Origin of the sequence: Commensalibacter oyaizuii, assembly GCF_029953265.1 — a bacterium.
Classification (GTDB): Bacteria; Pseudomonadota; Alphaproteobacteria; order Acetobacterales; family Acetobacteraceae; genus Commensalibacter; species Commensalibacter oyaizuii.
The window spans coordinates 1187501-1245171 of the sequence record NZ_JASBAO010000001.1 but is presented as its reverse complement, the minus strand read 5'-3'; the positions used below and the strand labels follow the sequence as shown (position 1 = coordinate 1245171).

The following is a 57671-nucleotide window of genomic DNA, read 5'->3' as shown; positions in this document are numbered from 1 at the left end:
AAACCTGCCAAAATGGCTTGGGTAATTTCTTTATCAAAGCAATAGCTTGGATCAAGATCGGGTACCAGGGCAGTTTTAACTGAAAAACCTTGAACTTCCATATCTAACTCTATGTGGAATGTTTCTCTGACCTTAAAGATTTTATCAGGAGTAGATAAAATAGAAGTGGGGGGCAGATCGTTGTTCCCTGAAATAATCGGTTGATCAGAGGTTTCAGTCATTATTAAAGTCTCCTTAAGGCGATTGTTAATGCTGTTACAAATAATATATAATTTATACTAGATTTCTACAGAATTTATTAAATGTGTTCTTACTTGGGAATAAGCTGCGTTGATGGTTTTAAATTGTTCTTCGGATTGACTGTCCCCACCGTTACTATCTGGATGATATTGGCGGGCAAGGGATGTATAGCGTTTTTTTAAATCCTGAAGCGAAATTGGCCATGTAAGTCCCAAGATTTTAAGAGAGTCTTTGAGTTCGGTGGGGGCACTTTTAGGTGTAGGTTGTGAGTGCTTGCGTGTATTAAACCCAGAATGTTTAGAGAAAATGCCCAAAGAATCTTTAAAAAATTGTTCCTGTAATAAATCTGCTTTGCCTAATTGTCCTAATTTCCAAGAAGGTTTATCCCACACAGAGGCCGAACGCAGTTGCTGTTCTATTTGTGCGGGGGTCATTCCTTTACAAAAATCCCAGTTTTTATTGTATTCTTTAATATGATCAAAACAAAACCAGTAATATTCGTTCAGTTTTGTTGGTGATTTTGGTGCTTTATATCCAGCAGGTTCACGACAGTGTGGCATATCGCAACATCTTTCGGGGCGGTCTGGGTCTGGGTCAAAGGCACGAAAACGTTTTTTTTTGGTAGTCATGGCAATATCTGATTGTGTAATTTTTAAATTGTTAGGTCGATAACTCCTTACCGTTCGAAGCTAAAGAGTGATTTTATTGCAAGAATATCTTATATAATATGGTATTTTCTAAAAGTAAAACCAAGTTATTTTGTACGCAAAGATGATTAAGGATCAGATTTGGTGAATATTGTAATAAAATATCGTATTGATTGAACTTGTTTTCCCTATATTGTATTAAATATTGTTCATGCTGTTGTGAAAAATAAAGGATAAGTTAATGAAGTGGGCGCGTAGAAGTCTTGCAGTATTGTTTCCTATTTTGTTGGCAGCATGTCATGCTGGTCAAGAAACACGTCCAACATGCGAATTAACAGCCATTTCTCAGGTTGAGTCTTATTTAAATGACGAAAAAGGGTTTGAGGGACAATTTACTCAAACTTGGCCAGATGGAGGGCAATCTTCAGGGCGGGTTGTTTACGAACCTGGGAAGCTACGATTAAATTATGAATACCCATCGACTATGATTGTCGTGGCCAAAGATAAGCGAATGGTTGCCAAAGAATTTGCACATCAGTCAATTACACGTATCGGATTATCCAGAAATCCCTTGGGACTAATGTTACAAAGTCCTGTTCACTTGGTTAAACCGATTTTGGTTACGAATGTGCAGCGTCACCCCCATCAATTACAAATTTCATTAGCCAGTGCAGACAACCCTTCACAAGGGTTATTAACCCTGCGATTCAAAGAGGAATTGGGACGCTTGACCTTAGAGCAAATGCAGGCAGTTGATGTTCGTGGTGGTCGCACGATCATGGATTTAAGGGATATTCAACAAGGGGTGCAAGTCCCAGCATCATATTTTGCTTATCCTGACGGGCAAAAATAATAACATTATGAGGTGGCGAGTCTGTGATGATATTTTAATCGTCTAATAAGATTTGTCGCTCACGCAAAGGGTGTTGGAAAAGATGTTGCCATTGTTTCAGTAAAACCTGATCGACATCATCCAAAGAACACTTTATTCCAAGTTTTTCCATGCTTGTTACCCCATAATCGGTCAATCCACAGGGAATAATCCCTGAATAATCATTTAGATTTGGATAAACATTTAACGCAATACCGTGCCAGCTGATCCAACGGGTCAGTTTAATTCCCAAGGCGGCTATTTTTTCTTCTTTTTTTGTTATGGGATCAACAACCCATAATCCGATACGATCTGGTCTTTTTTCTGCGTGGATATCAAAGGATTTTAAAGCTAAAATAATCCAGTCCTCGATAATATTAACAAATGCGTGAATATCCCTTTGTGGAAAGACGTGATGATCTTGACGTAAGTCCATCATAAAATAAATAATTCGTTGTCCTGGACCGTGATAAGTCCATTGGCCACCGCGATTGGTGTAATAGGTGGGATAATGTTGCTGATTTATCAAATCGTGGTCTTTAGCCGATGTCCCCGCAGTGTATAATGGGGGATGCTCTAAAAACCAAAGACATTCAGGCTGTTGTTCATGATAGATACGGTCGACATAGTGTCGCATTGTTTCGATTGCAGTGGGGTAAGGGATAATTTTTTTGCTTTTTTGAAAAAATATTGGTGGAAAGGTCATTGCATGAAATCTTTTCATCGGTTATAGAGAAAGCACATTATCTTACCATTACAATAAATGGTTTGTCATGTGCGGTCGTGGCGGAATGGTATACGCGCAAGCTTGAGGTGCTTGTGGGGGCAACCCCGTGGAAGTTCGAGTCTTCTCGGCCGCACCAAAATGTGTTTTTCCTATAAAATATGGTTATTTCCTTTTTATGGCTTATGTTTTAAGCTTGATTGATCGGTATTCTTTGCTAAGAATTCTGATCAATTAAATAGAGGAAAAAATGGATCAAAAATTTAAACAGGAAGCTTTGGATTATCACCAATATCCAACAGCAGGTAAGTTAACCATTACTCCAACCAAAAGGATGGCTACCCAACGGGATTTGTCTTTAGCCTATTCCCCAGGTGTTGCTGCGCCGTGTTTAGAAATACAAAGAGATCCATCTTTGGCAAGTAAATACACAGCAAAGGGGAACTTGGTTGCTGTTATTTCTAATGGTACAGCTGTTTTGGGTTTAGGTAATATCGGCCCCCTAGCAGGAAAACCTGTTATGGAAGGAAAGGCCGTTTTATTTAAAAAATTTGCTGGAATTGATGTTTTTGATATCGAGGTCGATGCTACTGATCCCGATCATTTTTGTGATGTTGTGGCAGCATTGGAACCGACTTTTGGTGGTATCAATCTTGAAGATATCAAGGCCCCAGAATGCTTTAAGATTGAAAAAAATTTACAATCCAGAATGAATATCCCTGTTTTTCATGATGATCAGCACGGAACCGCGATTGTCGTTACCGCAGCTTTGGTTAATGCACTGCGAATTCAAAATAAAAAGCTTGAAGATGTCAAGTTGGTGACCTCTGGTGCGGGTGCTGCGGCGATGGCCTGTGTCGACTTAATGGTCGGAATGGGAATGAAAGTTGAAAATGTCACGTTGACTGATATTGATGGTGTGGTATGGAAGGGACGCAGTCCAGACATGCCTGAAAATATGGCACGCTATGCCAAAGAAACCAACGCGCGCACGCTTGCAGAAGTGATTAAAGGGGCAGATATCTTTCTTGGCCTATCCGCAGCAGGCGTTTTAAAAGCAGAATATTTGGAGCATATGGCTGAAAGGCCTGTTATTTTGGCTTTGGCTAATCCCGAGCCTGAAATCACCCCAGACGAGGTTAAAACTGTTCGAAAAGATGCCATTATTGCGACAGGGCGTTCGGATTACCCCAATCAAGTCAATAACGTTTTATGTTTTCCTTTTATTTTTCGGGGGGCGCTAGATGTTGGAGCCCAACAAATTAACGAAGCAATGCAGCATGCGGCTGTCTATGCTTTGGCAAAATTGGCAACATTAGAGGCTAATGAGGCAGTTATTGCTGCTTACGGTGGGGAAGGCCCTGCTTTTGGGCCTGAATATATTTTACCAAAGCCTTTTGATCCTCGTTTAATTTTGGAGATCGCTCCAGCTGTTGCAAAGGCTGCAATGGATAGCGGTGTTGCAACCCGTCCAATCGAGGATTTCAAGGCTTATATCGAGCATCTGTCAGAATTCGTCTTTCGTACTAGTCAGGTTATGCAACCTGTGTTTGAAGCCGTGCGCAGAAGCGAGAATTTGAAAAAAGTTGTATTTTCTGAAGGTGAGAATGAGCGTGTTTTACGTGCTGTTCAAACTTTAGTTAATGATAATTTGGCCAAGCCCTGTCTTATTGGTAATAAGGAGCGAATACAAGAAAAAATCAAAAGTCTTGGATTAAGCTTACAAGTTGATAAGCACGTGCATGTGTTTGAACCATCACGTGACGATCTTTTGTTACAGGCTCTTGAGAAACCTTACCAGCATCTTGTTGAAAGGCAGGGTGTTCCTCCTTCTTTGGCTTATGAACAATTATATCGCAGGAAATCTGTTCTAGCAGCGATGTTGCTTCGTGAAGGACACGTTGATGCGGCGTTAATTGGGGGGTATGGTGAATGGTATCGTCACTTTAAATATCTAAAAAATATTATCCCCAAACGTCAAGATGTAAAGCAATTCTATACAATATCTGCCTTAATACAGTCGAATGTTGTGTTGTTTATGGGGGATGCATATTTACATTTAAATCCGTCAGCCGAAGAAATAGCAGAATTGACCTTGCTTGCTTCAGAAGCGGTATCAACATTTGGATTGGTTCCAAGGGCTGCATTGTTATCTTACTCATCGTTTGGCACTGGAAAATCAGGATCAGCTGAAAAAATGCGCGAAGCGTTGGCATTGATTAAAGAACGTAATCCCGATCTTGAAGTGGACGGTGAAATGCAAGGGGACGCTGCACTCAGCCCGTCAATCAGAGCACGGTTGGTAGATAATTCTCCGTTGGTTGGGAATGCTAATTTGTTGATTATGCCAGATTTAGATTCAGCGAATATTGGCTTTTCATTAAGTCGTGTTGTTGGTGATGCATTACAAATTGGTCCAATAACCCTTGGGGCGGTGAAACCCCTGCATATTTTGACCGAAAGTACGACAGCTCGTGGAATTGTTAACTTAGCGACTATTGCAATCAAACAATCTTTATAAATGTAATTTTATCGCAAGTGATAATTTCTCAAAATTATCACTTGCGATATAGTATTGTCCGATGTGCATCTCCATATATCCAAATAAAATATAATAAAATTTAAGAGGATTATAATGGCTGGTGTAACAAACAGGCAGGTAGTTAGTGGTGTAACCGTAACATCTGTAACCAGAGCATATCATGTGTCAAATGGTGATACGTTGATTGGTGCAACGGTTACGGGGGGGAGTTTAATTATCGATCAAGGGGGGGTGGCAAGCAACGTTGTTGTCAGTAGTACAGATAAAAATGCTGCACCTCTATTAGTTCAACCCGGTGGCACTCTATATAATCTTGAAGTATATTCCACTGCAGCTGCAGGGGCTGGCAACCCGAATATCTATGGGGTTGTTGATGGGGGTATCATTCATACAAATGCCTCAATGACAATTATGGGAGATGGGCAAGTTTCTAATGTTATAGTTGATGGTGGAACATTGGGTAACTATACAGGTTCATCATTTGATATTGTTCTTAACAATAATGGTCGACATATCATTCAAGGTGGCCTTGCGGTTAGAACGATTATCAACAGTGGAAATCAAATTGTACGCTCTACTACGGTTGCAATTAGTACACAGATTTATAACGGTTTTCAGACTGTGGCAGGAACAGCCAGCAATACAACAGTACATAATATGGGGTCGCAATTAGTCACATCAGGCGGCATGGCTTATGATACCATTATTGAGAATGGTGGCTACATGAATGTTGCCTCTGGTGGTCACATGGGTGGTACTATTCAGTTACAAGAAGGTGGTCGTTTGACAACTCATCCAACTGCAGGCGGTGCTGTTGATTTACAGGGTAACAATAATAGTGGATTGATTATTTCTGGAATAAATACAACTACCAGTAACTCAAACACAACAATCACAACAACAATTTCTGGGTATAGTGGCGATAAGGAAGGAACAGGAGAGACAGATTTAATTACTTTATATGGTGTTAAGCAATCTGACGTTGTCAGCGTGGATTTTGTTGATGCACAGGGTAATCCAAGTGGAGATTATGTTACTTTAAAATTAAAAAATGGTAGTAAACTGACTATGCATATTCTCGGCGTTGAAGATCAAGGTTATGCTTTGGGTACTGACAGTAATGGCAATTTGACTATGGAGGTTTGTTTTTTAGAAGGAACCATGATTAAAACGCCAAATGGTGATATTGCTATTGAAACATTATCAGTTGGTGATCTAGTAACAACTTTTGATTGGAAAAATAATCAAATTGTTACCGCACCTATTAAATGGATTGGAAAGAAGACAACATTTGTTAAATCTAGTCACCCTGATGATGAGGCAGGATATCCTGTTCGTATTTTAAAAGATGCTATTTCTGAGGGAGTTCCCTATAAAGATTTATTAGTAACAGCAGAACATTGTTTGTTTTTTGATGGTAAATTTGTTCCGGCACGGATGTTAATCAATGGAATGAGTATTTTTTATGATTATTCATTTACTGAATATACTTATTATCATTTAGAAACAGATAAGCATTCTGTTATATACGCTGATGGTATGTTAACTGAAAGCTACTTGGATACTGGCAATCGTTATAATTTTATACAAGATGGCAGTGTGTTTATTTTAAGAAAAAATATTGTTGTTAAAACTTGGGAAAACGATGCAGCGGCAGAATTAAATGTTCAGCGAATGGTTGTTGAACCAATTTATAATCAAATATTTCAACGATGTTTAAAAAAGGATCAATTCCATTATAAAGAACAGCATCTTACTAACGATAGTAATATTTGCTTAAAAACTAAGAAACACAATATTTTACCCTACTTGGTTAAAGGAAATATATTCTTTTTCCAGGTTGATGAAAATATTGATTGTGTAAATATCTTGTCAAATGCCGATCGTCCTTGTGATGTCATTGGACCCTACGTTGATGATCGTCGAAGGTTGGGAGTTTTGATTGGCAAGATTACAGTGATTACACCCAAAAGGGTTCATGATATTAAAATACATATTCAACATGATATATTGTCTGGATGGCATTCCATTGAAAGTTGTTTATATCGTTGGACGGATGGAAATGCTCTTTTACCTTTTGAAGAAAAAATTCATGGTAAAAAAATAATTATGATAGAGGTGGTAGCTGGCGGACCTTATAAGAAAAATAAAATGGTTGCTTAATAGTCTTACATCGTGTTTTATAATTAATTTTTTGGATAACCTTGTTTGTTTACATGAACAAGGTTATTGAAATTTTATAAATGCTCTTTTTAAAAACATAATTCGTATTTAAAAGGGTTCAAAATAAGTTGTACCTAAAATATTCATGTATATGGTATATGGATGTTTTAAAGATATGTTAATAAGGTGAAATTTCGTGATTAAACCTCTACGTAAAGCTGTGTTACCTGTTGCTGGATTTGGTACGCGTTTCTTGCCTGCTACGAAGTCTATGCCTAAAGAAATGTTGCCTGTTGTTGACCGTCCGTTGATTCAGTACGCAATCGATGAGGCAAGAGCAGCAGGAATTGAACAATTTTGTTTAATTACTGCCCGTGGAAAAGATTCTTTAATAGACTATTTTGATATTGCTTATGAATTAGAAGATACATTACGTCAAAAGGGTAAAAAAGAATCCCTAGAGGCATTGCAACCTTCCAGTATTCAGGCAGGATCCTTAACGGCATTGCGTCAGCAAGATCCATTGGGATTAGGGCATGCTGTGTGGTGTGCACGCACATTCGTAGGGGACGATCCATTTGCCGTCTTATTACCAGATGATTTGATTTTGAGTGAGCGTGGTTGTTTGGCACAAATGGTTGATGTTTATAACAAACACGGTGGTAACGTTGTTGCAGTTTCTGAAGTGCCCCGTGAAAAAACATCCAGCTATGGTATTGTTGACGTTGCCTCTGATGATGGTAAATTGGTTGAGATTTCTGGTTTGGTTGAAAAACCAAAACCTGAAGAAGCACCTTCTAATCTTTCTGTGATTGGTCGTTATATTTTGTCCCCTGAAATTATGACTCATTTATCTAAGATGGAACGTGGAGCAGGGAATGAAGTGCAGTTAACAGACTCAATGGCAAAATTAATTGGTGAAATGCCATTTCATGGATTACGTTACGAAGGTATACGGTACGATTGTGGCAGTAAGGCTGGCTTTTTAGAGGCACAAATTGCATTTGCATTGCAACGTTCTGACTTACAGTCATCAATGCGTGAAATTTTGAAAAAATATGCACATGAAGGTGCAAAATAATGGAACATAAAAGAGTTATCGATCCAAGCATTCTGCGCGAATATGATATCCGTGGGATCTATGGAAAAACATTTTTTATCGAAGATGCTTATGCTATTGGCCGTTCTTTTGGCAGCTTGATTGCGCGTCAAAATGGTAAAAAGGTTGTCGTAAGTTACGATGGACGGGTAAGTTCGCCAGATCTTGAAACCGCATTAGTTGACGGTTTAAAAAAATGTGGTCTTGAAGTTGTTCGTATTGGACGTGGCCCAACCCCAATGTTGTATTATGCTGCAACCACCATGGAAGCTGATGGTGCAGTGATGGTGACGGCAAGTCATAATCCAAAAGAATATAACGGTATGAAATTCATGCTGGGGGGGAAATCTTTTTATGGGAAACAAATTCAAGCTCTAGGTGCTCAAGTTGCTCAAGGTGATGTCGTTCCAGAAGGAATTGGTAGTGTTCGCAAGGTTGATATTGCCGAAGAATATGTTACCCGCTTATTAAAAGATTTTAATGCAACAGATCGCAAGCTTAAAGTGGTTTGGGATAACAGTAACAGTGCCGCTGGTGAGGTTTTGACCCGGTTGGTACAACAACTGCCTGGCGAGCATATTGTTCTAAATGGTAGTATTGATGGTAATTTTCCAGCCCATAGTCCAGATCCCACGGTTCCAAAGAATTTAGTTCAGTTGCAAAAAGAGGTTGCCGAGCGTAAAGCTGATATAGGGATTGCCTTCGATGGTGATGCTGATCGTATCGGTGTTATTGATGACAAAGGGAATATCCTGTGGGGTGATCAGCTAATGATTGTTTACAGCCGTGATATTCTGCCTGACCACCAAGGGGCTACTATTATCGCGGATGTGAAAGCTAGCCAGATTTTATTTGAAGAAATTAAAAAGGCTGGTGGTTATCCATTGATGTGGTGTACTGGGCATTCTTTGATCAAAGCAAAAATGGCTGAAACCAAGGCTTTATTAGGTGGTGAAATGTCTGGTCACATTTTCTTTGCTGATAAGTGGTATGGTTTTGATGACGCATTATATGTTGCAGTGCGTACGCTGGATATTGTTGCACGATTAAAAGGGCCGTTGTCCGAAATTACTGAATCTTTACCAAAAGCGATTTCCACCCCTGAGATCCGCTTTGACTGTCCTGATGATCGTAAATTCTCTGTGGTTAAAGAGGTCGCTGATCGATTAAAAGCTGCAAATGCCGATGTCGATACAATTGACGGTGTTCGGGTTAATACTGCTGATGGTTGGTGGTTGTTAAGAGCATCAAATACTCAGGCATCATTGGTTGCACGTGCAGAAAGTACAACAGAAGCAGGCCTTGAAACCCTTAAAGAGGCATTAAAATCCCAACTAAGTGCTTCCGGGGTTGAATTACCAGAAATCTAAGTCTAAGTTTCAAGTTGTTTTTGAGAAAGGCGCAACGTATTTGTTGCGCCTTTCTTTATTAATCAGCTTTATTATGGTTAACATATAATTTTAAGAGTTTTTTAACTATGTCTGTGCCCATTTTATTTAATCGTCAATTGGTAAGATTACATCGTGATAGGGCGGTATCGCACATGCAAGAAATGCAAGACGTGGTTGAGAGATGTGCAGATCAATTGTTAGGTCGTTTGGATGATGTGCAACGATCCTTTGCCAATGCTTTGGAAATAGGAGGGCGTGGTATTATTGGTCCAGCATTGCAGGCAAGGGGTATAAATACCATTTCAGCAGATTTGTCGCACAAATTGGTTGCTATTAATCAAGGAAAATCTTGCGTCTGTATGGACGAAGAGATGTTACCATTTGCAGCAGAGAGTTTTGATTTAGTCATAGCTCATTTTAATTTGCACTGGGTGAATGATTTACCAGGTGCATTAATGCAAATTAGAAATATTTTGCGCCCCGATGGATTATTTTTAGCAGCAGTTCCCATTTTACCGACGTTATCTTTGCTTAGAACAATTATGACTGAGGCAGAAATAGAACATTATGGCGGGGCATCGCCCAGAATATCACCCTTTCCAGATTTGCGGGCCTGTGCTGAGTTAATGCAGAGAGCAGGGTTTGCATTACCTGTGGTTGATAAGGAAAAATTGGATTTAGTTTATCGCTCTGCTGCGGCTTTATTTCGTGACTTGCGCTTTTCTGGTGAGACGAATGCATTGGTTGAAGGGAAAAAAAACTTAACTCATCATTCATTTTGGGTTCATTGTCTTGAAAAATTAGAACAACAAGATGAGTTGGCTGTTCCATTGCATTTTGCGGTGTTAACAGGTTGGGCCCCTGATGTTTCACAACCTCAACCCTTAAAGCCAGGGCAGTTTTCTATGTCACTGGAAAACGTATTTTAATCTTTCGGGGCCGAGAGGTTTCTACTAACAAGACGGGCGCAAAGGTATTTTTACACCAATTGCACCTGTCACTGAGTTCATAAGTCAAGTAATTATCGAGTTGCCATGAAATTGGGGCGTGGATCATCTATGTTAAGTAACTTGTTACTCATGACATTGTAACTTAATAAAACTAATCTTCTGCGCCAAGGGGTAAGATTTACGTTTGAGGCGTGTAATATAGAGCTGTGGAAGAAAAGGGCACTGCCTTTCTTTCCTTTAGCAGCAACAATGCCAGTTTGCCCAAGAGTTTTTGCTAGAAAGCTTTGAGACAGTTCATACTTCAACTTGGAAGATGTTGTTTCTCGCCAATTCTTTGGTGCATTTTGTCCGTAGGTGTGAATAACCTCGCTGTCAGGGATGAGGGTTTTATGAGATCCTGGAGCGACCAACAGTGGTCCATTCATATCGTTAACATCGTCAAGGAAAATCCCTACGGAGAAGGCATTGTCCTTCTGCATTCCGTCTTCTTTATTCCAAAAGTAAAAATCACTATGCCATGCCCACACGTCACCGTTCAGCGCATTTTTAAAGTTGATTTTGTATTGGTGAAGATAGGTTTCTTCGTTTAGTAGAGCGTAAGCATCACGTTCCAGTAAGTCGTCGTTTGCCAGCTCTTCAAAAAACGGGTCTATCATGTGGGGACCGTTGATACTTCTTAAAGTTTTTTGATCATTTTCAAAGACGTAACCATCGTGGTTTTGTAATTCTAAGTTTTTTACTGATTGATCGATTTTATGAAGTAGATCGTCGGGGACATAGTTTTCTTTAACGAGAAAACCATCTTTATGAAATTGTTCAATGTCGTTGTTAGTAAGCATTACGTTTTTCCTAATTGGTTTTTGTTTGATTACTGTGGCGTATTGCACTGATAGATAATGCGCTTTCGTCAAGTGTTTGCTCGTTGTAAGCCATTCCCTCGATAAAATGATCCTTGACAATTGATGCATAGGGTAGGGGGACGCGATAATGTTCCCCAGCATCAATGATAAGGTTGATGTCTTTAAGTCCCAGTTCTAGTGGAAATCCAGGGGGACTGAACTTACGATTAACAATCATATCGGTGTAGAGTTCGTAAACAGGGCATTTAAACATCGAATCCATAATAATGTCTGCAAAGACCTGTCTTTCCACAGAAGCTTTTTCTACCAAAGCAAATGCCTCACCCAGAGCTTCGATTGTAGCATTGAGTAAAAAGTTCCCTGCCAGTTTTGTGAGGAGCGCAGTTTCTCTTTTTTCGTTGAGGTACCATATTTTTTTCGAAAAACTATTTAGAATAGGTTCAACAAGGGCTAGCTGTTGTTTGTTGCCTGAATAATAGACATCCAATTGTCCAGCCTCCGCGACGTCGCATCGACCCATGACAGGAATGACGTGATATTCGAACCGATTCTGTCGAAACTTGTTGATTTCTTGTAAAAGGGCTAAAGAAGTTGTCGACAAATTAATCCAAATCTTCTTGTTCGTTAACACCTTGGTTTCATATGCAATATTTCTGATTGCGTTATCGTCTGGCACCATGGTCATTAGGATATCGCAGTCTTCGAGTTCCGATGGCGTTTGGCACAAGATGATGTTAGCTTCCAATTTTGAGGGATCGATGGGGCGCTTATCCCAGGCTTTGATAAAAAAGTTTTTTTTCGAAATATTATTAACAATGGGCATCCCCATTGTTCCAAGTCCTATGAAAGCAATCTTCATGACGATCTTCCTTTAGTTTTGTTAACTTTTTGTTAACTTATTGATATTTAAGGATAAAAAAACGTAACATGATCGCAATCTTTTGTGAAGTGCTATCAAAAAAAAGTTTATTGACAATGATTATTTGAAACAGTGCACGATAGTGGTATAGAGTTATCAACTTATGATGTCTTACAGGAAAAGAGAAAAATATGGTTGAGAAGAAGGTGAAAAAAGTCGTTCTTGCCTATTCTGGTGGGTTGGATACTTCGGTCATTTTACGTTGGTTGCAAAAAACCTATGAATGTGAAGTTGTAACCTTTACCGCAGATTTGGGGCAGGGCGATGAATTGGAACCTGCACGTAAAAAAGCAGAGATGTTCGGGGTTAAAGAAATCTTTGTTGAAGATTTACGTGAAGAATTTGTTCGTGACTATGTTTTCCCAATGTTTCGGGCGAATACTCTTTATGAAGGTCAATATCTATTGGGTACTTCAATTGCACGGCCTTTGATTTCTAAAAGACAAATTGAGATTGCCGAACAAGTCGGTGCTGATGCAGTCGCCCATGGCGCAACAGGTAAAGGTAATGATCAGGTTCGTTTTGAATTGGCTTATTATGCATTAAAACCTGATGTTACGGTGATCGCGCCATGGCGTGAATGGGAATTGACTTCTCGTACTCGGTTATTGCAATTTGCAGAAGAAAATCAAATTCCCATAGCACACGATAAACGTGGCGAGGCACCATTTTCTGTAGATGCGAACATGTTGCACTCTTCTTCCGAAGGTAAAATTTTGGAAGATCCTGCGGTTGCTCCAGATGAAATCGTATTTCAACGTACTATTTCCCCAGAAGATGCCCCTGATAAAGCAACAGAAATTACTATCGATTTCAAGGGTGGGGATCCCGTAGCCATTAATGGTGTGGCAATGTCCCCAGCAACATTATTAACGCGTTTAAATGAATTGGGTAAAGCCAATGGAATTGGGCGTTTGGATTTGGTTGAAAATCGTTTTGTTGGAATGAAGTCTCGTGGAATTTATGAAACCCCAGGGGGTACTATTTTGTTATTTGCCCACAGAAATATGGAATCCATTACTTTGGATCGTGAAGCTGGGCATTTAAAAGACAGTATTATGCCACGTTATGCAGAATTAATTTATAATGGTTTTTGGTTCTCACCAGAACGTCGTATGTTACAGGCCCTTATTGATGAAAGTCAGCACTCAGTAACAGGTCGTGTGCATTTGAAATTATATAAAGGGAATATTATTCTAATGGGGCGTGAAAGTCCTAACAGTCTTTATGATATGCGGGTTGTGACCTTTGAGGATGATGAAGGTGCTTATAATCAGGTCGATGCACAAGGATTTATTAAATTGAATGCATTACGTTTACGATTGGGTGCTCAGGCCGGGCGTCGTGGTGGAAAACTATAACTTAATTCGTTTCAAGAAATTTGGAGGGGGAGTATAATGAAGAAAATTGTTTCTTTTGCTTTACCAGTTTTGTTGGCATTTTCTTTTTCTTTGGCAGCTTGTGCAGGAAATAAAGATGAACAATTAACACCAGAACAATTCATGAAAAAAATTGAATCTGAATCAGGTGTTAAAACTTTGCCCAGTGGGCTCGCCTATCGTGTGATTAAATCAGGAGATCCAAAAGACGCTTCTCCTGCCGTTGGGGACTTGGTTTTAATTGAATATGAAGGTCGTCTGCCTGATGGGGTTATTTTTGATTCTTCTGATCGCCATGGTGGGGGATTAATGCAAATGCCTGTTGATGGTTTAATCCAAGGTTGGATGGAAGCTTTGCCAAAAATGCATCCTGGTGATGTATGGCAACTCTATGTCCCCCCTAAATTAGGATATGGTGATAAATCTTTGGGTATTATCCCTGCAAATAGTCCATTGGTTTTTAAAATTCATTTGGTTGGTGTTACAAAAGCACCCCAAAATAATTAGTTTTTGATAACATTATAAAAGGTGTTTTATGCAGTCCAAACCGTTAGGTAAGAGAGTATTTTCCGGCATTCAGCCCACCGGTATTCCGCATTTAGGTAATTATTTGGGAGCAATACGTCATTGGGTTGACATGCAGCAGGGAAATGAATGTATTTTCTGCTTGGTGGATATGCATGCGATAACGGTTTGGCAGGATCCTATACAACTAAGATCGCAGATTATCGAACAGGCTGCGATCCTAATGGCTGCGGGGATTGATCCACAAAAACATATTTTATTTAACCAATCTGCTGTTTCTGCACACGCAAGAATGGGATGGATTTTCAATTGTGTCGCCCGTATTGGTTGGATGAACAGAATGACCCAGTTCAAAGATAAAGCTGGAAAAAATAGAGAGGCACATTCTGCAGGATTATACGTTTATCCGAACTTAATGGCTGCTGATATTCTAACATATCAGGCTACTTGCGTACCTGTTGGAGAGGACCAGCGTCAACATCTAGAACTAACTAATGACATCGCTCAAAAGTTCAACCATGATTATCAAATAGATTTTTTTCAAGAAGTGCAAGGTCTTATACCAGCCACCAGCGCACGGGTTATGAATTTACGTGATGGTAGTAAGAAAATGTCAAAATCTGACCCTTCAGAGCAAGGGCGTATCGAATTGTTGGATGAAGATGATGTCATTGCAAATAAAATTAGACGCGCCAAAAGTGATTCAGAACCATTGCCATCTGAAGTCGAGGGATTGGAAAATCGCTTAGAGGCTTCAAATTTAGTCTCTATTTATGCGGTCATGGCTAATCAGTCTGTTGATCAGGTTTTACGCCAATTTGGTGGTCAGGGATTTAGTGGCTTTAAATCTGAGCTAGCTGATGCCTTAATACAGCATATTCGACCCATTCGGGAAGAAACAAAGCGGTTATTGGCTGATGAAGCACATATTCGTGAAATGTTGCGGATGGGGGCAAAAAAAGCTTCAGCCATTGCAGAGCCTATTGTTTCAAAAGTAGAAGAAATTGTGGGATTTATAAAATAATATGAAGCAACAAACGAGTATTCTACAGGTTCAAACCCATGGGCAAGGATTAACCATGTTAAATATGGATTTATCCAGCTGGATCTTAAAGACGGGTATTGTTACTGGTTTATTGACTTTATGGTGTAAACATACTTCTGCTTCATTCATTGTGCAGGAAAATGCAGACCCTGATGTGAGGGAGGATATTTTACACTATCTTAATGATTTGGTTCCAGAAAATCGGCATTACTTGCATCACAGTGAAGGGCCAGACGATATGCCAGCCCATATAAAGGCAGTATTAACCCAAACACAACTGTCGATCCCCATTGTTGAACGTCAAATGGTTTTGGGAATTTGGCAAGGAATCTATTTGTTCGAGCATCGTAGACAGCCTCATTTACGTCAAATCGCCTTACACGTTCTAGGGGAATAAAGAAGCGGTATTATTGTAAAGCCTTTAGAAGGTGACAACGTTGTCATTTTATATAAAGGCTTTACACTTTTATACTAATTATAGGGCGGTTCAGTCCTTGAATATATTAAAACATGTATATAAACATTTTTTAGATTTTTTTATCCCTCCTAGTTGTTTGGTGTGTGGTGTAACGGTTGCTGAGGATGGGCTGGTATGTTCTTCATGTTTTCGGCAATTTCATTTTATTCATGCCCCTTTTTGTCATGCTTGCTCTCTTCCTTTTATATCTGATGCAGAAGCAGGTATAGATTCTATTTGTTCTGATTGTAAAATGGATATGCCTTTGTGGCAGGCATGTCGGGCAGCTTTCGTATATAATGAGGGGATTAAAAGATTAATTGTACCTCTAAAGCATGGCGATCGGCACCATAGTATTTGTTTTTTGACACGGTTTATGGCTCGTCAATCTGCTTCATTGTTTGCACACGTGGATTACATAGTGCCTGTGCCTCTACATAAAAGGCGGTTGAGGCAAAGAAAATATAATCAATCTGCTTTATTGGCACGGCAGTTGGGAAAATACTTTAGGACTTCCGTTTTACCGATGGGACTGTTAAGGGTAAGAGAGACAATTGCTTTGGGGCATCTCAATCGGCAAGAAAGATATTCCGTGTTAGATGGTGCTTTTGAGGTAAATCCTTTATATTCATATGTTTTTAAAAACAAAAATATCCTATTGGTTGATGACGTTGTAACGACAGGTGCTACTTTAACACATTGCAGTCGTGCTTTATACGATGCGGGCGCAGCGCGGGTCGACGTGGTGGCCGTTGCCAAAGTGGTTTAAAGATTGATGAGCATTAATATTGCATAATAATAATTTTGCAGATGCTTGTTTTCAAAAAATAAGTTAACTATATGAAGAAATGTATAAAATAATCGAAGGAAGATATTATGGCTCAAGTCGAAATCTATACCCAACCTGGATGTCCATTTTGTCACAAGGCACTATTGATATTAAACGCTAAAGGTGCATCTGTAAAAGAAATCAATGCCCCTAAAGGAACCAAGGAAAGAGAAGAGGCAATTGAGCGTTCTGGAGGCAGAACCACAGTGCCTCAAATCTTTATTGATGGTCAACATGTTGGTGGTTGTGACGATTTACAGCGAATTGATAAATCAGGTGAATTAGATCAATTACTAGCATCGTAATAAAGTTAGTTCTTTTTTTGAAGAGGTTTAAATGTGATGGCAGTATTAAATAAATTGCCTGTTTTTAACGTATCTGTTTTGGGTATACTGTCGTTACTAACCTTTTCAAAAGGAGAAACATCTTATGCCCAGGCACAGCAAGCAAATAATTCTGTACAGAATGCACCTGAGGTTGGGCTTTGGACCACTAAAAAGGAAGACGGCGTTTTTCACATTTATCCCTGTGGTCAGGCATTATGTGGTCGGTTTGTTGGTATGCAATACCAAGGCCCTATCGCACCTTTAAACAAAAAAAACCATTCACAGTGTAATTTTCTAATGTTGCGCAATTTTACCAAAGATGAAGATGGCAAGCGTTGGAATGGTAAAATTGCAGATCCTAGAGATGAAAAATTATATGATGCGAAGATTTGGTTATCTAAACCTAATGAGTTAAAATTACGTGGTTATATGGGCATTAGTTTATTTGGAGAGACGCATACTTGGCATCGTTTTAGTGGACATATAGGTAACAATTGCAAGTTGTTATAATCATAACGATATCGTTATAAAGTTGTATTTTTCTGCTTGCAATTGAAGTATCGATTGACTTTTACACTTTTAAATTGATAATATGTAACAAGTTAGTTATGTCAGAATTTTATTAGGTTGTAATATATTCTGTTAATATCGTAATTGAAGGGCAGTTATAATGGCTTATATCGTGACGCAGGTTTTTTCACCCAAAGAAAAATGGAAAAAACTTGCCAAACCTATTAAAGAACAGATTTTACAACGTATGATCGTCAACTTGTCTTCTTTGGCAGGTGAAAATAAAGTTCAATTAATAGCTGCAGGCCAGATTGACAGTAAAATGCCTCGAGTTGCAGATGCAGAATTTTATGTCATTTGGTCAGTCGCAATTGATGAGATGAGTAAACACATCAGCCAACATTTGCGTGACAGTGAATGGAACGAATATTTTGACGTAGTTAATATTGGGGGTCGTGCATTAAGCGTTCCTCAATTTGCGGATGTTGTTTTAGCTGATCTAAATAGTTAAATAATATTTGTAACGAAAAACTAATAAATACATAATAATACTTAAATAATTCTAAATATAAATACAGAAATTAAATACTAAAAATAAAGTCAATTTTCATATTGAGATTTTTTTTTAGGATGGTTTAATGTCTGACGACAATAACAAGAACAACACGTCAAGTGTTGATCAAGTTGCGACTGCGGTTGCAACTGTGGATGACAGCGTGTCATCTTCTTTAAATGATGCATTACTGGGTAGTGCCACGATAAGTAATGCATCTTTGACCAGCGGTGTTACAAGTGGTGGCGATATTACTTTGGGATCTATGGCCTCTGCGTTGGGGTCGGACGGTTCTGCTTTAATCTCTGCATACAGTGCGGCTGCAATGTCGACCTTGGATCAGACCTATTATGGTGGATCTTTGAATCGAGCTGCAGCCCTTGCTACGGGTGGACAGCCTGATTATAACATTGTTTTAACGAGAACGGCAGCCTTACACAGCCGTGCCATCTCGAATGCACCTAATGTTGGTGATACCTATAAATACACCTATAACGCATCGCAAACTGTTAGTTTTTATGCTGGTGTTGGGTATAACGGTAGCGGTAACGCAGTTTATCAAACGACTTCAGCCGTAAGCGTGATGTCGAATGGGATGTTGCAGGTCGGTGGTGGTAATAGCATGCTTGTTGGTAGTGCGAACGCCCCTGTTGGTCAGGCTGATCTTTCGCTGCAATATAAGCCAACTGCTGACTCGCCATCCTTGCAAATGGATGGTGGGTCTTACCTCAGTGCTAACGGATATGTTGGTGGTGTTGCTGATAAATCCCTGGCTGGTCAAAGTGTTACGGGTGATAACAGGGGGCAGCGTACAGGTAACGTTCTTACAGCCGACAATGTCAGTGCTGACGTTGGTGGTGACTGGGGGGTTATTGGGGATGCCGACATAGGTTATGCCGCAACAACGAACAGATTTGGTAATAACAACAGCTTAAACATTGGTGGAACCTTTGGCGTTTTCATGAATGCTTCAGCTACATTTGGCAGCAACTTGCAAATGAACTTAGGTGCTACGACAGGTAGTGGTTTGTTTGTGGGGTCCGGTGCTTCCTTTTCAGCAGGTTTCAATAACCAATTCCATATTACCGGTGGTATGGGTGCTGCATACTCCGCTGGGCGTTTGAACCAAAAAGCAAGACTATATTTGGGGGATAACAATAGCGTATTCCTAGATCAAGCAAACTGGGGAAACTTCGCCGCACAGATCGATGGTATCGTTTCAACGGGTAATAACCTACAGTTGAGAGCATTAGAGATTTCCGTTGGGTATCCTCAGGATCCATTTACTGGAAACATTCTTGTTTCGACAGGGGAGCCAGCTCAAATGATTATTGGTAATAATGCCAATATCAGTTTGGGTCAAAGCGGGTTGCATGATAATGGATCTAATTTTTATTTGGGATCTGATGGTGCGATTGTGGTAGATGCCAGTGCAGCATCTTTACAGATAGGCACAGGCGCAACAATTGATGCCAACAATATTTCGATTGGTAACTTTGCCAAAGATTATAGTGGCTCTTATTTAGGTTCAACTGTTGAGACTGCGGCTTACAAGGCTGGGTTGAATAACAGTATTACCATTGGTAACGGTGCGAGCATTAATCTTTCTGGTGGTGTTCAACTGGATGGTAACAATAATAGTTTGACGCTGCAAGGATCTGGCATTTTAAATGCCGGTGGTATTAGCGCAGGACGTTTTTACAAAGAATATAACATTGGTGTGGGCGGTGGTATATCGTCCAGACGTCCTCATCACGTTTATGATAATACCTCTGGTGCGAATGTTCAAATTGGTGATGGTTACGTTATTACCTTGACATCGGGAACGATTGATACTGGTTTGGCAAATATGCCAACAATCAGTAATAATGGTAATCTTGAAAATAATGCACAGGGTGGTATTTTTAATATTGGTAACGATGTGCAGCTGAACGCTAACTCTGTCGTTCTTGGGGATTACTCTATCTCTAGGGTAAACCAGTATGTTGGCTCAACGTTCGAAGCTAGTGCTGGCACATCAAACGCCAATATCACATTTGGAACAAACGCTCACATTCACCTTTCTGGCTCAGTACTACTGAACGGTAGTGGTAATACCATGGCCTTCGGCGATGGATTATTATTAAGTGCCGCAGCGATGTCTTTTGGTTACGGAGCTACAGGTATTGGGGCTAGTAACGTATTTTCTGTTGGAAATAATGCTTCTATTGGATTGAATAACGGTTTCATAGATAATTTACAAAGAGGTACAGTAACCTTTGGTGATACTGTTACAATGCACTTGTCAGGGGGTAATTTCTCAGTTGGAGGAATTAGTACCACGGCACTCAACCCAAATACAGTAACCTTTGGTGCTAATGGCCAGTTGATCCTTGATAATGGTGATATTTTAATTACCAATAGTAACCAAAAATTAACGTTCGGTAGCTCAGGAACGCTTACTGGTAACCAACTAAGCTTGACTGGCACAGTCAATCAAAGTGTCGTTATGAATGATGGCGCAACCGTAACGTTGAATGGTGGCATCATAGCCGCAGCAACGGGTGGAACCTTAAGATTTGGTAACAATGCAAATGTTACCCTTGGCTCAGACCTGACGTTTACCAGTAACACAGCTTTCTCTGTTGGTGCCAATGGTTCAACGACCATTAACGGTAATATCAATATTAATGCAACAGGTACAACATTCAGTATCGGTGCAAACCAGCATTTCACCGCTGGAACGATTGGTATTAATATCAGCCGTCCAACATTGACATTTGCTTCAGGTATTACCTACAATGTTAATGGCTGGGTTTTAAATGGCACCTACAACCAAATTGCATTAGGTAACGGTGCGTCTGGATCTATTGGCGATATTACGGTCAACAGTGGTGCAACAAACGCCACGTTTAATACGGGTGCTGCAACTAACTTGACCTTTGGTAATGCTAATTTTGCCAATGGTGGAACATTTACGATTAACGCTGAAACAGTTACAGGAACATCATTAACATTGGGTAACAATGCTATTGTTAACGTGGCTGCGGGTACCAAATTGAATCTTGATACCCTAGTTATGGATGGAACCACACAGGTTACATTGAATGTTGCATCTGGAGCTGTAGTTGACATTGGAAGTTTAGTAACAACCAATGTTGGTTCGACAAGAATGCCGAAAATTGTCATTAATGGTGCGACGGTTATTATTGATGGTCAAGAAGCAAGAGCTGCAGGTACTGCGGATAAGTTGGTTGATTTCAATAATGTTCAAAATGGTATCTATCAGTATAATGGTGATATTTCGGAAGAAAGTGGTCATTTAAATGTAACCAACTTTGCTTTAAATGACAGCTTAGTTTTCGAAATTGGCTCTGCCTATTTGGATCAAACACGCTACGTTACCAGTGTTTCAGGTGGTATTTTAACCATCAGTTACAATAATCCAGATGGTTCCGTTACACAATTGGCACAATTTGGTTATACTGGTAGTTCACTGATTCCTAACGTCTTGATTGTAGAGTCTGGCGCAAGTTCAACAGGGCATCAAATTATCATTACGAAGTGCTTCTTAACAGGGACGAATATTTTAACCCCAACGGGTGAAGTAACTGTTGAAAGCCTAAGTGTTGGTGATGAAGTTGTTGCGTTGAAAGATGGACAGCAGGTCAGTAAGCGCATTGTATGGATCGGGAGCATGAATGTTAATGTGAACGGTTATGAACATAAAGATGCTTTGTATCCAGTTCGTATTAAGGCACATGCGTTTGGATTAAACCAACCTTGTCGTGATTTGTTGGTTACACCAGAACATACGATTTATGTTGATGGTGGGCTAATTCCCGCACGGATGTTGGTCAATGGTCGTTCAATTATCATTGATAATACAATGGAAAGTTTTACAGTTTATCATGTTGAAACTGAAGAGCATTCAATTCTATTGTCTGAAAATTTAACAACGGAATCTTACTTAAATACAGATGACCGTCATCTCTTTAACGGGGATGTTGCAAATCTTCACTTAACGTTTGATGAAAATGCTGGCCATAAAAGTTGGCAAGAAGATGCCGCAGCACCATTGACCGTTGCAAGGCATCAAGTTGAGCCTATTTGGCAGCGCTTGGATCGTCGTGCGACACAACAAGGTTATGCGCCGGTATCAACCTTTGAAACCACCCGTGACCCTGAACTATGCTTGATCACTCAAAGAGGTGAAAGATTACAGCCTGTTGATATAAAAGGTAATGTTTACAGCTTCTATGTTCCTGCGAATGTCAGTGTTGTTGCAATGCATTCAAAGGCAGCCGTTCCATCAGAAGTTGTGGGGCCATTTCTGGATGATCGTCGTATGTTAGGTGTATTGGTTGCAAAAATCAGCGTATTTGGTGAAAGAACTTTAACAATTCTGCCTTCAGATATGTCTGGTTTGTCAGGTTGGCATGATGCCGAGTTGAATAGATCAGATCGCTGGACGAAAGGATTGGCTACTTTACCAGAAGTTATTTCAGAAATGAGTAATAAGGTTAAGTTAGTTAAAATTGAACTTACAGCTACTGCTGAGTATTTTGTTGATAATATGGAATTTGTTGAGAAAATTGCGTAATTCCAATTATTTTTTCAAAATAATAGTGTAACCCTATAAAAAATAAACTTTCCTTCTCTATATATAAAGAGAAGGAAAGTTTTATTTTACAAGGTGGAGATCGATTTATGTATGATCGGTTTATAGAACATGTAGCAAGAATAGCACCCGAAAAGGTTGCTTTGCTTTCATTTGATGGTTCTGTGACGTTTTCGAAAATGGATGCTGATATTAACCGATTAGCACAGGCTTTGTTAGATAAGCTTAATCCACTACCTAAAATTGTGGCTGTTTCTTATCAACAGATTCATCCGCATTGGATGTTTTTAATGGCGTTAAGTCGTATCGGTGTTGCAACAGCCTCTGTTTCTGATGATAGTTTTGTTGCAGCAAAAGAAGTTGCTGTTTTAAAACCAGATTTGATTATTAGCGATGCCTTGTTTGATGTTGAGACACAGGCACAAGTTTTGGTGTTAGATCTCGAATGGTATTCTGAGGTTATCAAAGGTCCAGAAGTTAAACCTATACGGTTAATATTGGACAAAAATCGAATTGTTCGTGTAGCAATAGCATCAGGGACATCTGAAGATAAGCATCGAGTTGATTTCACAGCTTCAATGATTGAGGCTTCTGTTATTCGATTGGCACATCAAGAATATATTGAGTGGGCAGAGACAGAGGACGCAGCACGATATCATTGTTTATTACCAACCCTTGGGTTTGGTAGCATACATGGATTTTTGTCTGCAGTCAGTATTTGGTATGTTTGTGGTTCTGTGATCATGGTGGACCGAGAACAATACCCAGCTGCAATTGCAATGTTAAAACCTTCCTTAATGATTATTTCTCCTTCGCAATTGCAGGCAATTGTTAACAATCTTCCAACTGATGTCCCTCCTGTTAGTGGGTTAAGATTAATTGTCTCTGCAGGATATTTTTCTAATGCATTACGTGAAGAGGTTCGCCAAAAATTAACCAAACATATGCGTGTTCTATACGTAACCAGTGAGTGTGGCATTGTTGCTGGAGCGCGTGTTGAACAAATGTCGCATGATGATATGGCAGGTTGGGTATTACCTTGGGTTGACTTACGTATTGTTGATGACGAAGGACACGATTTACCTTTTGGTGAGATTGGTAACATCTGTATTCGAAGTTCTGAATTGGTAAATGGCTTTTACCATGATGAAGAAGCAACACGTAAGCAATTTAGGGATGGTTGGTTTTTCCCAGGTGATTTAGGGATCTTGGATGAAAGAGGGTGCTTGCGTATCTTTGGACGTGCCGATGAATTGTATAATTTTGGTGGTGATAAATTCTATGCTCACAAGATTGATCGGATCATTCAGGCTGTTCCAGGGGTAAAAGATGCGGCATTATTTTCCATGCCAGATCATGATGGTATCCAAGAGCCGTGGGTGGCGATTGTTCGCGATGCAAATTTTGACGTTGATAAGGTCAGTGAAGCCTTACAGTCCGAATTTCATAATTTGCCTAATGTTCGCGCAATGTGGGTGGATTATATCCCGAGGGATACGGTAGATCGAGTATTAAGGTATCAGTTAAGTTTGGTTGCCGTGCAACAATATTCAGCAGCAAATAAAAAAAATTAATTAAGGTTGTCCAATAATTAGGATGCAAGTGGTTTAGCGACGTGCAAGCCCAGCATAAATTATGTTTTAGAGAGATTCATGCAAGTGTTAGATAATAAGAAATATTCTGGTGAAATTGCTATTATTGGTATTGGGTGTAGATTCCCTGGTGGCATTGTCGATTTAGATAGTTTTTGGACCGCCATTTGCGGGAAAAAAGAAACTGTTAGTCCTATTTTGCCTTCGCGTTGGAATTGGAGGGCTGTTTACGATAAAGATAATGCCACTATCGCCAAAAGCTTTTTCATGAATGGGAGTTTTTTAACGCAGCCTATTGATGAATTCGAGCCCTTATTTTTTGGAATGTCACCCAAAGAAGCAGTGCAATGTGATCCTCAACAACGTATTTTGCTAGAAGTCGCCTGGGAGGCAATGGAAGAAGGGGGATTGGTCGCTGCTAAATATGCGGGTAAAAAGGTAGGGGTGTTCGTTGGGATTTTTGCAACCGATTGGCTGATTATGCAATCCAGCCCTTATGCCAGTGAGGGGAACGTTGAAACAAATTTCTTGGCCACGACTGCATCGACAACCATGATTTCCGCACGGTTATCTTATTTCTTTGATTTTTGTGGCCCATCTTTGGCGCTGGATACGGCTTGTTCATCTTCCTTAACAGCTATTCACTTGGCTTGCCAAAGCCTTAGAAATGGTGACAGTGATATGGCAATGGCTGGGGGCATCAATATTATGTTGATTCCCCAATCTGGTGCATTGGTTGCCAAAGCACGTTTTATGGCTGAAGATGGTAAAAGTAAAAGCTTCGATGCTGCTGCTGATGGATATGGTCGTGGTGAGGGATGTGGTATTATTCTTTTAAAACGTTTAGAAGATGCAGTACAAGACGGTGATAAAATCCACGCGGTGATTAGTGGTATTGGTATTAACCAAGATGGTCATAATGAAGGAATTACGGTTCCTAGTGCTGTTGCACAAGAAAAATTAATCCGCAGTGTTGCTGAACAAGCAGGGATTAATCTAAAAGATATTGCTTATGTTGAAGCTCATGGTACAGGAACGCCTGTTGGTGATCCACTAGAGGCCCAAGCAATTTCAAACACAATTGGTAAAAGTCGCACAAAGCAAGACCCTGTTATTATTGGATCGGTAAAGGCTAATATTGGGCATCTAGAGGCTGCGGCAGGGGTGGCAGGGCTGATTAAGGCCTGTTTGTGCCTAGAACACAAAGCTGTTCCCCCTCAAGCTAATTTAAAAGAACCTAATCCTAGTATTCCCTTTGACGAGATGAATTTACGATTAGTACAAGATGAAACCGTTCCGTTAACAACGACGGCAAAAGATTTATACGTTGCGGTTAATTCTTTTGGATATGGTGGATCTAATGCAAACGCCATTTTACGTGCCCCCCGTATAGAAGAATCTACGCCAGAAATTTCTTCTGATTATGTAAATCTGCCTTCTGATCAGTATATTTTATCGCTGTCGACCAAACAACAACCTTCGTTAAAGTTAATGGCAGAAGCTTATGCTGAGTTTTTAAGACAGGAAAATGGACCATCACTGGGGGATATTTGTTATTCTGTTGGTAAATATCGTTCTTTTTTCCAAAGGCACTTAGTTGCTTTTGGTAAAAGTAAAGCCGAAATCGCTCAAAAACTAGAAGATTTTGCTCAAGATAAACCTAATCCCGACGTAATCGTTGGGCAACAACAAATTAAAACACAGACACAGCCTGCTTTTGTTTTTTCAGGCATGGGTCCTCAATGGTGGGGCATGGGACAATGGTTGTTAAAACATGGTCCTGCAGAATGTTTAGCAATTGCTAAAGAAATAGACCATTACTTCAAAGAACTGTCTGGATGGTCTGTGTTGGCAGAAATGCAGAAAGCCGAAGCAGAATCCCGTATTCATGAAACTGCTGTTGCCCAGCCTGCAATTTTTACAATCCAAGTTTGTTTGGCAGAGGCACTAAAACTTTATAATATTCGCCCTGCTGCAATCGTTGGACATAGCGTTGGTGAGGCTGCTGCTGCTTATGTTGCTGGGGCATTAAGCATAAAAGACGCGACAACAGTGATTTATCATCGCAGTCGTTTGCAACAAACTTTTGCTGGTCGTGGATCAATGTTGGCTGTGGGTATGCCTCCTTCAGCAGCTGCGGATTTAATTAAAGATTACGAAGGCGATGTTGCCGTTGCGGCAATCAATAGCCCACGTTCTTTTACCCTTTCTGGGACCAAAGAAAATCTTGAAAAAATTGCTGCTGAACTTGAGAAACGTTCAGAATTTAACCGTTTTCTAAAAGTTGAATTGGCCTATCATAATCCAATTATGACCGAAATTCGTGATCAATTTGAGGAAGCGGTTAAAAACATTCAACCACAAATGCCCAAAATCCCGCTTTATTCATCTGTTACTGGGCATATTTGTGATGATACGTTCTTTCATGATGCAAATTACTGGTATCGGAACTTACGTCAAACGGTTTTATTTGCTGAAGCCGTTTCAAACATGATGCATGATTCTTATTCTTTATTTTTAGAAATAGGGCCCCATCCAGTTTTATCCGCATCGGTGAAAGAATGTGCTGCAACATTAAATATTTCTGTTGGCACTGCTTATACTCTGCATCGTTCCGAACCAGAAGAAAAAGCATTGGTCAAGTCTTTGGCTTGTTTATCTGCTGTTGGTTTGGATCTGGATTGGAATAAAATCAGTGGTGGTAAACGCGTTGATTTGCCATTTTATCGCTGGGCAAGAGAGGCTTATTTTGGTGAAAGTAAACATTCTAACCAAAGACGTATGGCCTTAAGGTTAAATCCAGTATTGGGGGATGTGGATTGGTCTGCATCACGGGGTTGGTTATCGGAATTAAATGTTAATTTCTTGCCTTGGTTACCCGATCATAAAATTGAAGGGATGATGGTGCTGCCTGGTGCTGCTTATGTTGAGGCAGCCATTGCAGCGCATGCGCAATTAGCAATAAATGCACCAAAAGAGATGCAAGAACCCACGATTGTCGAAGACTTGCAACTTAAAAAAGCGATGGTCATTGATGGTCATTTTTATCCCTATATGACTTGGAGCGTAGATGAGTTAACAGGACGTCTATTGGTTTATGGACGTACGGAAAATGATTCTCCGAACTGGGACTTATATGCCAGCGCCTTGTTGCGTCGTACTTCGCCATGGGGTGGGGATGTTAACGAAGATCTGGATGCTTTGAAAGCCCGTATCACTGATGAAGTCGACGTTGAATTTTATTACAGTCAGTTAAGCGAGCATGGTTTGCAATATGGTCCAGCCTTTCAAACCATCCAAAAATTATATCGCGGTGATGGGGTTGCCCTTGCGCATTTAAAGATTGCTGAATCTGAACAAGACACGATTAATGATTATTACATCCACCCAACCTTGTTAGATGGTGCGTTTCAGCTGTTTGGATTGCTTGGCGCACAAGAGCAACAGGTTGCTGATACAACATTTGTACCAGTTGGAATTGAGCGGGTCATGTACTATGGCAAACATGAAGGGGAACTTTATGCTTATGGGTGCAATGTCAGAAAAGATGATGATCTATTTATTGGGGACATTTACTTATATAATTTAAAAGGTGAACCTGTCGTTAAGGTCAAAGGGTTGACCGTCAAAGAATTAGCCAATGAAAAGCAAAAAGAAGCTAAACGTGGACGTTGGTTGTATCGTTATGAATGGAAAAGTGCCGAGGTTACCCCATTATTAGGCGAAATTGCCAATATTGCCGTAATTACCGACAATGATGTGATAGCACCTCCATTAATTGCTGAATTGGAATCCCAAGGTCTGACAATTTTCCAAGGGAAATTAGGGGAAAAATCTGGTCAGGAATCAGATTATATCTTTAACATTCGTCAAGGAAATGAAGAAGATTATAGAGCATTCTTCGAATTCGTAGGGCTTCAAAAATGTCGTGCGTTGGTCTATTTGCATGACGGTTCCGACAGTGAGAAAGACGTTACTGGATTAACACTAGTACAAGAATTACTATGTTTATCCAAAGGTCTGCCAGCACTAGAAGATAAAGATATTACCGACAATTTACGTTGTATCATTATCACCAACGGGGCTGAAAAAGTTCTGGATGATGAAAATATTACTCATTTAAATCAAGCTTCTTTACGTGGATTTGTTCGTGTGTTCTCACTTGAACGCCCAGAGTTAAAGCTAAAAATGGTGGATATCGATGGAGATGCAACGGTTACGGAAATTCCTGTCTTGGCAGCTGAAATTTTATCAGACGATGTTGAAGATGATGTTGCCTTAAGAAAAGATCAACGCTTTGTTTCTCGTTTGGTTCCTTATAAAAATCAGGATGAAATTAAGCCAATTCCTTTTGCTGATATTCAAGACAAGAATATTGGATATCGATTAATGCCTGGTCGTTCAGGAATGTTGGATCAGATTCATTATGATACCTTTGAACGTCAAAAACCACCCCCAGGTCATATTGAAGTAGAAGTTGTTACTTCTTCTTTGAACTTTAAAGATCTGCTAAAAGTGATGGGGTTATTGCCACGTGCGGTTGTAAAAGGCACCTTCCACCAAGACGGTTTGGGTATGGAAGCAGCAACTCGAATTGTTGCTGTTGGTGAAGGGGCGGAAGAGGCAGGATATCGTGTTGGGGATCGCGTTATTATCTCCACCAAAAACTGTTTGGCATCTCACGTAACGCTTTCTGTTGAAACGTCTTACGCAATGCATTTGGACAAAAATTCCACCATTCGTGAGGCACATCGCTACAATCTGTCCGAAGAAGATATCGAACGTGTTCGTAAAGAATTGGTTTTTGAAATCCCCGATGCAGAAGCATCAACCATGCCAACGGTATATGCGACTGCATATCATATTTTAATTGATGTGGCCGACATTCAGGAAGGGCAAACGATTTTGGTTCATGCCGGTTCTGGCGGCTTGGGTCTGGCTGCAATTTCGATTGCGAAAATGAGGAAAGCCCGCATTTTTGCCACCGCAGGGAATGAAGAAAAACGTCAATATTTGCGTGATATTGGGTGTGAACATGTTTGGAATTCCCGTAGCCTTGAATTTGTTGACGGGGTTAAAGAAGTAACCAATGGCAAAGGAGTCGATATTGTATTGAACTCTTTGGCAGGGGAAGCGTTACAACATAGTTTGGATTTGGTGGCACCTTTTGGATATTTCTTTGAAGTGGGTAAACGCGATATTGTTGAAGGCAAATGGCTGCCAATGCAGGCCTTTAACGAAAATATTACGTTCCGTTCTATGGATTGTGACCGCATGTTGGCACAACGTCCCCAAGAAATTATTCGTATCTTGGCTACGGTTACCCGACATGTCATGAACCGTGAAATTATTATGCCGCCTTGTACGGTGATGCCAGTAGCTAAATCAACAGAAGCATTCAGATTGCTGGCATCCGCACAGCATATTGGTAAGGTTGTTATTGATTTTTCTGACACGACAGATTTGATGGTCAATCCGTTGCCAAAAGAAATACCAACGGTTCGGAATGATGCTGCTTATCTGATTACAGGTGCTTATGGAGGGATGGGCTTACAACTAATAAAATGGTTAGTATCCCTTGGTGCTAAACACTTGGTCCTAGTTGGTCGCTCCTTAAAAGAGGATGATCAAGCTATTCAAGAGGGATTAAATATTCTTAAATCTCATGGTGTTCGAATACATCAGATGAAGGCGGACATTGTTGATTACGATAGCTTAAAAGAGGTCTTCGACCAAGCAGTTCAATTGGAAGTTCCTTTAAAAGGGGTGTTCCATTGTGCGGCTGTTATCGATGATGGCGTGATTGAGAATCTTGATAATGATCGTTTGGCCAAGGTTATTTTGCCAAAAGCACAAGGGGCATGGAATTTACATGAATTAACCAAAGATATGGCTTTGGATCACTTTGTTTTATTTTCTTCTGCAACGAACTTGTTGGGTAATATTGGACAGGCTGCTTATGTTTCTGCCAACTTCTTCCTTGATGCATTGGCTAAATATCGCAAGCAAATGGGATTACCTGGTTTGGCCATTGAATGGGGGGCTATCGATGGGGGTGCGATGTATCAAAAAGATAGTCGTGCTGCCAAAAACTTTGAAACAATTGGTGTAACCCCTATTGCGATCAAAGAAGCCTTAGCAACAATTTCCTTGCTTTGGAAATTTGATCAACCTTGTGTGGGTGTATTGGATATTGATTGGTCGAAATGGTTTGGAGTGTTCCCAATGACACGTTCAGTGGGACGTTATCAAGAGTTATTAACCCTTGGTAATTCCTCTTACGAACAAACTGAAGCGTTGCGTCAATTAAATGCTCTGCCATTAGAGGAACGTTTACCTTTTGTGGTGAAAAATTTGATCGATATTCTGACTAAAACGTTGCAAATCCCACCAGATAGTATTGATGGCAATACGCGGTTGACTGAACTTGGGATTGATTCCTTGGTTGGGGTTGAACTGCAAATTGCAATTAGTAATACCTTGGGATGTGAAATTTCATTGTTACAATTAATGAAAGAGGAAAATCTGCAAGATGTTGGGAAGGTATTGTTAAGAAAGTTAAAAGTACCATTTGAAAGTAATGAGTCTTTGGTCCTTGATTCTGACAATGATACCGCTGAACAGTCAAATGCAGAGGTTCCCATGATTGAAGATGCTTCAAAGAAAGAAGTGGAATAAAGAGAGACAATGGCGCTTATTATTCCAGATGAGATAGAGGAAGATTGGGCATGTAAAGTGTACAACATTGTCGACTGGCACACGGCTACGCTGGTCGATATGTTACAACATCGTGCCAAAGTATCACCGACCATGGTCTTATATACTTTGCTAGATGCTGATTGTAATTCGGTTGATCATTTGACGAGTTCCCAGTTGGATGATCGCGCCGCAACCATTGCGGCGGGGTTACATCATTTTGGCAAAGTAGGGGATCGGGTCCTGTTGCTATGTGATAATGATTTAAATTATATCTCTGCATTTTTTGGGTGTATTTATGCCGGTATGATCCCTGCCTCTGGGGTGCATATTGATGTAATGCGTAGTGATGAACGTTTTGAAATGGTGGCCAATGATGCGCAACCTAGGCTGATTATTGGGCCACGTAAAATATTGGCTGATTATAAATCAGAGCATAAAAATTTAAATTGTAAACCTGTATGGGTCCCTTTGGAGGTCTTATTAAATGCCAAAGATAAGGTTGCAATTAAAGGAGAGAATCAAGGGGTTGCCTTTATACAATATACGTCTGGTACAACTAAAAATACGCGAGGTATTGAACTTACGCATCGAAATCTTATCTTTAATTTACGCCATCAAGCCAAAAGCTATGAATATTTGGACGAGGAATATAGTGGTTTAAGTTGGTTGCCTTTGGCGCATGATATGGGATTGATTGGGTGCGTATTGTTGGCCATTGGATGTGGTGGTCGTTGTATATTATTGCCACCTAAATATTTTATTGAAAAGCCTATTCGTTGGCTTAAAGCAATGTCGCGATATAAAACAAGTATGTCTGGTGGTCCTACTTTTGCTTATAATCTATGTGTAAGAGAGGTGACAGAGGAAGATATGCAGGAACTGGATCTATCCAACTGGGAAATAGCTTTAAACGGTGCTGATACGGCGCAAGCTGATATTATGAAACGATTTTGTAAGAAATTCGCCCCTGCTGGATTTAAAGCACGCCATTTGGTTTTTGGATATGGTTTAGCCGAGGCCACGCTGACTGTCACTAGAACGCAAAGACGTGTTTCTCCTAAATTTAGAAGCTTTTCACGTAATGCGTTAATGGCAGGATTTGCCTGGCCCAGCACTAACAAATTTGATCGTAGAGAGCTGATTTCTTGTGGTTCTTCTTTGGAGGATCAATCGGTTAAGATCGTTGATCCAGAAACGCATACTGTCTTACGTAACGGTCGTGTGGGAGAAATTTGGATTTCTGGTCCCAGTATTGCCAAAGGATATTTTAACCGTCCCGAAGAAACAGAGGAAGTTTTTCATGCAAAAATTAAAGGGGAAGATAGAGATTATTTACGGACAGGGGATTTGGGCTTTTTATTAAGCGACAACTTGTTCTTCTCGGGCAGAATGAGTAATGTTATTGTATTACGCGGAAAAACATATGATCCCGATGATGTCAGCGGTGCATTGGAAGCAGCATGTTCAGATATTCGCCCCAATGCGACAGCGTTCTTTTTAAGTGATCCAGAGGATATAACCTCTATTACTGTTATTATCGAATTAATAAAAAAGCCTCAAGATAGCTACGACTCAATTGCTGAATTAGTATACGAATTAATTACGAAAACTTATGACATTTGGCCTCGTATGATTGTTTTGACACGGCCGGGGGGGGTTTTAAAAACCCCCAGTGGTAAAGCGCAGATTGCAAGGACCCGTAAAGCTTTGCATGAAGATGCTCTGCCAATTATTCAAAAATTTTATTATGACGTTCCTGATCTGCCACCCCCTTTATCACGTGAGGAGGCCTTAGTGGAGGTTGAGCGCTGGATAGCCCAAGAGACCAAAGATTGGGATGAAGATGTCAAAGAGCTAACACGTGAAAAATTAGTAAATAGAGAAATGGATTCAGAACTTTTGTTAAATCTAAGACGTGATTTTGAACATCATTTCCATATTCAGATTGACCCATCTGAATTTATGGTTGCATGCCAAACCTATAACGATTTGTGCCAATTGCTGGCGGGTCAAATTAGTGCGCATTCTTAATGAATGATAACTACTTAACGCAAATAAACTAAGAAGAGTGGTATAATGAGTGAAGATCATAAATTAAAAGTCGAAGGCTTTGATCGAATTAAGTTAAAAACACGTGAAGATGCGCAGGAAAACAGCTCAACGGTTGTTGAGCAATCTGACCAATCAAAAATGGGTGATAGTTCGCCACCAGTCAATACTGGTTCTGTCGTTGAGGGAACCAGCAAAGTTATAGAGCAGTTGGCACAACAATTTTCGCCACAATTTGGTGGCGATGATACTGCAAAACAACCACAAATAACCAGTACGGGTTCAGAAAACCAAGAAGGTGGCGCGCAAAAAAACGATGCCGCTAATAATGCCCCAAGAAGTTTGGTTAATCCACCAGCACTTCCGACGCAAGTTGCAGATTACGGTATTCATTTCGATTTTAACTTTGCCATGCGTGTATCTGTACCAAAACCTGCCGAAGGTGAGGGATGGCGCGTCCAATTTTTTGATCAAGATACCTCTGTAATTTTATTGGATCAGCCTTGTTTTGATATGGGGCATGCCGCGACTTCCAAGCATCATTTTTTAAGAGGCAAGATTGTTGTTTCTAAAATCCTTAAAAATGGTACACAACAAGAAGTCTTGGCCCATGAATATAATGCAACTGGTAAAGAGGTTCTTATTGTGTTCCCGGTGGGATCTTTAGGGGATTCCTTAGGATGGATGCCTTATGCAGAAAGATTTCGTAAAAAGCATAATTGCAAATTAACGGTTGCTATCGGTGCACCACTGGTGGAATTGTTTGAGAAATCTTATCCAGATGTTACTTTCATTAACTCTGAAGATTTTGCCAAACAACCCCAAAGTGAAAAAGAAAAGTTTTACGCATCATACTACATAGGACTTTTTTTCGATGATGAAGATAATCATTGGCAACCCCATGATTTTAGACAGGTTGGCTTGCATCGTACGGCTGGATATATTTTGGGTGTTGATCCAACAGAGGAACCTCCTAAATTAACATATAGCGAAGATACCAGACCCATTGAAGAACCGTATGTCGTTATCGCAACGCAGGCATCAACGCAGTGTAAATATTGGAATAACCCTTACGGATGGCATAAGGTTATCGAGTTTTTGAAATCTGTTGGATATCGCGTCATCTGTATTGACAAAGAAATGGTCTATGGTCGTGATTTGGTTTGGAACCATATGCCACATGGTGCCGAAGATCAAACGGGTGCGCGGTCTTTGACCGAGCGGGCGCGTTGGTTAAGGCATGCTGAGTTTTTCATTGGTTTATCTTCTGGGCTTGCGTGGCTTGCGTGGGGGGCTGGAATCCCTGTCGTTATCATTTCTGGTTTTACCCATCCTTCAACAGAATTCAACACACCCTATCGTGTGTTTAGTACTCATGTATGTAATGGATGTTGGAATGATATTCGTCATAAATTTGATCATCAGAATTTCCTTTTTTGTCCAAGGCATCGTGATACACCACGCCAATTTGAATGCACAAAAGGCATATCTCACCAGCATGTGATTGATACAATTTTAAAGATTCCGGGGTGTCGTAAAGAGCCGATAACTACGGCTTAGATGTTAGGTGAAAAAGCATTCAATTTATACGAGTTGAATGCTTTTTTTTAGATTATATTTTGGAAAGACAGACCATATAATTTATTTTGATGTTCGAGGTTGTTTTCCAACCGTTTGGATACATGGTCAGGCCTGCGATATCGGTAACGCGTAATCCCGCCTGATTTGCCATGTTGCCTAACTCTGATGGGGTGATGAATTGTTTCCAGTTATGGGTTCCGATTGGCAATTTACGGGTTAAATACTCTGCTGCAACTTTTGCAAATAAAAAGGAGTGAATATTGCGATTAATAGTGGAAAGAAATAGCTTGCCATCGGGTGTCAATAATTTAGCAAGGTTTAAAATAAATTCCTGAGGGTCACTAACATGTTCCAATAATTCAAGAGCAGTAATGATAGAAAATTGTTTTTGCTCTTCAACAAGCGCTTCAACACTGCCGACCCGATACGTAACATGTCCACTATTAGGGGGCAGCGGAACCGTTTTTAAGTGATTTTCAGCAGCGGCGATTACCTCTTGCCCAGCATCGACCCCTAAGACATCGTATCCCAAAGCTGCCATGGCCTCGCTGGCAAGTCCTGCACCGCAACCAATATCTAAAATCGGTAAAGAAGGATGTGGGTTCGAGTATTTTTTTATCAAGGAATGAATCCACTCAATTCGCAGGGCATTCATTTCATGTAAGGCACTCATCGGACCTTCACGATTCCACCATTGATCTGCTAAAGTATTAAAATGATTAATTTCATTTTCAATGATAGAATTCTTTTGATTGTGTGGATTAGGTGTAGTAACGGTGGACATGGCTAAAACGTCTTTCACAGGATGGTCATATGAATATACGAGATTACGTATTAAAAATATAGGTGATTATTTGATTCTAAATCATAACTAGGTTAAGTATTTCATTCACAGTTATTTTTAATTTAAATAAATAAAATTTATCTTTTCATTATGTAAAGTGTGATAATGAAATTAATCGTTGCGGAGTTTATTATTTATGCCTCATAGTGTTCCTCGAATAGTGATGAAATTTGGCGGTACGTCTGTTGCTGATTTGGATCGAATCCGCAAGGTTGCACAAACAGTAAAAAAACAGGTTGAGGCAGGATGTGAAGTTACCGTCGTTGTTTCTGCAATGTCTGGGGTTACTAACCAATTGGTTGGATATTGTGAGGCATTAAATCCATTGTTTGATCCTTGCGAGTATGATTCCATCGTCGCCACGGGTGAACAAGTAACCAGTGGATTGTTGGCCATTGCATTACAAACATTGGGTGTGCCGTCGCGATCATGGGCGGGATGGCAGATCCCTTTCATTACTGATGACGCACATAGCAAGGCTAGAATTAAGAATATTGATCCCTCTGGGTTAATACAGTGTATGCAATCAGGGATTGTTCCCGTGGTTGCAGGTTTCCAAGGGGTGGATGAACAAGGTCGCGTTGCAACGCTTGGGCGGGGGGGGTCTGATACCTCGGCGGTGGCATTGGCTGCCAGTATGAACGCAACACGTTGTGATATTTATACGGATGTTGATGGGATTTATACCACAGATCCAAGGATTGTTAAAAAAGCAAAGCGTATTAAAGCCATTGCTTACGAAGAGATGTTGGAACTAGCCTCCGTTGGTGCAAAAGTTTTGCAGACACGTAGCGTTGAATTAGCCATGAAAGAGCAAGTCAGGGTACAAGTTTTATCCAGTTTTGACGATAATGCCGCCCCTATGGAAAATTCGTTGCCTGGTTCTTTGGTTGTTAGTGAGGAAGAGATTTTGGAAAAAGAACAAGTTACTGGTATTGCATATTCATTAAATGAAGCTAAGATTGTTGTAAAAGGTATTCCTGATCATCCAGGAATAGCAGCATCAATATTTGAGCCATTGGCCCGTGAAAATGTAAATGTTGATATGATTGTGCAAAGTAGTGGTAGTAATCAAAGAACGGATATGACGTTTACCGTTCCAAAAACAGATTTATTGAATGTTCAGCATTTGTTAGAACGTGAAAAAGATAAAATTGGATATGCCGAATTATTGACTGACGATGATGTGGTTAAAATTAGCGTGGTTGGTATTGGTATGCGATCTCATACGGGGGTTGCAAATACGATGTTTAAAACACTGTCTGAACGCTCGATTAATGTTCAAGTTATTTCGACCAGTGAAATAAAAGTTTCAGTCCTTGTTGCTGCGGAATATGTTGAACTTGCGGTACGTGCTTTGCACACAGCTTATGGATTGGATGCTAAATAATGTCTGATCATTCTATAGTATTCGATCAAGAGGCTTTGCGTGAATTCACTTGTATGTGTCAGCGAGGCAGCGATTTTCTAGGCAGCAAGCACGCCATTCTTGGTGGGGCAATGTCTTGGGTCAGCGACCGTTATTTGGTTTCTGCTATTTCAAATGCGGGTGGGTTTGGTGTTATTGCTTGTGGTGCAATGGAACCGTCGATGCTTGACGATGAGATTATTGCCACTCAGAAATTAACAGACAAACCATTTGGGGTAAATTTGATTACAATGCATCCCAAGCTTGATGAATTAATTCAAGTTTGCTTACGTAATCAGGTAAAGCATATCGTTTTGGCTGGTGGGGTTCCTTCTAGTGCAGCGATCAAGCAAATCAAAGATGGTGGCGCACAAGTCGTCGCTTTTGCCCCAGCAGCGGTATTGGCCAAACGATTAATTAAAATGGGTGCTGATGCGTTGATTATTGAAGGGGCAGAGGCCGGTGGTCATATCGGCCCAGTATCTTTGACAGTATTAGCCCAAGAAATTTTACCCTTTATCCGAGATGTGCCAGTTTTTGTTGCTGGTGGGATTGGACGTGGCGATGCCATTCTTTCTTATTTGGAGATGGGGGCATCTGGTGCGCAATTGGGAACAATTTTTGCTGCATCTAAGGAAAGTCGTGCGCACGACAACTTTAAAAAAGCGTTTATTCATGCCGCAGCACGAGATGCAATTGCCTCAGTACAAATTGACGATAGTTTTCCTGTTATTCCCGTTAGGGCGCTAGCAAATAAAGCAACAAAAGCCTTTATGAAGCATCAGGCAGAAGTTATCCAAAAATATCAACGTCAGGAAATGACAAAAGAAGATGCACAGCTAGATATCGAGCATTTTTGGGCCGGAGCTTTACGCCGGGCGGTAAAAGATGGTGATGTTGAAAATGGGTCTGTTATGGCTGGACAATCTGTAGGTATGGTGAAAGAAATTTTACCAGTTGCTGAAATTATTCAAACACTTGTTAAGCAAGCTGTCGATGCTTTGGTTGCAAGACGTAAACGTGTGGATCATTAATATTATAGCGGAATAGGTTGAAAAAGAAGCATGACTAATGCAACTCAATTGCCCTCTGATAAATATGGTAGCTCTGTTGGGGATACGCTTCGTCATAACAGAGAGCAGCTTGGGTTAAGCCTTGAAGAAGTATCACAAAGGCTACGCATTCGTCTTGTTTTTTTACAAGCGCTTGAAGATGGGCGTATTGATCAATTGCCTGGTATTGCTTATGCATCTGGTTTCTTGCGCGCTTACGCAGAGTTATTAAAATTAGATAGCGATGTGCTGGTAACGCGTTTTCGTCATGAACATCAAGGAAGCCAAGAAAAACCTAAATTAATGTTCCCAGCTCCTGTTCCTCACAGTGGGGTTCCCGCGGGGGTTATGGTTTTTTTTAGTATTTTGATTGTTATTGGTGCTTATATTGGATGGTATAAAATAACTGATCATCATAAAGTACCAGCCGAAACAATACCAGATGCTTCAAAAGTAATGCATGACGGTCAACAAAATACCGATATTCATAAAATGTCCCCTCAAATCGCATCTGTTATGCCTTCAGAACATCCTGCGCCACTTCCTAAAGAAATGCAGCAGGGCAATGAAAATATACCACCCTCACAAGTAACTTCGCCTGCTCAACCTCCTTCACAAGCCCAGTTGCCAACAGCTGGGATACCTGATTGGGGAAAAGAGACCAAAGAAAATCCAAATACAGAAAAGACTGAGCCAAAACAACAACCTGACAATGCAAAGCAGGAAAAAGATCAGAAAGTATTTATTATTGCGCATTCATCTAGTTGGTTATTGGTTAAGGACAAGTTGGGGCATGTTTTATATCAAAATACTTTAAAGGCTGGAGAGCGTTGGGAATTACCACAAGATCAACCCGAAGTAATTATGACGATTGGTAACCCCAGTGGGATTATTGTTGAAAAAGGTGATAAGCAGTCTGCACCGCTAGGGAAAAAAGGGAAAAGCCTACGGCGTTTTGTGCTGAATGCGAAGCGTTTGGAGAAGTTACTTTCTGTTTCTGAAGCGCCAGGAGGTGCAAATTCTACAGATACGCAAAGCAAAGTGATATCGCCACCAGTTGTAAAAACCAATAGGCTTAAACCTGCGTTGATTAAGCCCAAACACAAAGAAATGTCCGCAGATGATTTAAATGCAAAACAGTTAAATCGATAAACATATTTTGTATTATGAATTGCACGTTGAAGATTGAAAGACTAAATAAATAGAAAATATAAGCAAAGAAAAGATGAGTTCCTTAGATTTAAAAATCTGATTTTTGCTTTATTATTGAGATTTCGGAGAGAAAAGTTAAATGAGCTTACGTCCATATCAGCATATTGAACGCAACAAAACGCGTCAAATTCATGTTGGTTCGGTTCCTGTTGGGGGCGGTGCCCCAATCAGTGTACAGACCATGACCAATACATTGACCAGTGATGCCAAGGCAACCATTGATCAAATCAAACGCGCTGAAAAAGTGGGCGTGGATATTGTGCGTGTTTCTTGCCCTGATGAAGAAAGCACTGCCGCATTAAAAGAGATCGTCCAAAATGTGAATGTTCCCATTGTTGCTGATATTCATTTTCATTATAAAAGGGCTATCGAAGCTGCAAAAGCTGGCGCTGCATGCTTGCGCATCAACCCAGGTAATATCGGCAGTGCTGAGCGGGTGCGCGAAGTAATCAAAGCCGCCAAGGACTATAATTGCTCTATGCGTATTGGGGTGAATGCGGGTTCTTTGGAAAAGCATTTGCTAGAAAAATATGGTGAACCTAATCCTGATGCCTTGGTTGAAAGTGCTTTAGAACACGCAAAGATTTTAGAAGACAATGACTTTCGTGAATTTAAAATCAGTGTAAAAGCATCTGACGTTTTTTTGGCTGTTGAATCTTATCGCTTATTATCCGAAGCCTGTGATTATCCATTACATATTGGTATTACCGAGGCTGGGGGTAAACGTGCGGGAACAGTAAAATCTTCGATTGGTCTTGGTTCGTTATTATGGGCTGGTATTGGTGATACAATGCGGGTATCTTTGTCAGCAGAACCAGAGGAAGAGGTCGCCGTTGGTTGGGACATTTTAAAAAGCCTTGGCTTACGTCATCGTGGGGTTAAAGTTATTTCTTGTCCATCTTGTGCCCGTCAAGGATTCCAGGTCATTCCAACGGTTGCAGCGCTTGAAGAGCGTTTGGCACATATTGAAACCCCGTTAACTTTGTCCGTTATTGGATGTGTGGTTAATGGTCCTGGTGAAGCAACCATGACTGATGTTGGGGTTACAGGGGGTGGTTCTGGCCGTCATATGGTATATGTTGCGGGCAAACAAGATCATACAGTACCAGTAGAGGACATGATTGATCACATCGTTGATTTGGTCGAGAAAAAAGCCGCCGTTATTGAAGCCCAAAAAGCGGCAGAAAAAGCCGCATCTTCTAAATAATTTTAAATAGAAACAGGATAGTAAAAGCGTGAGTGTGGTAAAGCCCGTTCGTGGAACGCATGATCTGATTGGTGAAGAATCTAGACGTCATCAACATGTTATTGAAGTTGCAAAAAGAGTAACTTCTTTATATGGGTTTGAAGAATGGATTACCCCTATATTCGAAGATACAAGGGTTTTTTCCCGTTCTTTGGGGGATACATCAGATATTGTTTCCAAGGAAATGTATTGTTTTGAGGATAGGGGTGGGGATTCTTTGACCTTGCGTCCTGAAGGTACGGCGGGTATTTGTCGTGCGTTGGTGACCAATGGGTTAACACAATCTTTGCCACAAAAAGCTTTTTACGTGGGTCCAATGTTTCGATACGAACGTCCGCAAAAAGGACGTTATCGTCAATTTCATCAAATTGGTGCTGAATTGCTAGGTACCTCAACACCATTTGCTGACGCTGAAATTATCGCAATGGGGTATCATATTCTTCAGGAATTAGGGGTTGTAGACGATATAACCTTGGAATTAAATACATTGGGTGATCAGGCCAGTCGTAAGGCATGGCGCGAGGCATTGATTGCATATTTTAAAAAATTCCAATCAGATTTATCAGAGGACAGTCTAAAACGTTTGGAAAAAAACCCCTTACGAATCTTGGACAGTAAAGATCCAAAAGATCGTGCTTTGTTACAAGATGCACCAGCGTTGTCACATCACATGACAGACAAAGCCAAAGGTTTTTGGGATAAATTACGCAAAGCTTTGGATCAGTTTAAAATACCATTTACGGAAAATCCATATATTGTGCGTGGAATGGATTATTATAGCCATACAGTTTTTGAATTTGTTACCACAAAATTGGGTGCCCAAGGCACGGTTTTGGGAGGCGGTCGCTACGAGGGGCTGGTTGAAGAAATGGGTGGTCCTTCGGTCCCATCGATAGGTTGGGCCGCAGGAGTTGAACGTTTGGCATTGTTGTTGGAGCAAGTTCCTTCCAAAATAAAATCCGTTGCTGTTATTCCATTTTCTGATGACGTGCATGATATGACGTTTTCTGTGTTACAAGATTTGCGGCGTCATGGAATTTATGCTGAAATTGCATATAAAGGTAATTTCCGTAAACAAATGGACAGGGCCAACAAGCAAGAGTCCGTAATGGCAGTGTTGATTGGTGAAAACGAAGCACAAAAACAAGTTGTGCAAGTTAAAGATTTAACTTCGAGTGAACAAAGCGAGGTCGCAGTGACTGATCTTGTTGCTCATCTAAAAATGAAAATGGCGAAATAATCAATGTCTTCCGAAGAATTTTCTGCAAGTTTAAATGATCGTCTGGATAAAATTGTTGCAAGATCAGAAGAGTTGCAACATTTATTATCAACAGAAATCTCGGGGGACGAATTTATCGAGGCCTCGCGTGAATATGCCGACTTAACATCCTTGGTGGAATTGGTACATGGTCTGCGAAACGCAGAGGAAGAGGCTAAAGCTGCTGAAGAAATGTTACAAGATCCTGAAATGAAGGATTTGGCAGAGGCCGAGTTGGAGGCATTAAATGAAAAGTTGCCTGCATTAAGACATCAAATTCGGTTGGCGATGTTGCCAAAAGATAAGGCCGATGCAGGGAGTGCTATTTTAGAAATTCGCCCTGCAGCAGGTGGTGATGAAGCTGGATTATTCGCCGCCGAGTTATTTGGGGCGTATCAACGCTATTCCGATGCAAAAGGCTGGCGTTTTGAGGTCATGGAATATGATGATACTGGCGTTGGTGGAATAAAAGGAGCGATGGCTTCTATTTCCGGTACCAATGTGTTTGCCCGAATGAAATATGAATCTGGGGTGCATCGGGTGCAACGTGTCCCTGCAACGGAAAGTCAGGGGCGTATTCATACCTCTACTGTGACGGTTGCCGTCTTGCCAGAAGCCGAAGATGTTGACGTTGAGATTGATGAAAAAGATTTACGGATTGATGTCTATCGTGCCTCTGGTGCGGGGGGGCAGCACGTGAATAAGACAGAAAGTGCCGTGCGTATCACCCACATACCATCAGGCGTTGTAGTTGCAATGCAAGAGGAAAAGAGCCAGCACAAGAATAAAGCCAAAGCAATGAAAATTTTACGTGCGCGTTTATACGAACAACAACGTGCCGCAGCCCATGCCGATCGTGCAGAAAATCGTCGTTCTCAAGTGGGGACAGGGGATCGTTCAGAACGTATTCGTACGTACAATTTCCCACAAGGGCGGGTTACCGATCATCGAATTAACCTGACTTTACACAAAATAGATCGTATTATGCTGGGCGAATTTGATGAAATTGTTGATAGTTTGGCACAGGAAGAACAATCTAGGTTGTTGGCCGCCGAAGAAGCGATGTAGAGTTTATTAAGAAGTTGGAATGTAAACCGTTAAGGGTAAATAGGTTCTAGACCGAATGACATATTGATATAGAGGTCTATGTATAGAGGGTAGTTTATTTTTTACGTTAATCATTAATTGTAGAATATAAAATCGCTTATCTGCAGTTTATAATCTGTTGATTGAATGTATTTGTTGTAAACAAATATGATAGGTTTAATAATGGGATATGAAACATTTATCTATACATTATGAGTTTTGAATTAATGATCTTATGAAGAGTTATTAAAGTTCTAATTAATGCAGGATGCGAAAATTCCTCTAGGATTACTAATCCAAGAAGGGGAGCAGATATTACAAACAGCGGGCATTGAAGATCCTAGGAGAGAGGCACAATTATTAATTGCGGCTGCTTTGAAAAAAAATATGACTGAATTCTTCTTAATGGATAGGAATGGTCTCGTTGATTGCGTGCAGTGCCGTCAATTCTTTGCCCGACGGGCAAAGCGTGAACCTTTTGCATATATTTTACAAGAACAAGGATTTTGGAGTTTGGATTTAGCCGTATCTCCTGCAACCCTGATCCCCAGAGCGGATAGTGAGGCCTTGATTGAGGCTTTGCTGAAATTTCTTCCAAAACGAGACGAAAGATATCAATTTCTAGATTTAGGAACAGGAACAGGGTGCTTATTATTGGCTGCTTTGTCCGAGTATCCTAATGCTTTTGGAATTGGTATTGATAAAGTTTTGGATGCAGTTATTTTGGCGCAACGAAATGCGCAATATTGTCATCTGAATCAACGAGCTGCGTTTCTTAATGGACATTGGGCCGATGCATTAAAAGGGCGATTTGATGTAATTTTGTCCAATCCTCCTTATATTCGACAAAAAGAGCTATTAAAGTTGATGCCAGAGGTAAAAGAATATGAACCAATGTCGGCATTGGATGGTGGTGGTGATGGACTAGAGGCCTATCGTTATATTTGTAATCAGGCAGTTGATTTATTGTCAGAGAACGGTATATTAATATTTGAATTAGGCATAGAACAAGACCAAGAGGTCAGTGCTATTGCTGTATCAAAGGGATTATCTGTTGTTCAAATACAACAAGACCTAAATGGTTGCATTAGAGCCCTTGTTTTATCACGAGGCAGAATATAATAAGGAGATATCGATTTATTGTTAAATAAATCGTAAAATAATAAAACAGTAATGGTGAACATATACTGTTTTAGTAATCTGATGGATTTTCTCATAAAAGTAAGAAACCAGATTAGTTTTATATTTTTAAACGCTTCATATTTTTAGTAAATTACAATAGCGACCGTTCAGGATTTAAAATTTCTGGAATAATGCTATTGCGAATAGGAAAGCACAGCAACAGCTTATGAATACAAAACGTATGCGCAGCCGTTATCACAGATCGGGTAATGGTGGTTCTCGTCATCAAAATGGACAAGTATCGTTTAATCGAAATCATGTTTTTGACAGTAATGGGCCTGATGTACGTCTGCGTGGGACTGCTCAACAACTTCATGAAAAATATTTGCAACATGGTCGTGATGCCTTAAGTTCTGGGGATCGGGTTGCTGCTGAAAGTTTTTTTCAGTATGCAGAACATTATTCGCGTATTTTAAATATGATGAATCAATCTGCCCAACAACGCCATCGTTCTTCTCAGCCGTCGAATAATAATCCCAATTATGTAGAAAATACGTCTGATGCGGTGAGAGATTCGCAACCTGAAGATAATAATGAAGTGGCAACACCAGAAGTAAAGGTGGAGCCAGAAGTTACAGAGCAGCCTGAAGTTGTAGTTGCTGCACAGCAGGATGAAGTGCAAAAGCCTGCCCCAGTTCGTCCAGCACGTCGTGGTCGTCCAGCACGTTCAACGACTGTGAAGAAAAAAGAGCCAGAAGAAAATAAATAAAATAAATGAAAAGACGAGTATTAATACTTGACTTTCTATTCGAAATAAGAGTAATAAGGCTCGTCTTTGATGATTTAAGGCGGCGTAGCTCAGTGGTAGAGCAGGGGAATCATAATCCCTTGGTCGGTGGTTCAAATCCGCCCGTCGCTACCATTATTTATAATAATGGCCAGTTCAGTGTAAACAAACAAATCAAGATAATTTATAAATAAAATTTTTCTTCATTCTATATCCAGAATGCAAATCTATCTACAAATTGTAGATGTAATAATCTTATTCTTGAAAAAACTTAAAAATATTCATGCAACATTATTGTGGTATAATGTTGCAGGTGGCTATTTACCTTATGCTAGAATGCAGCTTGAAAGCGTGCTGCTACAGCGTCCATATTTCTTCCTCTAGTATTTAAAGGATTATTGGGGGTTGATGTCGCCATAACATGATCGTAATTCAATGAAACACGGAAATGTGGGCTTGGATACCAGTTGACACCACCCGTCCAAACGGTTTGTTGGCCACCGTGGACACCGTCTTCTGCGTATTTATGGCTGTTTAGATTTAGAACACTCCAACGGCCAGAGACCTCTAAAGCTCCCCAATGATTTTGTTTGGGATCAAAGTCATACTCGACACCTGGTGCCCTGAAAGCCGCAGAACGAATATCATAACTTCTTGGTTTTCCAAATATGGTATAAGCAAGAGATGCATAATATCCATCAAAATTTAAATTACGTGCGTTGTCTGAACGATTAATACCTAATTTGATATATTCTGCTTTTGCTAAGAATCGTTTCCAACGAAAAGCAAGTTCAGGCCCTGCCTCCCAAACATTACTAACGTTATCTAAGGCACCTGTTCTGACAAGGGTTTCTTGAGTTAATCTAAATCCAGGAGAGCCAGAAAAATTATATTGTTTTCCATTATTGGTTTGTGCCACGTTAAACGCGCTGGATGCTGAAGCACCTAGATGGATATCTACATTTTTGTTAGTAAATGGCCGACCTGCAAGTCGTAAGATACCGCCAGTTTGATCTTTAATAATGTTAGGATTATCCCTGGTAGAAGAATATGTATGACCTGTGAAATACGCACCGACATACCAACGTTTTCCATAGGTGACCCCACCGATACTAAATCGTGAGTCACCAGCAGCAATGCCACGGGCCAATTCTACAACAGCAGGACGTTCCATTAATGAGCCTTCGTTAGAGCTTTCTGCCCCTTCTAAGGTTACGCGCGGTTCAAAAAAACCAAAGGTAAAGATTGTATTTTTAAGCCCTCCGTACTGCATGTTGGCTTCATAAAGTCCTGCACTGCCATTAGCAAAATCAGGGGTAATGTTTACTGCGTAATTTGTATATCGGAAGGTAAAGGGAATGCGAGCACGACGCAAATTCTCTCTGAATTGTGAAAAACGCCCTTTTTCTTCGCCTCTTCTGTTCCCAGAGTTTATGTAGCTACCAATATCTTCTTGTAGCGCAAGCCCGATTGAAAAGCTGTAACGACCGTCATCAGTTGCAATGGTTGGACGCCCTCCAGGAAAACCGATACGCAGTCCACCCACATATATTGTTTCATCATGTGCCGTTGCTGCCGAGAAAAGTGGCATATTGGGTGACCAGAAAGATGCCCCTCGATCTGGAGGGGGCAGTCCATTCCCGTGCAACATATCTAAAACGGTTTTTTGATTTTTCTTAGCCTCGTCTGATTGTTGTGAAACATCAATTAGTTTAGGATCTGGCTGTGATGGTTCCGCCATTGAGTTGGCAGATGCATAACGTGGTGCTGAGTTTTGTGGTTCTGCAACAGTATTTGGATTTTCACGTTGCACTGTCATTGTTCCTGAACGACCACGGCGCTTTGTTGTTTTAGTGGTAGATGCAGTCGCTTTGTTTTTCTGCGCTTTTAAGGTTGTTACCTCACGTTTTAATGAAGCAATTTGTTTATTCATTTCTATCATTTGTTGATTAAGCGCTTTTAAAGTATCCTCCTGGCTTGTGCTGGCGTTAGCGGAGGTTAAAAGAATGGATTCTGTACTAATAATTGTCGTCAATAAAAGAAATAATTGAAATTTTTTCTGCAGTGCCATGTGAAAACCCTAATGTAATAGTCGTTAGGGTTTTATTAAGATATTTCGATTTTTTAAGGGTTGCATTTATATAATAACTTTGTGAAGTTTATATGACATAATTTGTCAAATAGTGCTTTTTTTTCATAAAAGCTTCATACCGTTTTTTTATTTTTTTTTGGTAAAGTTCCTAAAGAATATATCCACGAGATTTAGGAAATAGAATGTCTTACTTTAATAATAAAAAAAATCAGGTAGTTTCTCTTTTTGGGCTTTCTTTTGCGTTGTTTGCGTTTGCGTCACCCTTTGTGTATGCGCAAGAAATTCAAACAATTACAGGGGTTGGATCCAGTTTCGCAGCTCCTTTATATCAAAATTGGGCAGCTAGTTCGATTAAAGAGACAGCTATTAAAGTAAATTATCAGCCCTTGGGATCTAGTGCAGGGCAAAATCAAATTATAGCAAAAACTGTTAATTTTGGTGCGCTAGATATGCCAACCTCTGTAGAGCAACTAACAGAAAATAATTTAGTGCAATTTCCTACAGCGATGGGTGGGGTTGCCGTGGTTGTAAACCTTCCAGGCATTAAAGAGCATCAATTAAAATTAACGGGTGAGATTATTGCCGATATCTATAGCGGTAAAATTACTAAATGGAATGATCCCAGAATCGTTGCGCTAAACAAGGAATTGCAATTACCTGCTATTGATATTGCCCAAATCTATCGTGCTGATGGTTCTGGAACAACAAAGGTATTTACGTCCTATCTGGTAAAACAATCAGATGATTGGAAAAAAACTTACGGCTCTAATACTTCGATTGCCTGGCCAGTGGGAATGGGCGCACGTGGGAACGCGTCTGTTGCATCAATGGTTAAGAATATTTCAGGTGGTATTGGGTATGTTGAATATGCTTATGCCTTACAAAATCATTTAAATACTGCACAGCTAAAGAATGTTGCTGGTGACTTTGTAACTATTTCAGAAGGGACAATTCAGGCAGCAGCAAAAGCAGCGGATTGGTTGCATGCTAAAAATTATGATGTTGATTTAATCGATACCAAGGGTGAAGATGCCTGGCCGATTGTTTCAGCGACTTATATTTTGGTTCCAGCTTATAATCATAAATCACAAGACGTAACGAAATTCTTTAAATGGGCATTTACTAAAGGGGACGCAATTGCAACCAAATTACATTATATTCCTTTGCCGATCGTGGTAAAAGAAAAAATCGAAAAAACTTGGGAATATGCAGGCATTGCTGCTGGTTCGTCACAAATCAAAAAGATCAAATGATGCCGTTAAAAAAATCTAACCATCGTTCAGAAAAAAAAATCATACCATTGTTTTTCTCAGGAATGACTTGGTTTAGCAGTGTTCTTATTTTATTGATTTTTCTAGGGTTAATTTTAGAATTATTTGGACAGGGGCAACTTGCTTTTTCAACTTTTGGTTTTGATTTTTTAACAAATGAAGTGTGGAATCCCGTAACCAAGCAATTTAGTGCTAGGGCTGCGTTAATTGGAACATTGGTATCGTCTTTTATTGGGGTAATGATTGCATTACCCGTTTCTTTTGGGTGTGCCTATTGTTTAAGTGAAATATTACCCAAAAAAGTTGCGAAATATATTACTGCGGCAACACAACTTCTGGCTGCGATACCATCAATCATCTTTGGGATGTGGGGTTTTTTTGTTGTGGTGCCAGGAATGGCAAATTATGTTCAGCCGTTTTTAAAATGGATATTTGGAGACGTACCTTTTTTGCAATTATTGTTTTCTGGCGGGACTTTTGGAATTGGGATCTTAACAGCAGGGATTATTCTAGCGGTCATGATTACCCCTTTTATTACTGCGGTTATGCAAGAAGCATTCAGTAATACCCCTGCCATGTTAAAAGAAAGTGCCTATAGCCTAGGTGCAACACGATGGGAAGTAATGCATCATGTAACACTGCCATGGGTACAAAAAGTAGTGGTTGGTGGTGTGGTATTAGGATGGGGCCGTGCATTGGGGGAAACGATGGCAGTTACCTTTGTTATTGGAAACGCACACCATGCGGGTTGGTCTTTGTTTATGCCCAGCAATACAATCGCGTCATTAATTGCATTGGAATTTCCAGAAAGTGCTGCGGGCAGTTTGAAAATGTCTTCTTTGATGGCATTGGGGTCTGTATTGATGTTGATATCATTCATTGTACTTTTTTGTTCGCAATTTTTATTAAGACAAGTTTTTAAAACACGATAAGGGATGTGATGAATACTCGATCCAAAAAGGGATTAAAGGTTACGCATAATCATCATATGACTTGGCGATTTATTAAAAATCGTCTGATTACAGTTTTTGCGTTTGGCACAATATCGATAATGATTTGTATTTTGCTTTCAATTTTAGCATCATTATTAATTAACGGTATTTCAGGACTGACGTTTTTTACGTTAACGCATATGACAGCCCCCCAAGGCATGGATGGGGGATTATTAAACCCGATTCTAGGCAGTGCGATCCAAGTTGGATTGGCCACAATAATGGCAGTTCCAGTAGGCGTTATGGCGGGGATTTTTTTGGCAGAACATGGCAGAAAAAAAATAAGTCAGATTATTCGCTTTACTGCTGATATTATGATGTCAGTTCCTTCTATTTTAATAGGCTTATTTGTTTATATTATATTGGTTATGACGACGGGTTATTCTGCATTTGCTGGGGCATGTTCTTTGGCTATTTTAGCGTTACCAGTAATTGCAAGAACAACCGAGGAATCCCTAAATATAATTCCCCCTGCGATTCACGAGGCTGGATATGCTTTGGGTGCTCCAAAATGGAAGGTAATGTTGTGGGTTTGTTTACCCGCGGCAAGGGGGGGGATTTTTACTGGAATTTTATTGGCTATATCCCGTATTGCGGGGGAAACAGCCCCATTATTATTTACCTCTTTGGGAAATTCAGATTGGAGTTGGGATATCTTCAAACCTATGGCTAGTCTGCCACTAACTATTTATCAATATGCTGACTCTGCGGACGACACATGGATCAAGCTGTCATGGACTGCAGCTTTGCTTATTACCGTATTTGTTTTATGTTTAAATTTAATTACCCGAATGTATGTTGATAGTCGTCGGAAAAGGGATCAATAATAATGCTGACTGATCATGTGGCAATTTCTGTTAAACAAGTTGATTTTTACTATGGTGCCTATCATGCATTAAGAAACATTAACTTTGATATTGTTTCTAAAAAAGTTACGGCAATGATTGGCCCTTCTGGATGTGGAAAATCAACGTTGCTGCGTATTTTAAATCGAATGTATGATCTTTATCCCAATCAACATGCAACTGGGGAAGTACTGTTTGACGGGACCAATATCTTGGAAAAAGATATTGATTTAAATATTTTACGATCCCGTATTGGGATGGTGTTTCAAAAGCCAACGCCATTTACTATGTCTATTTATGAAAATATTGCCTTTGGTATTAAATTATATGAACGTCCATCTTCGGCTCGAATAAAAGAAAAAATAGAAAAAGTTTTACGTCAAGTTGCGTTGTGGGATGAAGTTAAAGATCGTTTACACAGTTCTGCATTAAGCTTGTCAGGAGGGCAACAGCAACGGCTATGTATTGCTAGGGCTTTAGCGGTTGAACCCGAAGTTATTTTACTTGATGAACCGACCTCTGCTTTGGATCCTGTCTCTACTGCAAAGATTGAAGAATTACTGGATATTTTAAAGGAAGATTATACAATAATTTTGGTAACGCATAACCTTCAACAAGCGGCTCGATGCGCTGATAAGGTTGCGTTTTTTTATGCGGGCGAGTTGGTAGAGCTAAATGATGCTGCAACGTTGTTCACCAAGCCATCACAACAAAAAACCCACGATTATATTACTGGTCGTTTTGGTTAGGAGACAGCAAATATGGTTGATAAACTTTCAGAACATACCGTAAGCCGTTATGAGCAAGAGTTAGAGCAACTGCGCAGTATGATTTTAAGAATGTTTGGCATGGTTGAAAATCATCTAACCCAAACGCTTCTTGTATTACGAGATAGGAAAATAGATACAGCGTATGAAATTGCCCTTCAGGACATAGAGATTGATGGGTACGAGCGAATGATCAGTGCTTTTTCAATTCAAATTTTAGCCCTACGGTCTCCGATGGCAATTGACTTACGTGAAATTGTTTCTTCTTTTAAAATAAGTGTCGATTTAGAAAGAATGGGGGATTTAATTTCTGGAATTTGTCGTCGCATTGTACAAGTTAAGGTAATTGACGAAGATATTTCTTTGGCGGGTATCTTAACCATGGGACGTCAGGTTCAAGAAAATTTGCGTCAGTTAGTGGTTGCCATCACATCACAAGATCAAAAAATGTTGTTGCATTTATGGAATGCGGATAACTTAATTGATGACTTATATGTTTCAGTTTTTACGGAATTAATTCAGTTTATGTCTGAAAACACACCTTATATTCCTGTTTGTTCACAATTGTTATTTATTATAAAAAATTTAGAAAGAATAGGCGATCATATTACCAATATCGTTGAAAATTACTATTATGTTCTAACAGGCGATACATTGCCTTATGACCGTATTTGTCAAATAGAGACGATAAAGGATATATCTGGATCGTGAAGGATATTGCTGCCCATATTCTGATTGTTGAAGACGATGCTTCTATAGCCTTGTTATTGCAATATAATTTGGAAAAAAAGGGGTATAAGGTCGATGTGGCTGGTACCTATGCAGAAGCTCATGGTAGAATTTCTCAATTTTCTTATTCAGCAATAATTTTGGATTGGAATTTACCAGGAGGCACAGGAATAGATTTTTGCCGTTACCTACGAAGCAAGGCAGAATATTCTTGTGTTGCGGTGATTATGTTGACAGCTAGGGCAGAAGAGGTGGATGAAATTTCTGCCTTTGACGTTGGAGTTGACGATTATATTACTAAGCCTTTTAGTATTGATACGTTACTGTTGCGGTTAAAAGCGGTATTACGTCGTTCTAAGGTACCTATTACCTCTGTAAAAGAAGAATTGCGATTTGAAGACATTGTATTAAATCCTGCAGAATATCGCGTATATAGGGGCACTCGTTTACTAAATTTGGGGCCTACTGAGTATAAATTATTAGAGTATTTTTTACGAAATCCTAAAAGAGTCTTTTCCCGCGAGGATTTACTAAATGCCATTTGGGGGGAAAATTTGAATGTTGAAATTCGTACAGTTGATGTGCATATTTTGCGGTTGAGAAAAGAATTAAACGCGGGTGGGGAGCGCGATATTATTCGTACTATTCGATCCGCAGGATATGCCCTTGATGTTCAATGAGCTTTCTTTGCATGAATGGGTTATTTTTGTCTGTGGTGGTGGTATCACTTTCTTTTTAATATGGTTACTTTCAAGAAAAGTAGCAGAAGTTGGAAAGGACACGTATGAAGAAAAACACTACTACAGGCAACAGGATTTTATCGCGGCCTTTCATGAATTGAAAAATTATATAGATCATATTGATGTTCCTATTTTTATGGTCTGTTATCAACATGTTGGTATGTCTTTGACATTGCGTAATCAGATTAAAAAGACCTTTCCTTTCTTTGCGAACACAATTGCCTATGACGCAAATCAGTATGTACATCAATATTATCAGGAAATTCTTTTGGATATTTTAAGGCATCCTGCATTTTGTCAAGCTATAGAGGCGCAACCTTTAAAAGAAATAAACGAAATTGAGATTATCTTTGAATTGCCCAAGGCCTATCATTTTAAATTAAGTTTAAATTCTTTTGATGAACATCATGTTTTATCGAATGTGGTATTGGTGACATTAATTGATCAAAGCCAATTAGTTTCTTTAAATAAAATGCGCAGTGATTTTGTTGCTCATGCCAGTCATGAATTGCGCACTCCATTAACGTCTTTGGATGGATTTATACAAACCTTACTGGGAGTTGGGGTAGAAGATCCCCAGTTGCAAAAAAAGTTTTTAGAAATTATGCAATTGCAAGTTGCGCGTATGATTCGTCTTACTAACGGGTTATTAACTTTGTCGCGTGTAGAGCGAGATGAATATCAATTAATTACTCAGAAAACAAACTTAAGGACAGTCTTAGGGCAGGCTTTGGAAGAGATGTCAATTAAGATGGATCTGGCTAATATTACATTTGAATATAATGATATTACTGAGCATCAAGATGCGTTTATTTATGCTGATCCAGATCAGTTATTTCAGATTTTTCATAATCTTCTTGAAAATGCTATGCGTTATGCGCCATTAGGAAAAGGAAAGGTGGGTAAAGTTATTTGCGATTTTTATTTTTCGGATAATGATGTTAAATGGCCAGGAGCTGGGTGGGTTGTCGCTATTAGTGACAATGGACCAGGGATAGACAAGCAACATATACCAAGATTAACAGAACGATTTTACCGCGCAGATGATAAAAACGGAGGAACAGGTTTAGGGTTGTCTATCGTCAAGCATCTCATTACGCGACATAGGGGTAGCCTAGCGATTGAAAGTACAAAAGGCCAAGGCAGTTCTTTTTTAGTCTGGTTTCCAACCATTGATACATCGTTATCTGAGGTTTCTTTATAAAGCAAAACAGCGATGAATATCACAAATTAAAATACCTGACCATCAAGTTTTATTCCCTGAATGATCTTATACTATTTGCCATGTAATTGTTGAAGACCAAATTGCAATAATAGAAATGGGACCCATCAATAGAACCTAAGATATTGCGAGCATGGTTAGAATTTATAGTAAAACTGAGATCGATAAAGGTAGAGAACGTTTCAGCTTTAGTGCTTATGATTGAAGCTAATAGAATACGCTAAGAAGAGAAATTGAATACAAATGCATATTAAGATTTACAACAGAGTTGTTATTTCGAAAGAAAATATTAAACATGATCATGATTCAAGGTGAAGATGCAATCATTCAAATAGACGTTAAAGATATAAGTAATGACTTAGGGGGAGTCGTGTCCTATGATTATTATATTGATTGTGAGTTACTTTATAAAAGGGAAAATGTTTTCTTTGTTTCAAAAGATATAAGAATATTTTACCTTCAATTAAAAAGTCTTTATTTAGGTTTGAAAGATTTAGTTTCAAATACCGTCGATGCATACTATCTAGAGTCTGAACGCAATATTATTTCTATCGGCTTTTTCAAAGATCAATATAGTTCTGACTTCTTACTAAATTTTCACTTTTATCTAGAATGGGAAAGCGAAACCTCACTGAAAAGTAAAATGCGTATCTCTACTGAGCAAATACGAGATTTTGCTAATGAAATACGTCATTTGGTGTTGAATTTCGAAAATAATATTTAAATTATTTCGGATCTTATAGCGGTTCTATATTTGATTAAGAAATTGTAATTACTGATATTAATATACTTGTTTTTTGTAAATATTAGCAATGAGCTTGTACGTGAAACGCAGCTCTAGTGTATCAAAACATTACCTAAATAGATATTTTGGTAAAAGGAGAAAAAATTAATATTCGACTTCTAAACTGCGGAATAACGAATTTTATTAATTATATTTATTTCGTGGTGCTGCTGGCGAGGATTGAACTCGCGACCTCTCCCTTACCAAGGGAGTGCTCTACCACTGAGCTACAGCAGCGTTACGTGCTTTAGTAGCTTTTTGTTTTGCAGGATGCAACAAAAAAATTCAGTTTTGGAATAATTTTTACTTATTTTTATCTTGTAAGTATAAGTTCATTTATACGAAACTGATATTTATTTGTGAGCAGCTTGGATCACGACCAAAACTAAGGGCTATAATAGTTAATAAAATAAATATAGTCGGTTATATGTATGAAAATAGGATTGCTATTCACGTTTAAATACATAAACTGTTTTGAAATTTACATTGGAATTTGGCCAAAAGAATGAATTATAAGTTTTCTTTTTTACTGCTGGTGATTGCAGCACCGATAGTTACTGGATGTGCCGTAGGGCCTGATTATCAAAAACAAGATATATGGACCCCATCCAAATGGTCAAATACAAGTAATGCACTGCAAAGAAACGTCAATAGCCAAGTAGTTGCCCAACAAGTCCACCCTCTATGGTGGGAGTGTTTTCATGATCCAGTATTATCAGCGCTCGAAAAACGGTTAGTGACAGCAAATCTAGATGTTCAAATGGCAACGCAACGTTTGATTGCCAGTCGGGCACAGCTACTTATTGCTGGTGCTGATCGTTTCCCAAGTTTGGGGGCATCGGCGGGATATCAACGCAGTCAGTATAGTGAAAAATCTGTAAGTCGTGCTATTCAAAAAGTTAAAAATAGTCACCCCGCTTTAGGAAATACAATTAACCCAAGTGATATTGATGTTCCTTCCTTTAATCAGTGGAATGACGCTTTGGATACAAGTTGGGAATTGGATTTGTGGGGTAGAGTGCGCCGGCAATACGAGTCTGCTCATGCTTTGATGCAGGCTTCGGAAGAGGATCGGCGGGCCATATTGATTGCTCAACAAGCAGAATTGGCACAAAATTATATCACTTTGCGCGGATTACAGGCTGAACTGAATATTGTCCAACAAAATGAAAAAATTGCGCAGGAATCTTTAACATTAGCTCAACAGCGTTTTGCTGGTGGATTGGTAACAGAATTAGATGTTCGGGATGCTCAATCTCAGCTAGAACAGGTTCGAGCTAGCATTCCGACTTTAGAACAGCAAATCATAGAATATATCAATGCGTTAGGTTTGTTATTAGGCGAACCGCCTCGTGCTTTAAGTAATGAGCTTATAGCCTCCCAGCCTATTCCCCCTGTCCCTCCACAAGTGCCAATAGGATTTCCTTCTGAATTGGCACAACGTAGACCAGATATCAGAGAAGCAGAAGAAAAATTGCATTCTGCAACGGCTGAAGTGGGTATTGCAGTGGCAGATTTTTATCCTAAAGTAACGGTTGATGCGCGTATGGGATTTCAATCCCTATCATTTAGAGACCTTGGTTTTTGGAGTGCTCGTGCTTGGAGTGTTGGCCCTACAATTTCATTACCCATTTTTGAGGGGGGTAAACTGAAAGGGCAATTAACATTAAAAAAAGCCCAACAAAAAGAAGCCGCATTGTTTTACCGGAAAACCGTTTTACAAGCCTGGCAAGAGGTTGATAATGCATTAAATGCATATCAAGCAGAACAGTTAAAGCAAGTTCGTTTGCAAGATACGGTAAAAGCGAATCAACGTTCTGTTTTTCTAGCACAAGAACAATATCGTCGGGGAACACAAAATTTTATCAATGTTCTAGATGCAGAAAGAAGACTATTAGCTTCGCAAAAAGATTTAATTAATAGTAATGCCCAAATCTCATTGAACCTTGTGCAATTATATAAAGCCCTCGGCGGTGGATGGGAAAGTGTATATCCTGCCCAGTCCAAAAGTTTTTAATTACTAAGGATTAGAAAAATAAAACGTTTCTCTTTTAGGAAAATCTTTTGTTAAAATAAGACTTTTTAATAGATGTTCTTCTTAATCATAAACATTTTAAGTAAAAATAATATTTAAGTGTTTTTTATTTTTGCGGAATTATATATTTAAATAAAATTATAGGTCTTCTTGATAGTTGATGAATAAAGGAAAAATATAATATACTTAATTATTTTGTATATTAATAATATTAATTAGGAGTTTTTAGTGCAGTTTTTTTATCTGAAAAATGCTTATGATGGTTATTTATATGTTGCTACCGATAAAAAATATAACGGGCAGTTATGCGTTTCTTCTGAAAGCGATCAAGAAAATTTTTCTAGATTGATCGGTTTCTGTCTATATGAGCATCCAAGTTTATTATTTTTGTGTGCAGAAAAAGAAAATACGTTGTTACGGTTAAGTGATCGGGCTTTTGTGTCTACTGCTTTCCCCGTTGGGATTGAAGGAGGAATTTTTGCTCATACTATTTCTTTATATGACCTACAAGATCATTCTTGGTTGTCTATCCCTCCTATTGGTGTCTCTGGATTTGTAGAAAAACAGGAAGTTAATCGAGTTTATCTATGTGGTTTGGCAAGACAAAAAGTTGATTGGGAAGCTATCAAGTTACAAGATATTAATGTGGGTGACGTACCCTTTTTTATACAAAAATTAGCTTCTTGTTATGAGCAGCTTTTTAGTAGTCAGCCCAATATCGATTCTATTAAAAAGGTGATGAATGCCCCCTACGATAATGATATAAAACGAAACGTTATCAATGCCTTTTATCCTTTAATGGGGGTAAAAGAGCTTGATGAAATCGTAAATCAATTAAGACACTCTCCAGACTTTAAACGTCAGTTTTTAGAAACATTTGGAGATGATTTTTGGATACAGCATGCATTATCTCCATTACTTTCTTGGGAAACAGATAAGCATAATAGGTCTATTATAGTTTGTGATCAAAAATATGATCATCTCGATCAATATTTTAAAGAACGCGAATTCTCATCTATAACACATGCAATCAATTGCTCATATAGGCGTACAATAACGCCAAAGAAAAAAGCATGTGTCGTGACAACTATACGGAATGAAGGTATTTCAATTCTGGAATGGATTGCATGGTATAAAAAACTAGGGTTTGAACATTTTTTCATTTTTAGCAATAATAATGATGATGGGTCTGACGAATTATTGCGATCTTTAGCGGAAGCTGGCGAGATCACTTGGCTACAAAATGAAATGGGTGAGGGCGTTAGACCTCAGGCTAAAGTTTGTAAATATGCGTTTTCTGCTCTTCCTGAAGTATTGGATTATGAATGGTGCCTTGTTTTAGATATTGACGAATTTTTATCGATTAATAGGGACTTGTTTCAAAATATAAAAGATTTGTTACGTTGGATTGAACGGAATAATGTTGATGCTGTTGGTTTTAATTGGCAGTATACATCTTCAAGTAAAATACATGATTTAAAACAATTAGTAACACAACGCGTCAAATACTTCGTTAGTAGCAATACAATTGGCGCAGCTAATTGTTTAATTAAAAGTATGTCAAAGCCTCGCTACATGATTAGCGCTGCTGATCATTGTGCAATTTGGAGTCATAAGTATCACGCCGT

General features: G+C 39.6%; 44 protein-coding genes and 3 tRNA genes (2 of these 47 running past the window's edge). 39 read left to right on the top strand and 8 right to left on the bottom strand.

The window, feature by feature from the left end; genetic code table 11:
* Together QJV27_RS05495 and QJV27_RS05490 are read right to left on the bottom strand one after the other, a co-directional pair.
* Positions 1-221 carry the beginning of an AAA family ATPase gene (locus QJV27_RS05495; RefSeq protein ID WP_281447951.1) on the bottom strand. It extends 796 nt beyond the left edge of the window, so only the first 221 of its 1017 coding nucleotides appear in the window; it begins with the start codon at positions 219-221; the stop codon falls past the left edge of the window.
* Positions 222-278: 57 nt separating this feature from the next.
* On the bottom strand, positions 279-869 hold the full coding sequence (locus QJV27_RS05490) for a J domain-containing protein (RefSeq protein WP_281447950.1): 591 nt from the start codon (positions 867-869) through the stop codon (positions 279-281).
* A gap of 259 nt (positions 870-1128) precedes the next feature.
* On the opposite strand from QJV27_RS05490, the gene QJV27_RS05485 reads away from it, so the two are divergent.
* Positions 1129-1740 carry a LolA family protein gene (locus tag QJV27_RS05485; RefSeq protein ID WP_281447949.1) on the top strand — a complete coding sequence of 204 codons (612 nt, stop codon included), beginning with the start codon at positions 1129-1131 and terminating at the stop codon, positions 1738-1740.
* A gap of 34 nt (positions 1741-1774) precedes the next feature.
* Here QJV27_RS05485 and lipB read toward each other — a convergent pair whose 3' ends face one another.
* Positions 1775-2464, bottom strand: coding sequence for a lipoyl(octanoyl) transferase LipB (gene lipB / locus QJV27_RS05480; RefSeq protein ID WP_281447948.1), 690 nt, complete (start codon positions 2462-2464; stop codon positions 1775-1777).
* 71 nt (positions 2465-2535) lie between these two features.
* Here lipB and QJV27_RS05475 point away from each other — a divergent pair.
* The 6 genes from QJV27_RS05475 to QJV27_RS05450 all read left to right on the top strand — a co-directional run bounded on the left by QJV27_RS05475 (position 2536) and on the right by QJV27_RS05450 (position 10606).
* Positions 2536-2621: transfer RNA gene (locus tag QJV27_RS05475), tRNA-Leu, on the top strand.
* Between the two features lie 111 nt (positions 2622-2732).
* Positions 2733-5003 carry an NADP-dependent malic enzyme gene (locus QJV27_RS05470; RefSeq protein WP_281447947.1) on the top strand — a complete coding sequence of 757 codons (2271 nt, stop codon included), beginning with the start codon at positions 2733-2735 and terminating at the stop codon, positions 5001-5003.
* A 114-nt stretch (positions 5004-5117) separates the two neighbouring features.
* Positions 5118-7187, top strand: a complete 2070-nt coding sequence (locus QJV27_RS05465; RefSeq protein ID WP_281447946.1) for a Hint domain-containing protein — start codon at positions 5118-5120, stop codon at positions 7185-7187.
* 196 nt (positions 7188-7383) lie between these two features.
* Positions 7384-8268 (top strand): UTP--glucose-1-phosphate uridylyltransferase GalU, encoded by an 885-nt coding sequence (galU, locus tag QJV27_RS05460; protein WP_281447945.1) that lies wholly within the window; start codon positions 7384-7386, stop codon positions 8266-8268.
* Positions 8268-9656 (top strand): phosphoglucomutase/phosphomannomutase PgmG, encoded by a 1389-nt coding sequence (gene pgmG, locus QJV27_RS05455; protein ID WP_281447944.1) that lies wholly within the window; start codon positions 8268-8270, stop codon positions 9654-9656. Before galU ends, pgmG begins: the two co-directional genes overlap by 1 nt.
* Positions 9657-9763: 107 nt before the next feature.
* Positions 9764-10606, top strand: coding sequence for a class I SAM-dependent methyltransferase (locus QJV27_RS05450; RefSeq protein WP_281447943.1), 843 nt, complete (start codon positions 9764-9766; stop codon positions 10604-10606).
* 92 nt (positions 10607-10698) lie between these two features.
* Here the strand turns inward: QJV27_RS05450 and QJV27_RS05445 are convergent, their stop codons facing one another.
* Together QJV27_RS05445 and QJV27_RS05440 are read right to left on the bottom strand one after the other, a co-directional pair.
* On the bottom strand, positions 10699-11466 hold the full coding sequence (locus QJV27_RS05445; RefSeq protein WP_281447942.1) for a phytanoyl-CoA dioxygenase family protein: 768 nt from the start codon (positions 11464-11466) through the stop codon (positions 10699-10701).
* A gap of 10 nt (positions 11467-11476) precedes the next feature.
* Positions 11477-12346 (bottom strand): NAD(P)-dependent oxidoreductase, encoded by an 870-nt coding sequence (locus tag QJV27_RS05440; protein WP_281447941.1) that lies wholly within the window; start codon positions 12344-12346, stop codon positions 11477-11479.
* Positions 12347-12537: 191 nt separating this feature from the next.
* Here QJV27_RS05440 and QJV27_RS05435 point away from each other — a divergent pair, with 191 nt between their 5' ends.
* From QJV27_RS05435 to QJV27_RS05375, 13 genes are all read left to right on the top strand, one after another.
* The gene (locus tag QJV27_RS05435; protein WP_281447940.1) at positions 12538-13767 is read left to right on the top strand and encodes an argininosuccinate synthase; all 1230 of its coding nucleotides are present in this window, start codon (positions 12538-12540) and stop codon (positions 13765-13767) included.
* Between the two features lie 36 nt (positions 13768-13803).
* Positions 13804-14292, top strand: coding sequence for an FKBP-type peptidyl-prolyl cis-trans isomerase (locus QJV27_RS05430; RefSeq protein WP_281447939.1), 489 nt, complete (start codon positions 13804-13806; stop codon positions 14290-14292).
* A 28-nt stretch (positions 14293-14320) separates the two neighbouring features.
* Positions 14321-15334 carry a tryptophan--tRNA ligase gene (gene trpS, locus QJV27_RS05425; protein WP_281447938.1) on the top strand — a complete coding sequence of 338 codons (1014 nt, stop codon included), beginning with the start codon at positions 14321-14323 and terminating at the stop codon, positions 15332-15334.
* A gap of 1 nt (position 15335) precedes the next feature.
* On the top strand, positions 15336-15752 hold the full coding sequence (locus tag QJV27_RS05420) for a secondary thiamine-phosphate synthase enzyme YjbQ (RefSeq protein WP_281447937.1): 417 nt from the start codon (positions 15336-15338) through the stop codon (positions 15750-15752).
* 97 nt (positions 15753-15849) lie between these two features.
* Positions 15850-16581 (top strand): double zinc ribbon domain-containing protein, encoded by a 732-nt coding sequence (locus QJV27_RS05415; RefSeq protein ID WP_281447936.1) that lies wholly within the window; start codon positions 15850-15852, stop codon positions 16579-16581.
* Between the two features lie 107 nt (positions 16582-16688).
* Complete coding sequence (gene grxC / locus QJV27_RS05410) at positions 16689-16946, top strand: glutaredoxin 3 (protein WP_281447935.1); 258 nt, start codon at positions 16689-16691, stop codon at positions 16944-16946.
* A gap of 36 nt (positions 16947-16982) precedes the next feature.
* Complete coding sequence (locus QJV27_RS05405; protein ID WP_281447934.1) at positions 16983-17477, top strand: DUF2147 domain-containing protein; 495 nt, start codon at positions 16983-16985, stop codon at positions 17475-17477.
* 160 nt (positions 17478-17637) lie between these two features.
* A complete protein-coding gene (locus QJV27_RS05400; RefSeq protein ID WP_281447933.1) occupies positions 17638-17988 on the top strand; it encodes a DUF6616 family protein in 351 nt (116 codons plus the stop codon).
* Between the two features lie 127 nt (positions 17989-18115).
* The gene (locus QJV27_RS05395; RefSeq protein ID WP_281447932.1) at positions 18116-22612 is read left to right on the top strand and encodes a Hint domain-containing protein; all 4497 of its coding nucleotides are present in this window, start codon (positions 18116-18118) and stop codon (positions 22610-22612) included.
* A gap of 107 nt (positions 22613-22719) precedes the next feature.
* Entirely contained in the window at positions 22720-24204 is a 1485-nt protein-coding gene (locus tag QJV27_RS05390; protein WP_281447931.1) for a class I adenylate-forming enzyme family protein, read from the top strand.
* A gap of 78 nt (positions 24205-24282) precedes the next feature.
* Positions 24283-30900 carry a type I polyketide synthase gene (locus QJV27_RS05385; protein ID WP_281447930.1) on the top strand — a complete coding sequence of 2206 codons (6618 nt, stop codon included), beginning with the start codon at positions 24283-24285 and terminating at the stop codon, positions 30898-30900.
* Positions 30901-30909: 9 nt separating this feature from the next.
* Entirely contained in the window at positions 30910-32952 is a 2043-nt protein-coding gene (locus tag QJV27_RS05380; protein WP_281447929.1) for a fatty acyl-AMP ligase, read from the top strand.
* Positions 32953-32997: 45 nt separating this feature from the next.
* A complete protein-coding gene (locus QJV27_RS05375) occupies positions 32998-34530 on the top strand; it encodes an autotransporter strand-loop-strand O-heptosyltransferase (RefSeq protein WP_281447928.1) in 1533 nt (510 codons plus the stop codon).
* Positions 34531-34582: 52 nt separating this feature from the next.
* Here QJV27_RS05375 and ubiG read toward each other — a convergent pair whose 3' ends face one another.
* A complete protein-coding gene (ubiG, locus tag QJV27_RS05370) occupies positions 34583-35335 on the bottom strand; it encodes a bifunctional 2-polyprenyl-6-hydroxyphenol methylase/3-demethylubiquinol 3-O-methyltransferase UbiG (RefSeq protein WP_281447927.1) in 753 nt (250 codons plus the stop codon).
* A 196-nt stretch (positions 35336-35531) separates the two neighbouring features.
* Here ubiG and QJV27_RS05365 point away from each other — a divergent pair, with 196 nt between their 5' ends.
* The 9 genes from QJV27_RS05365 (at position 35532) to QJV27_RS05325 (ending at position 44701) form a co-directional block, all read left to right on the top strand.
* Entirely contained in the window at positions 35532-36785 is a 1254-nt protein-coding gene (locus QJV27_RS05365; RefSeq protein ID WP_281447926.1) for an aspartate kinase, read from the top strand.
* Positions 36786-36838: 53 nt separating this feature from the next.
* Positions 36839-37837: an NAD(P)H-dependent flavin oxidoreductase gene (locus QJV27_RS05360; protein WP_281448978.1), complete on the top strand. Its 999-nt coding sequence runs from the start codon at positions 36839-36841 to the stop codon at positions 37835-37837.
* A 30-nt stretch (positions 37838-37867) separates the two neighbouring features.
* The gene (locus QJV27_RS05355) at positions 37868-39007 is read left to right on the top strand and encodes a helix-turn-helix domain-containing protein (protein WP_281447925.1); all 1140 of its coding nucleotides are present in this window, start codon (positions 37868-37870) and stop codon (positions 39005-39007) included.
* A gap of 139 nt (positions 39008-39146) precedes the next feature.
* Entirely contained in the window at positions 39147-40274 is a 1128-nt protein-coding gene (ispG, locus tag QJV27_RS05350) for a flavodoxin-dependent (E)-4-hydroxy-3-methylbut-2-enyl-diphosphate synthase (protein ID WP_281447924.1), read from the top strand.
* 28 nt (positions 40275-40302) lie between these two features.
* Positions 40303-41553 carry a histidine--tRNA ligase gene (hisS, locus tag QJV27_RS05345; protein WP_281447923.1) on the top strand — a complete coding sequence of 417 codons (1251 nt, stop codon included), beginning with the start codon at positions 40303-40305 and terminating at the stop codon, positions 41551-41553.
* Between the two features lie 3 nt (positions 41554-41556).
* A complete protein-coding gene (gene prfA, locus QJV27_RS05340) occupies positions 41557-42639 on the top strand; it encodes a peptide chain release factor 1 (protein WP_281447922.1) in 1083 nt (360 codons plus the stop codon).
* Between the two features lie 279 nt (positions 42640-42918).
* Positions 42919-43779, top strand: coding sequence for a peptide chain release factor N(5)-glutamine methyltransferase (gene prmC / locus QJV27_RS05335; protein WP_281447921.1), 861 nt, complete (start codon positions 42919-42921; stop codon positions 43777-43779).
* A gap of 226 nt (positions 43780-44005) precedes the next feature.
* A complete protein-coding gene (locus QJV27_RS05330) occupies positions 44006-44548 on the top strand; it encodes a DUF4167 domain-containing protein (protein ID WP_281447920.1) in 543 nt (180 codons plus the stop codon).
* Positions 44549-44626: 78 nt separating this feature from the next.
* Positions 44627-44701 (top strand) — tRNA-Met (locus QJV27_RS05325).
* A gap of 196 nt (positions 44702-44897) precedes the next feature.
* Here the strand turns inward: QJV27_RS05325 and QJV27_RS05320 are convergent.
* Entirely contained in the window at positions 44898-46637 is a 1740-nt protein-coding gene (locus QJV27_RS05320; RefSeq protein ID WP_281447919.1) for a porin, read from the bottom strand.
* Between the two features lie 203 nt (positions 46638-46840).
* Here QJV27_RS05320 and pstS point away from each other — a divergent pair, with 203 nt between their 5' ends.
* The 8 genes from pstS (at position 46841) to QJV27_RS05280 (ending at position 53948) form a co-directional block, all read left to right on the top strand.
* The gene (pstS, locus tag QJV27_RS05315) at positions 46841-47911 is read left to right on the top strand and encodes a phosphate ABC transporter substrate-binding protein PstS (protein WP_281447918.1); all 1071 of its coding nucleotides are present in this window, start codon (positions 46841-46843) and stop codon (positions 47909-47911) included.
* Positions 47908-48861: a phosphate ABC transporter permease subunit PstC gene (gene pstC / locus QJV27_RS05310; RefSeq protein WP_281447917.1), complete on the top strand. Its 954-nt coding sequence runs from the start codon at positions 47908-47910 to the stop codon at positions 48859-48861. The genes pstS and pstC overlap by 4 nt, the downstream gene beginning before the upstream one ends.
* Before the next feature lie 8 nt (positions 48862-48869).
* Complete coding sequence (pstA, locus tag QJV27_RS05305; RefSeq protein WP_281447916.1) at positions 48870-49748, top strand: phosphate ABC transporter permease PstA; 879 nt, start codon at positions 48870-48872, stop codon at positions 49746-49748.
* Positions 49749-49750: 2 nt separating this feature from the next.
* Positions 49751-50515 carry a phosphate ABC transporter ATP-binding protein PstB gene (gene pstB, locus QJV27_RS05300; protein ID WP_281447915.1) on the top strand — a complete coding sequence of 255 codons (765 nt, stop codon included), beginning with the start codon at positions 49751-49753 and terminating at the stop codon, positions 50513-50515.
* Positions 50516-50527: 12 nt separating this feature from the next.
* Entirely contained in the window at positions 50528-51244 is a 717-nt protein-coding gene (gene phoU / locus QJV27_RS05295) for a phosphate signaling complex protein PhoU (protein WP_281447914.1), read from the top strand.
* On the top strand, positions 51241-51942 hold the full coding sequence (locus QJV27_RS05290) for a response regulator (RefSeq protein WP_408869618.1): 702 nt from the start codon (positions 51241-51243) through the stop codon (positions 51940-51942). The genes phoU and QJV27_RS05290 overlap by 4 nt, the downstream gene beginning before the upstream one ends.
* Positions 51932-53206 carry a sensor histidine kinase gene (locus QJV27_RS05285; protein ID WP_281447913.1) on the top strand — a complete coding sequence of 425 codons (1275 nt, stop codon included), beginning with the start codon at positions 51932-51934 and terminating at the stop codon, positions 53204-53206. The genes QJV27_RS05290 and QJV27_RS05285 overlap by 11 nt, the downstream gene beginning before the upstream one ends.
* A 313-nt stretch (positions 53207-53519) precedes the next feature.
* Complete coding sequence (locus QJV27_RS05280; protein ID WP_281447912.1) at positions 53520-53948, top strand: hypothetical protein; 429 nt, start codon at positions 53520-53522, stop codon at positions 53946-53948.
* Positions 53949-54170: 222 nt separating this feature from the next.
* On the opposite strand, the gene QJV27_RS05275 is transcribed toward QJV27_RS05280, so the two are convergent.
* Positions 54171-54245, bottom strand: a tRNA-Thr gene (locus QJV27_RS05275).
* 268 nt (positions 54246-54513) lie between these two features.
* Here QJV27_RS05275 and QJV27_RS05270 point away from each other — a divergent pair.
* The gene (locus QJV27_RS05270) at positions 54514-56025 is read left to right on the top strand and encodes an efflux transporter outer membrane subunit (protein ID WP_281447911.1); all 1512 of its coding nucleotides are present in this window, start codon (positions 54514-54516) and stop codon (positions 56023-56025) included.
* A 246-nt stretch (positions 56026-56271) separates the two neighbouring features.
* On the top strand, positions 56272-57671 hold the 5' portion of the coding sequence (locus tag QJV27_RS05265; RefSeq protein WP_281447910.1) for a glycosyltransferase family 2 protein. Its footprint extends 493 nt past the window's final position; 1400 of the gene's 1893 nt are visible here — the first part of the coding sequence; the start codon lies at positions 56272-56274; its stop codon lies beyond the right edge, outside the window.

Bases quoted from the DNA above. Each gene is read 5' to 3' on its own strand.
- QJV27_RS05490 (WP_281447950.1), bottom strand. From the start codon at position 869: ATGACTACCAAAAAAAAACGTTTTCGTGCCTTTGACCCAGACCCAGAC.
- QJV27_RS05485 (WP_281447949.1), top strand. From the start codon at position 1,129: ATGAAGTGGGCGCGTAGAAGTCTTGCAGTATTGTTTCCTATTTTGTTG.
- lipB (WP_281447948.1), bottom strand. From the start codon at position 2,464: ATGACCTTTCCACCAATATTTTTTCAAAAAAGCAAAAAAATTATCCCT.
- QJV27_RS05470 (WP_281447947.1), top strand. From the start codon at position 2,733: ATGGATCAAAAATTTAAACAGGAAGCTTTGGATTATCACCAATATCCA.
- QJV27_RS05465 (WP_281447946.1), top strand. From the start codon at position 5,118: ATGGCTGGTGTAACAAACAGGCAGGTAGTTAGTGGTGTAACCGTAACA.
- pgmG (WP_281447944.1), top strand. From the start codon at position 8,268: ATGGAACATAAAAGAGTTATCGATCCAAGCATTCTGCGCGAATATGAT.
- QJV27_RS05450 (WP_281447943.1), top strand. From the start codon at position 9,764: ATGTCTGTGCCCATTTTATTTAATCGTCAATTGGTAAGATTACATCGT.
- QJV27_RS05445 (WP_281447942.1), bottom strand. From the start codon at position 11,466: ATGCTTACTAACAACGACATTGAACAATTTCATAAAGATGGTTTTCTC.
- QJV27_RS05440 (WP_281447941.1), bottom strand. From the start codon at position 12,346: ATGAAGATTGCTTTCATAGGACTTGGAACAATGGGGATGCCCATTGTT.
- QJV27_RS05435 (WP_281447940.1), top strand. From the start codon at position 12,538: ATGGTTGAGAAGAAGGTGAAAAAAGTCGTTCTTGCCTATTCTGGTGGG.
- QJV27_RS05430 (WP_281447939.1), top strand. From the start codon at position 13,804: ATGAAGAAAATTGTTTCTTTTGCTTTACCAGTTTTGTTGGCATTTTCT.
- trpS (WP_281447938.1), top strand. From the start codon at position 14,321: ATGCAGTCCAAACCGTTAGGTAAGAGAGTATTTTCCGGCATTCAGCCC.
- QJV27_RS05420 (WP_281447937.1), top strand. From the start codon at position 15,336: ATGAAGCAACAAACGAGTATTCTACAGGTTCAAACCCATGGGCAAGGA.
- grxC (WP_281447935.1), top strand. From the start codon at position 16,689: ATGGCTCAAGTCGAAATCTATACCCAACCTGGATGTCCATTTTGTCAC.
- QJV27_RS05405 (WP_281447934.1), top strand. From the start codon at position 16,983: ATGGCAGTATTAAATAAATTGCCTGTTTTTAACGTATCTGTTTTGGGT.
- QJV27_RS05400 (WP_281447933.1), top strand. From the start codon at position 17,638: ATGGCTTATATCGTGACGCAGGTTTTTTCACCCAAAGAAAAATGGAAA.
- QJV27_RS05395 (WP_281447932.1), top strand. From the start codon at position 18,116: ATGTCTGACGACAATAACAAGAACAACACGTCAAGTGTTGATCAAGTT.
- QJV27_RS05390 (WP_281447931.1), top strand. From the start codon at position 22,720: ATGTATGATCGGTTTATAGAACATGTAGCAAGAATAGCACCCGAAAAG.
- QJV27_RS05385 (WP_281447930.1), top strand. From the start codon at position 24,283: ATGCAAGTGTTAGATAATAAGAAATATTCTGGTGAAATTGCTATTATT.
- QJV27_RS05380 (WP_281447929.1), top strand. From the start codon at position 30,910: ATGGCGCTTATTATTCCAGATGAGATAGAGGAAGATTGGGCATGTAAA.
- QJV27_RS05375 (WP_281447928.1), top strand. From the start codon at position 32,998: ATGAGTGAAGATCATAAATTAAAAGTCGAAGGCTTTGATCGAATTAAG.
- ubiG (WP_281447927.1), bottom strand. From the start codon at position 35,335: ATGTCCACCGTTACTACACCTAATCCACACAATCAAAAGAATTCTATC.
- QJV27_RS05365 (WP_281447926.1), top strand. From the start codon at position 35,532: ATGCCTCATAGTGTTCCTCGAATAGTGATGAAATTTGGCGGTACGTCT.
- QJV27_RS05360 (WP_281448978.1), top strand. From the start codon at position 36,839: ATGTGTCAGCGAGGCAGCGATTTTCTAGGCAGCAAGCACGCCATTCTT.
- QJV27_RS05355 (WP_281447925.1), top strand. From the start codon at position 37,868: ATGACTAATGCAACTCAATTGCCCTCTGATAAATATGGTAGCTCTGTT.
- ispG (WP_281447924.1), top strand. From the start codon at position 39,147: ATGAGCTTACGTCCATATCAGCATATTGAACGCAACAAAACGCGTCAA.
- prfA (WP_281447922.1), top strand. From the start codon at position 41,557: ATGTCTTCCGAAGAATTTTCTGCAAGTTTAAATGATCGTCTGGATAAA.
- prmC (WP_281447921.1), top strand. From the start codon at position 42,919: ATGCAGGATGCGAAAATTCCTCTAGGATTACTAATCCAAGAAGGGGAG.
- QJV27_RS05330 (WP_281447920.1), top strand. From the start codon at position 44,006: ATGAATACAAAACGTATGCGCAGCCGTTATCACAGATCGGGTAATGGT.
- QJV27_RS05320 (WP_281447919.1), bottom strand. From the start codon at position 46,637: ATGGCACTGCAGAAAAAATTTCAATTATTTCTTTTATTGACGACAATT.
- pstS (WP_281447918.1), top strand. From the start codon at position 46,841: ATGTCTTACTTTAATAATAAAAAAAATCAGGTAGTTTCTCTTTTTGGG.
- pstC (WP_281447917.1), top strand. From the start codon at position 47,908: ATGATGCCGTTAAAAAAATCTAACCATCGTTCAGAAAAAAAAATCATA.
- pstA (WP_281447916.1), top strand. From the start codon at position 48,870: ATGAATACTCGATCCAAAAAGGGATTAAAGGTTACGCATAATCATCAT.
- pstB (WP_281447915.1), top strand. From the start codon at position 49,751: ATGCTGACTGATCATGTGGCAATTTCTGTTAAACAAGTTGATTTTTAC.
- phoU (WP_281447914.1), top strand. From the start codon at position 50,528: ATGGTTGATAAACTTTCAGAACATACCGTAAGCCGTTATGAGCAAGAG.
- QJV27_RS05285 (WP_281447913.1), top strand. From the start codon at position 51,932: ATGTTCAATGAGCTTTCTTTGCATGAATGGGTTATTTTTGTCTGTGGT.
- QJV27_RS05280 (WP_281447912.1), top strand. From the start codon at position 53,520: ATGATCATGATTCAAGGTGAAGATGCAATCATTCAAATAGACGTTAAA.
- QJV27_RS05270 (WP_281447911.1), top strand. From the start codon at position 54,514: ATGAATTATAAGTTTTCTTTTTTACTGCTGGTGATTGCAGCACCGATA.